Annotated in this window: 40 protein-coding genes and 1 pseudogene (2 of these 41 cut by a window edge); 26 read left to right on the top strand and 15 right to left on the bottom strand. The window is 40.3% G+C overall.

Annotation, left to right across the window (positions count from 1 at the left end):
- The 3 genes from Q1A86_RS07750 to Q1A86_RS07740 all read right to left on the bottom strand — a co-directional run.
- Positions 1-47, bottom strand: the beginning of a protein-coding gene (locus Q1A86_RS07750) for an HlyD family secretion protein (protein WP_299805027.1). The gene continues 1,009 nt to the left of window position 1, outside the view; only the first 47 of its 1,056 coding nucleotides appear in the window; it begins with the start codon at positions 45-47; its stop codon lies off the left edge, out of view.
- Between the two features lie 213 nt (positions 48-260).
- On the bottom strand, positions 261-1,514 hold the full coding sequence (locus tag Q1A86_RS07745) for a Y-family DNA polymerase (protein ID WP_299805024.1): 1,254 nt from the start codon (positions 1,512-1,514) through the stop codon (positions 261-263).
- A 2-nt stretch (positions 1,515-1,516) separates the two neighbouring features.
- Positions 1,517-1,924, bottom strand: coding sequence for a S24 family peptidase (locus Q1A86_RS07740; protein WP_299805022.1), 408 nt, complete (start codon positions 1,922-1,924; stop codon positions 1,517-1,519).
- A 295-nt stretch (positions 1,925-2,219) separates the two neighbouring features.
- Here Q1A86_RS07740 and Q1A86_RS07735 point away from each other — a divergent pair, with 295 nt between their 5' ends.
- Entirely contained in the window at positions 2,220-3,257 is a 1,038-nt protein-coding gene (locus Q1A86_RS07735) for an alpha/beta hydrolase (protein ID WP_299805021.1), read from the top strand.
- 279 nt (positions 3,258-3,536) lie between these two features.
- Positions 3,537-5,297 carry a mechanosensitive ion channel domain-containing protein gene (locus tag Q1A86_RS07730; RefSeq protein WP_299805019.1) on the top strand — a complete coding sequence of 587 codons (1,761 nt, stop codon included), beginning with the start codon at positions 3,537-3,539 and terminating at the stop codon, positions 5,295-5,297.
- Between the two features lie 17 nt (positions 5,298-5,314).
- On the opposite strand, the gene Q1A86_RS07725 is transcribed toward Q1A86_RS07730, so the two are convergent.
- Complete coding sequence (locus Q1A86_RS07725) at positions 5,315-6,247, bottom strand: LysR family transcriptional regulator (RefSeq protein WP_299805016.1); 933 nt, start codon at positions 6,245-6,247, stop codon at positions 5,315-5,317.
- A gap of 479 nt (positions 6,248-6,726) precedes the next feature.
- Positions 6,727-7,818 (bottom strand): calcium:proton antiporter, encoded by a 1,092-nt coding sequence (locus Q1A86_RS07720; protein WP_367277896.1) that lies wholly within the window; start codon positions 7,816-7,818, stop codon positions 6,727-6,729.
- A 349-nt stretch (positions 7,819-8,167) separates the two neighbouring features.
- On the opposite strand from Q1A86_RS07720, the gene Q1A86_RS07715 reads away from it, so the two are divergent.
- The 6 genes from Q1A86_RS07715 (at position 8,168) to Q1A86_RS07690 (ending at position 17,375) form a co-directional block, all read left to right on the top strand.
- On the top strand, positions 8,168-8,551 hold the full coding sequence (locus Q1A86_RS07715; protein WP_299805012.1) for a VOC family protein: 384 nt from the start codon (positions 8,168-8,170) through the stop codon (positions 8,549-8,551).
- A gap of 608 nt (positions 8,552-9,159) precedes the next feature.
- A complete protein-coding gene (locus tag Q1A86_RS07710) occupies positions 9,160-10,275 on the top strand; it encodes a trimethyllysine dioxygenase (protein ID WP_299805009.1) in 1,116 nt (371 codons plus the stop codon).
- Positions 10,263-11,276 carry a low-specificity L-threonine aldolase gene (ltaE, locus tag Q1A86_RS07705; RefSeq protein WP_299805007.1) on the top strand — a complete coding sequence of 338 codons (1,014 nt, stop codon included), beginning with the start codon at positions 10,263-10,265 and terminating at the stop codon, positions 11,274-11,276. The genes Q1A86_RS07710 and ltaE overlap by 13 nt, the downstream gene beginning before the upstream one ends.
- A 14-nt stretch (positions 11,277-11,290) precedes the next feature.
- Entirely contained in the window at positions 11,291-12,649 is a 1,359-nt protein-coding gene (locus tag Q1A86_RS07700) for an APC family permease (RefSeq protein WP_299805005.1), read from the top strand.
- A 1,245-nt stretch (positions 12,650-13,894) separates the two neighbouring features.
- Entirely contained in the window at positions 13,895-16,159 is a 2,265-nt protein-coding gene (locus tag Q1A86_RS07695) for a hypothetical protein (protein WP_299805003.1), read from the top strand.
- Positions 16,149-17,375 (top strand): PD-(D/E)XK nuclease family protein, encoded by a 1,227-nt coding sequence (locus Q1A86_RS07690; protein WP_299805000.1) that lies wholly within the window; start codon positions 16,149-16,151, stop codon positions 17,373-17,375. The genes Q1A86_RS07695 and Q1A86_RS07690 overlap by 11 nt, the downstream gene beginning before the upstream one ends.
- Positions 17,376-17,435: 60 nt before the next feature.
- On the opposite strand, the gene Q1A86_RS07685 is transcribed toward Q1A86_RS07690, so the two are convergent.
- The 4 genes from Q1A86_RS07685 to Q1A86_RS07670 all read right to left on the bottom strand — a co-directional run bounded on the left by Q1A86_RS07685 (position 17,436) and on the right by Q1A86_RS07670 (position 22,240).
- The gene (locus tag Q1A86_RS07685; protein WP_299804997.1) at positions 17,436-18,365 is read right to left on the bottom strand and encodes a hypothetical protein; all 930 of its coding nucleotides are present in this window, start codon (positions 18,363-18,365) and stop codon (positions 17,436-17,438) included.
- 415 nt (positions 18,366-18,780) lie between these two features.
- Positions 18,781-19,737, bottom strand: coding sequence for a TniB family NTP-binding protein (locus tag Q1A86_RS07680; RefSeq protein ID WP_299804995.1), 957 nt, complete (start codon positions 19,735-19,737; stop codon positions 18,781-18,783).
- Positions 19,734-21,629: a hypothetical protein gene (locus tag Q1A86_RS07675; protein ID WP_299804993.1), complete on the bottom strand. Its 1,896-nt coding sequence runs from the start codon at positions 21,627-21,629 to the stop codon at positions 19,734-19,736. The genes Q1A86_RS07680 and Q1A86_RS07675 overlap by 4 nt, the downstream gene beginning before the upstream one ends.
- Entirely contained in the window at positions 21,629-22,240 is a 612-nt protein-coding gene (locus Q1A86_RS07670) for a TnsA endonuclease N-terminal domain-containing protein (protein WP_299804991.1), read from the bottom strand. Before Q1A86_RS07670 ends, Q1A86_RS07675 begins: the two co-directional genes overlap by 1 nt.
- A gap of 735 nt (positions 22,241-22,975) precedes the next feature.
- Here Q1A86_RS07670 and Q1A86_RS07665 point away from each other — a divergent pair.
- The 5 genes from Q1A86_RS07665 (at position 22,976) to Q1A86_RS07645 (ending at position 25,511) form a co-directional block, all read left to right on the top strand.
- The gene (locus Q1A86_RS07665) at positions 22,976-23,284 is read left to right on the top strand and encodes a hypothetical protein (protein ID WP_299804989.1); all 309 of its coding nucleotides are present in this window, start codon (positions 22,976-22,978) and stop codon (positions 23,282-23,284) included.
- A gap of 140 nt (positions 23,285-23,424) precedes the next feature.
- Complete coding sequence (locus Q1A86_RS07660; RefSeq protein ID WP_299804987.1) at positions 23,425-23,730, top strand: hypothetical protein; 306 nt, start codon at positions 23,425-23,427, stop codon at positions 23,728-23,730.
- A 35-nt stretch (positions 23,731-23,765) separates the two neighbouring features.
- Entirely contained in the window at positions 23,766-24,272 is a 507-nt protein-coding gene (locus Q1A86_RS07655; RefSeq protein ID WP_299804986.1) for a hypothetical protein, read from the top strand.
- 106 nt (positions 24,273-24,378) lie between these two features.
- A complete protein-coding gene (locus Q1A86_RS07650) occupies positions 24,379-24,786 on the top strand; it encodes a hypothetical protein (RefSeq protein ID WP_299804984.1) in 408 nt (135 codons plus the stop codon).
- A gap of 53 nt (positions 24,787-24,839) precedes the next feature.
- Positions 24,840-25,511: a hypothetical protein gene (locus Q1A86_RS07645; RefSeq protein WP_299804981.1), complete on the top strand. Its 672-nt coding sequence runs from the start codon at positions 24,840-24,842 to the stop codon at positions 25,509-25,511.
- Positions 25,512-25,633: 122 nt separating this feature from the next.
- Here the strand turns inward: Q1A86_RS07645 and Q1A86_RS07640 are convergent, their stop codons facing one another.
- Positions 25,634-25,906, bottom strand: coding sequence for a hypothetical protein (locus Q1A86_RS07640; RefSeq protein WP_299804979.1), 273 nt, complete (start codon positions 25,904-25,906; stop codon positions 25,634-25,636).
- 43 nt (positions 25,907-25,949) lie between these two features.
- Positions 25,950-26,678 (bottom strand): hypothetical protein, encoded by a 729-nt coding sequence (locus Q1A86_RS07635; protein ID WP_299804977.1) that lies wholly within the window; start codon positions 26,676-26,678, stop codon positions 25,950-25,952.
- 170 nt (positions 26,679-26,848) lie between these two features.
- Here Q1A86_RS07635 and Q1A86_RS07630 point away from each other — a divergent pair, with 170 nt between their 5' ends.
- The 4 genes from Q1A86_RS07630 to Q1A86_RS07615 all read left to right on the top strand — a co-directional run bounded on the left by Q1A86_RS07630 (position 26,849) and on the right by Q1A86_RS07615 (position 33,376).
- Positions 26,849-29,194 carry a hypothetical protein gene (locus Q1A86_RS07630; protein ID WP_299804975.1) on the top strand — a complete coding sequence of 782 codons (2,346 nt, stop codon included), beginning with the start codon at positions 26,849-26,851 and terminating at the stop codon, positions 29,192-29,194.
- Between the two features lie 908 nt (positions 29,195-30,102).
- Entirely contained in the window at positions 30,103-31,113 is a 1,011-nt protein-coding gene (locus Q1A86_RS07625) for a radical SAM protein (protein WP_299804973.1), read from the top strand.
- Positions 31,106-32,074: a radical SAM protein gene (locus Q1A86_RS07620; protein ID WP_299804970.1), complete on the top strand. Its 969-nt coding sequence runs from the start codon at positions 31,106-31,108 to the stop codon at positions 32,072-32,074. Before Q1A86_RS07625 ends, Q1A86_RS07620 begins: the two co-directional genes overlap by 8 nt.
- Before the next feature lie 84 nt (positions 32,075-32,158).
- Entirely contained in the window at positions 32,159-33,376 is a 1,218-nt protein-coding gene (locus Q1A86_RS07615; RefSeq protein ID WP_299804968.1) for a hypothetical protein, read from the top strand.
- Positions 33,377-33,474: 98 nt separating this feature from the next.
- Here the strand turns inward: Q1A86_RS07615 and Q1A86_RS07610 are convergent.
- Positions 33,475-33,899 (bottom strand): annotated as a pseudogene (locus tag Q1A86_RS07610) (DDE-type integrase/transposase/recombinase); the annotation flags it as partial.
- Positions 33,900-34,348: 449 nt separating this feature from the next.
- Here Q1A86_RS07610 and Q1A86_RS07605 point away from each other — a divergent pair.
- Positions 34,349-35,920, top strand: a complete 1,572-nt coding sequence (locus tag Q1A86_RS07605; protein WP_299804964.1) for a hypothetical protein — start codon at positions 34,349-34,351, stop codon at positions 35,918-35,920.
- A gap of 94 nt (positions 35,921-36,014) precedes the next feature.
- Here Q1A86_RS07605 and Q1A86_RS07600 read toward each other — a convergent pair whose 3' ends face one another.
- Positions 36,015-36,608, bottom strand: coding sequence for a 3'-5' exonuclease (locus tag Q1A86_RS07600; protein ID WP_299804962.1), 594 nt, complete (start codon positions 36,606-36,608; stop codon positions 36,015-36,017).
- 1,361 nt (positions 36,609-37,969) lie between these two features.
- Here Q1A86_RS07600 and Q1A86_RS07595 point away from each other — a divergent pair.
- From Q1A86_RS07595 to Q1A86_RS07575, 5 genes are all read left to right on the top strand, one after another.
- Positions 37,970-42,733: an AAA family ATPase gene (locus Q1A86_RS07595; protein WP_299804959.1), complete on the top strand. Its 4,764-nt coding sequence runs from the start codon at positions 37,970-37,972 to the stop codon at positions 42,731-42,733.
- 196 nt (positions 42,734-42,929) lie between these two features.
- Complete coding sequence (locus tag Q1A86_RS07590; protein WP_299804956.1) at positions 42,930-43,325, top strand: hypothetical protein; 396 nt, start codon at positions 42,930-42,932, stop codon at positions 43,323-43,325.
- Between the two features lie 129 nt (positions 43,326-43,454).
- On the top strand, positions 43,455-44,090 hold the full coding sequence (locus Q1A86_RS07585) for a hypothetical protein (RefSeq protein WP_299804953.1): 636 nt from the start codon (positions 43,455-43,457) through the stop codon (positions 44,088-44,090).
- A gap of 290 nt (positions 44,091-44,380) precedes the next feature.
- Positions 44,381-45,433, top strand: a complete 1,053-nt coding sequence (locus Q1A86_RS07580; RefSeq protein WP_299804950.1) for a DNA/RNA non-specific endonuclease — start codon at positions 44,381-44,383, stop codon at positions 45,431-45,433.
- Between the two features lie 777 nt (positions 45,434-46,210).
- Positions 46,211-48,040 (top strand): AAA family ATPase, encoded by a 1,830-nt coding sequence (locus Q1A86_RS07575; RefSeq protein WP_299804948.1) that lies wholly within the window; start codon positions 46,211-46,213, stop codon positions 48,038-48,040.
- A gap of 247 nt (positions 48,041-48,287) precedes the next feature.
- On the opposite strand, the gene Q1A86_RS07570 is transcribed toward Q1A86_RS07575, so the two are convergent.
- Positions 48,288-49,040, bottom strand: a complete 753-nt coding sequence (locus Q1A86_RS07570; protein WP_299804945.1) for an endonuclease — start codon at positions 49,038-49,040, stop codon at positions 48,288-48,290.
- Between the two features lie 118 nt (positions 49,041-49,158).
- Positions 49,159-49,272 (bottom strand): DUF4113 domain-containing protein, encoded by a 114-nt coding sequence (locus Q1A86_RS07565; protein WP_299805324.1) that lies wholly within the window; start codon positions 49,270-49,272, stop codon positions 49,159-49,161.
- A gap of 223 nt (positions 49,273-49,495) precedes the next feature.
- Between Q1A86_RS07565 and Q1A86_RS07560 the strand changes: the two genes are divergently transcribed.
- The 3 genes from Q1A86_RS07560 to Q1A86_RS07550 form a co-directional block, all read left to right on the top strand.
- Positions 49,496-54,457 (top strand): AAA domain-containing protein, encoded by a 4,962-nt coding sequence (locus Q1A86_RS07560; RefSeq protein ID WP_299804942.1) that lies wholly within the window; start codon positions 49,496-49,498, stop codon positions 54,455-54,457.
- A complete protein-coding gene (locus tag Q1A86_RS07555) occupies positions 54,457-56,007 on the top strand; it encodes a hypothetical protein (RefSeq protein WP_299804939.1) in 1,551 nt (516 codons plus the stop codon). The genes Q1A86_RS07560 and Q1A86_RS07555 overlap by 1 nt, the downstream gene beginning before the upstream one ends.
- 1,179 nt (positions 56,008-57,186) lie before the next feature.
- Positions 57,187-57,671 carry the 5' portion of a hypothetical protein gene (locus Q1A86_RS07550; RefSeq protein ID WP_299804936.1) on the top strand. Its footprint extends 358 nt past the window's final position, so 485 of the gene's 843 nt are visible here — the first part of the coding sequence; it begins with the start codon at positions 57,187-57,189; the stop codon falls past the right edge of the window.

Below are 57,671 nucleotides of genomic sequence, written 5' to 3'. Positions count from 1 at the left end.
GATTGGGATTCAGGCTCTGTTGGTGCTGGTGTTGGATTTTCGCTCATTTTTTTAACCCAGTTAGGTTAGTGACATAAGCCGAGCGGGGAACTACTGCTAAATAACTGATTGCGCGGCTAGGTATTTATTGGTTTCAACAAATACTAGACCCTGTTTGTAGTAGTCACAATGTAAGTGACTAAATAAGCACAAAAGTGAAGCCGATTTAATGCTGTGAAGAGGGTACATTTAAGCATGTTATCTATGGTGTTAGCTGAGGGTTAACATTTTATTGAAGGGATGTCGCGCCAGCGAGTCGTATACTGGGGGGTCAGCATCTCTCTGCGCATGCCCCATTTCTGCGATATGCCTTGAGCGGCCAGAAATAAGGTGTCTGTGCCATATTTAGCATTAATGCTATCTAAAACATGCATTCTATTGGGGTTTCTGCAGCTTTCAAATAAGTCTTGCTGCAGGTTGGCCTCACTGCATAAATTAATCAACCCAACACCGATTTTGTAATAACGAATAGCCGGATTAAACCTAACGATAGCCGCCCGAGTTGCCGCCTCTATAAGTTCACAGGAGTCATTTGTTGGATATGAAAAATGGTGGACGTACTTAAATCCACTAGGGTGTTCATCAAACGGGGAGTTTGAGGCAAAAATCAGCATACTTTTGCATAGCGAACCTTGAGTTCTGGCTTTAGCTGCGGCGGTTGAAGCATGCTTGCTTAATGCCTGACACAAGGACGTTAAGTCGGTAATCCTGTTACCGACGCTGCGGGTAGAAAAGATCTGTTTCTTATCAGCACGCGCCTCATCCCAGGTCTTACACACTTCGCCGTTCAACTCGCGGACAGTACGTTCAAGTTCGATACTAAATTGCTTACGTGCGATACCAGCTCTCATCTGCGACAGAGCAAAAGCGCTGTGAATATTCATTACCGCGAGTCTTTTCGCTATACGCCTACCCACGCCCCATACATCCTCGGTTTTCATTGTCTTTAAAATAGCCAGGCGCTGTTCATCACAGGTGATGGCGCAGACACCGTTATAGCCGGGGAGTTTTTTGGCGGCGTGATTGGCAATCTTCGCCAGTGTTAGCGTCGTGCCAATCCCCACACAAACAGGAAGCCGCGTTTCTTTCCAAACCGCACGTCTTAACTTCATCGCATGCTCTGTCAGACACGGGATCGCAGGGTAACAGTGCTTAAACGAGAGGAACGACTCATCGATACTGTAGATATGCTGCTCCGGGGCAAAGCGGCCAATCACCTCCATCATGGCTGCAGATAACGAGCCATAAAGCTCATAGTTTGATGAAAGCGCGATAATGCCTTTTTGCTCACACAGTTTTTGAGCTTCGAAGTAAGGTCCAAATTTGTTAATTCCAGCCTCTTTGGCCAATCTGTTCGCCGCCACAATCATTCCGTCATTATTACTGAGCACGACGATAGGGCGGTTACGCCAATCAGGCCTGAACACCTGTTCGGCGCTGCAATAAAAGGAATTAGCATCCACAAGTGCATACATGATTAGTCGTTCTCAAGAATAGGGCTTTTACGGTGACAACGGATAGAGCGGATCACCACGCCTTCAACACTAAAAGTATCGTGTTCAAGAATAGGGGTACTCATATGGGATTCGTTAGCGGACAGAAGAAGTCGGTTGACCTTGTCGATGATCTTACAAACGAAAGAGCCATTGTAGTTGGCGACGATAACGTCTTGGTTACGCACTTCGACATGCCTATCGACGATTAAAATGTCGCCATCAAAAATGCCTACCCCTTGCATTGAGTCACCATTGGCCTGACCGATAAAGGTCGAGCTTGGGTGCTCAATCAGCAATTCATCAAGACTTAACGGCAGTTGCCTGTAATCTGTGGCTGGAGATTCAAAACCGGTAATGCCAGCACTGGCGGCAATTGGAATGATGTTCATCTAAAAAAACACGCTAACTGTATATTTATACAGTATAGTGGTTTTGTATCATTCTGCGCAATAAAGATAACGATTATCTGTGAGCAGTATGCTGCAGTAAGTTATCCACCGCATGATGCTGCGAATATACAGCAAGTGTGGGAAAGCCCTGTGAGCAGCTGAATACGACTTCAGAAATGCTTAAAAGTTAACGTCAATATTGAATTTCTCTAATTCATCGCTCAGAACACCGCCAAAGTGAATAATGGCTTCAGTTAATTCATTACCAAATAGTGAACCCCCAACTGGAGTTACCATGAAAACCAAATTACAAACGATTATCCCTGCATTATTTTTAGGCTTATCTGGCACTACAGCATACGCAAACATGGCTGTAAACGAACGTATTATTCCCACACCTACGGGGGTTTCTGCTGAGTTTGCAACCATTGTAGAGGGACGAAATACTCCGCCAGCATTAGCCGTCCCCGAGAGCACGAAAGAGTGGTTAACACTACAACAGCTGTTCGATGCCCCAGGCATTGAACTTTCAAAAGAAGCCGCGCTAAGACTCGAGGTAGAGTATGAATCTAAGCAAGTTGCTGGGGTCGATACCTTCATCGTGACGCCTAAGAACATCGCGCCAGAGTACGAGGGTAAAAAATTATTTCATATTCATGGCGGGGCATTCGTCTTCGGCGGCGGGAAGTCAGCATTACGCGAAGCAATATGGGTAGCCAATGGTCTCGGTGCCAAAGTGATCTCGGTGGATTATCGACAGCCACCGCTACATCCATTCCCAGCAGCCATTGATGACACTGTCGCAGTGTGGACTGAGCTCACTAAACACCAAGCACCTGAGTCAACGGCAATGTTCGGTACGTCGGCAGGGGGGAACTTAACGCTAGCGACTACCCTAAAGTTGCAGCAACTAAACCTTCCAGCTCCAGGAGCACTATTTATTGGCACACCTGCCGTGGATCTTAAAGAAACATCAGACTCTTGGCTTACGCTTAAAGGGTTAGATCCGCTGGGTCAGCGGGATGGACTCATTCAAGGTACGTTTGAGGTGTATGCGGCTGGAGAGGCTCTCGATAATCCACTGATATCTCCGATTTATGCAAAAATCGAAAGCTTTCCACCGACGATGTTTATATCAGGAACAAGAGATCTGCTATTAAGTGACACGGTGCGCATGCATCGTCTATTACGAAGTGCAAATGTTGAGGCCGAGCTTCACATCTATGACGGACAATCTCATGGCGATTATATCAATGGTATCGTGACCGAACTCCCTGAATCAGAAGATGCCTTAAGAGAAATAGGGCTGTTTTTTGATAAGCATATCAATTAATTTCTTATCCACAGGGATGTGATTTATTGCTTGAAAAATCTTAGATGAACATTCGACTTTCCAGAGTTCAGTCGCTTATCAAGGCTATTACGTAGCCTTTTTAGTGGCTCATCAACATATGGATGATCAACATACTTCTGTAAGACTGAGATGACATGTTGTTACTGTGAGCGCGTTAAAAACTGAGACCACAGAAACACAGCAGCAACGAATATAAACAATTCCAGCGAGGTGAATATTGTGCTTAACCGATTCCAAGCTTTAATGCTGGGGCTTTGCTTGAGTTTATTAAATGCTGCAGCGACTGCTGGTACGCCATTAACATTGGCTGACACGTCTAGCCCACAAAGCACTCTGGCCAGTTTCATGGCTGCTTCAGATGTGGTTATTGAGCATTGGCAGCAAGAGAAGCTGCACAGTCCTGAAGCAGCACATGCCTACTCACAGGCCATAAGAACCATGGATCTATCACTGGTACCCAATCGTAGTCGTAAAGTTGTAGTGATGGAAAGGATCATTTTACTAAGGGAGATCATCGATCGTTTAGACGTTGAAATACACTTAAATGCGCCTGATCTTGAGCAAGTCAGAAATCATTCGCTTGCCCATTGGCGACTTTCCAATACCGAGATAGTGTTGTCTAAGCAAACACTTGGAGACAACGCAGAACAGTTTCTGTTTAGCTCTCACACCATCCAAAGCTTACCGCGCTGGTACCGAACGATGTCTGCCGTAAATCATCAGGTTGAAGCTCGTAGCGATTATTACCAAGAGTTTTTAATTAGCCCCGGTCCATTATTTTCTAAAGCTTTGATTCAGTCCTTACCTCAGGCTCTGAAGCAGCTACATGGCTCTTTGCCATTGTGGCAATGGTTAGCACTGTTTAGCCTTGTATTATTGTGTACAACACTCATCAAATTGTGTTTTGTATTGGGCTCTCATTGGAATTGTTACTGGCAGCACCGTGGGGTTAAATTGCGCCTTGGTCAAGTTATTTCCTTGGTTGGCGCTGTAGTTGTATTGTTTATTGCTAGGGCGATAGTCGATGATGGTATTTGGATCACTGGTAGTGTTTACCAGTTTTTTTCAACATCATTTCTATTTGTGCAATTCTTTCTTGTATCTTGGCTCATCATGGCCATTTTTAATTATTTTGCCAACATCTATGTGTTCAAGAAGTATCAAGGTAAACATGTAGACTCCTCTTTAATCACGGTGCTTGCACGGATCTTTGCAGGCCTGATAATTATTGTTTTAGCTGTCTATGTTGTTGAGTTTATGGGGTTCTCTATCTCACCGATTTTGACAGGTTTAGGAGTTGGGGGCTTAGCCGTTGCTTTAGCCATTCGTCCCGTACTAGAGAACGTCATTAATGGATTAACACTCTATGCTGATGGCGGCGTGAAACTCGGAGAGTTTTGCCGCTACGGAGATAATTGGGGCACGATTGAGAGTATAGGACTTCGCTCTACACGTATTCGAACTTTAGAACGCTCTCTAATTACAATACCAAATTCAGAGTTTGCCAATATGGAGATCGATAACTTAGAGCGCAGGGATAAAAGAAGGTTGGATCATTTACTTAGATTACGCCCCGAAGCCACGCGAGAGCAACTGAGAGTGTTAATCGTGCATCTTCGCAGGTTGTTGCTACAGCACCCCATGGTTGAAGAGGAGCCCGTTCGAGTGAGGTTAACAGGGATCGGTGAATATGCAATAAACATCAATATGATGGCTTACATTCGTTGCCGTGATCATGAGGAGTTCCTTGCCGTACAAGAAGATATTATATTTTCAGCATTGCAACATGTTGAGCAAGTTGGCGTGAGCATCGCGCATTCCACCCAATATCAATTTGTAGATAAAGACAATAATGACAATATAGAGCAGAAAATTAAAGCCGCTCAAGTTGTTAAGAAATGGAATGACGATCAAGCATTTCCATTCCCCGACTTCAGTTATGAATATAAATACGAGATTAAAGATTCGGTAATGTACCCAGCTAAAACGGCTGCGGTACACCGAAATTCAACGAACTAGTGGATTAAGCTTGCTGCCTACATCTCTTTAGGCTGAATGACGCTATCAAAATAGTCTTGCATCGTTTGGTGTAATAACTGATACAGTGGGAAGCCACGTTTTGACTGTAAATAACCGCCATCAACTTGAATTTGGCGTAACTCTTTCGGTAAAAGTGGCAAAGGGTAGCAGCTTAACTCAGGTTCATTAGCCGTCATAAAGCTACTACCAAAAGAAATTGCATCGGAGTACTTTAGCTTACTCTGTAATACGGTAATGCTGTGAGTCGAGAGAACGATATTTGCCTGATACCCTTTTGCTTTGTATAACTCAGCAATTGGAGCACGTTTGCCATGGAGCCCATCGATGAGTATTCGGGTAATAGGTAGGTTATGAATATTTTCCCATTCACTGGTGTTACTCAAAACCGGATGCTCTTTACGTGCAATTAAGCACAATTTGACTTCAGTTAGTTTATGCTGATAAATATCTTGCGGAAGTGGAAAGCCAGTCAGCTGGAGCATGTAGTCTATCTGTCCATTTAGCATTTCGGTGAGACTCTTGTCTTGCCAGTAAACCATCTTAAAACTGGCATTGGGCAACACAGCTCTAAGCGCATGAAATATCCCATCACCATATAACTCGAGTAAGAAGATATTTAACGCGATAGAAATTTCCCCCTTAAAATCCTGAGGTGAAAAATCTTGGTATGACTGCATAACCTTAGCAATTGGGTTATACATTTCGTCAGCAGCCTCAGCCAATTTCTCTGCCAACTCCGAAGGTTCAACACCATGTGCTTTTCTAATAAAAAGCTGATCGCCAAAGGCTTCCTTTAATTTAGCCACACCTCGACTGACACTCGTTTGAGAGATCCCAAGTTTATCGGCCGCCGCATGAGTATTGCGTGTCTCGACGACAGCTTTTAATAATTTGAGCAGGTTTAGGTCTAGATCTTGAAGTTGTTTCATGTGTGACCTTGCATTGGTGGCGGGATAAAGAAAACAAGCAGCGAGTATTAAGCATAAGGGAAATAGCGATTTAATCAATCGTTTCATTACGATAGCTATCGTTAATGCGTAAAAAGCTTATAGGTCAGATGAATCAAAGCCGTTCTTAACAGACTGCTAATGGCGAGCCGTTAAAACAAGACGAGAATAAAACTGTGTTTGCTGTAGAAGTTACTCGCTTTGACATGAGTCGCTTGTTGGATGAATTTACGCAGATGTACAAAGACATAATCACAGATTAATCAGCAGAACTACCAAGCGAGTACGAATTGCTAGAGCAATATCAGCGTTAAACACAAGTCGTCAACAAGAAAAGCTGAGCTGTAAAACGGAGCTGTAAAACGGAGCTGTAAAATGGAGTTGTAACAAGTGTGTCGTAACAATAAAGGAGTATAAAAGAAAACGGCTCTGACTTAGCGAGTCAGAGCCAGTTGCAACCGTTAATCAAACATCAAGATGATGTAGGCGATGAACAAAATCAGGTGAGTGATACCATTGAGTGAATTCGTTTTGCCACTACTAAAGCTGACACTCGTCATCAACAGTGTGGCACCGAGCAACACCATTTCTGCAGGAGCAAGACCCAGTTGGATAGGCTCGTTCATCACGCCTGAAATGAGTAACACTGCAGGGACAGTTAGCGCTATGGTCGCAAGTACTGAGCCGAAGAAGAGGTTCATGGCCCGTTGCAACTGATTGGTAAACGCCGCTTTTACCGCACCTACAGCCTCAGGTGCAAGAATAATCAGCGCCACAACTAACCCGCCTAACGCAACAGGCGCTCCCATTTCGGTAATGCTATCGTTAATCGGTATCGCAAGGCTTTTGGCCAGCAAGATAACTACCACTAAATAACAGATCAACATAATCGTATGGAATGCATTACTGTTTAGTGGACCATGGTGTTCCTCATGATCTTCGTTATCAGCGTCAATAAAATAGTCGGTATGACTACGCGTTTGCACAAAAAGGAACACTGCATAAAGCGCCATCGACACGAGAATGAGTGTCCAAGTAAGGCTGGTAGACATGTTGCCTAACTCGTCTGAACGAGTAAAGTTTGGCAACACCAAGCAGAGCAGGGCTAGGGGAATAATAGCCACTAAGTAAGACTTTATGCCATCGAGGTTAAAGGTTTGCGTATGATGTTTCATCCCGCCAATCAGCAATGTAATACCGACAAAACCATTGAGTACTGCCATCACTACGGCAAACATCGTGTCCCTAGCTAAAAAGGGATTCGATTCACCGGTCAACATAACAGAAGACACCATGATGACTTCTAATATCACCACTGAAAGTGTCAAAATAAGCGTGCCGTATGGATCACCTAGCTTAATCGCTAACGCATCAGAATGACGGACAACTGAAAAAATGGCACTCATGACGACATAAAAAAGTACACCAGTGAGCATAATATAAGGAAACAGTGACAGCTCCCCATCGATCAAATTATCTCCTATCAGTTTGAAAAATAAAACGGAAATAACACCCAGAAGCAGTTTGTACTCCTGTTTTAGTAAGTTAAGCATCTTGACCTTATTAAGCTACCGAGGTTTCGTTATTATCCTTTAACGAAAAACAATCGGATTGATACTGCGATGTCCTAAGCAGTAAAACAATGCAGCTACAATAGGGCTAACTAATGATGTGAACCATGAATTAGAGAAATTCATCCTTGGTAATTGCAAGCTAATAGTAGAGCGATAAACAACAAATCAGCCCCTAGAGCAGTGCTTGATACTTGGATTATAGATTGTGTAAGTTAGTCGAAAATACACAAGTGCTATGTAGCGCCAGCCCTGTTAGTGTTAAAAAAGATAGAAGAGAGCAAAGGCTTAGATAGTCTCAATAGGTGATTTAACTGCAAAGGAAAGCATTATGCATAAGAGTAGATTGGCCGCATTGGTGATAGACAGCAAGGTAGATGATATTGAACAAGCAAACATATTTTGGGAGCAAGCTTTAGGCCTAGAATGCGTGCGTTCTAGTGAAGACTGGTCTTCAAGATATTCACACCTTAGCGTACCCGATGAGCAACCACATATATTGATTCAAAAAACGTCTCATGAAAGTCGAGTGCATCTTGATATTGAGACCGATGATATTGCAGCTGAAGTGGCGCGCTTAACAGCGATTGGTGCGAAAGTCGTCGAGCATTTTGAGCGCTGGGTTGTTATGCAAGCACCGACTGGTCATCGATTCTGCGTAGTGAATCCTCAAAGAAAAGACTTTAACGATTCAGACAATGTTAATGTTTGGTAACAATTTTACTCACAGCCTATAAAATGAAGCGAATAGTAATAAAAATGGCATCAGATGCTAAAGGCTAACTCATATAGGATTACTCATGAGGCTCATGAATTGAATAAATGGGTAAGGGCGATATAAGGGGACGTTTCGCCTTAATGCTAGCCAATCGATGGGGGGGAATTAGCTAAGCCATTAATAAAATGGAATTAATTTGTAAAATAGACAAGATTAACACTTTCATCAATAGCCATTAGTGCAGTTGATTTAATAGGTATGAGATTTAAAGACTGGATGAAATTAAGCCACTGTCAGATATTGGTTTATAAACGCTGTATGGCTAGTTAACCTTTGACTGAGTTTGCTCGAAAAAGTTTGGTCGAATAAATTCCATATGATGCCTCTAACGGCACAGTATGTTGAGGATAGCCCTTAGGACAAGATAACTGGTACCAATCTAACACAATGACAACATTATAAGAGTCGATTCGCATATAAACCTGCATGATAAGGCTCTCGAGCTCACCGCTTGATAATTGCAAATTGTTGATGCTATGGTGGTTAATTGTTGTTTCTTTGTTGTGTTAGCTGTCATTTGACAGGTTAACTTAGGGATCTATTTTATGTATATTCACAAATGTGAACGTGTAGATGAAAATCTTGCGATTCAATTTTCTAATAATAATGAAGCAAACTTCAGTTTATTTTGGTTAAGGGATCACAGTACCGATAAGTCCAGCCTTAACCCAGATACACTACAACGAGATGTTGAAACCTTTTCCTTACCCGCAGTGCCACAGATAGAACAGTTCCAAGTTATCAATAATGGCGCTCAATTACGCATTCAATGGCTAGATGCTGATCTTGTCAGCGAGTTTGATGCTGATTTTCTTTTTAATATGGCATGTTCCCCAGTCAAAGAACCGGCATACCAATTGTGGGCAAGCGAGCTACAAAACCAAGTCCCAGATTTTGATTTTGAACAGGTAACGGCAAACGATGCTGCTTTTTTACCTGTGTTAGAAAGCATGGAACAGTATGGTTTAGTGACCTTTTCTGGCATGCCGTCGAATATGCAAGCCACTAAAAAGTTGCTCAATCAAGTCGGGTATATTCGAGATACCGTATTTGGTAGTTTATGGGACTTTTCTAATAATGGCGCTCATAGCGACAGTGCCTATACCAGTGTTGGCATAGGCCTACACACCGACAGTACCTATACACTTGACCCACCAGGCTTGCAGTTATTGCATTGTTTAGCCTTTGACGGCGAAGGCGCCTTCAACCAATTTGCCGACGGCTTTAAGGTGGCTCAAACCATAAAAGATGAAGATCCTGCCGCTTATGAGACGCTAAAAAGAATTAAGGTACCTGCGCACTATATTGAGCCTGGCGTTCAATTGAGAGGCCAACATGAGGTCGTGCGAGAAGATATCAATGGCCAGTTTGAACAGATTTGTTTTAATAACTTTGATCGCAGTCCATTTATGTTAAGTGCCAGTGAACAAAAGGCTTTTTATCATGCTTACGGTCTGTTTCAGCGTTTAATTAATGATCCTAAATTTCAGGTGAGCTTTCAATTACAACCAGGCCGTGCGGTATGGTTTGATAATTGGCGTGTCCTACATGCGCGCAGCGCTTTTAGCGGTTTTCGTCATCTTGCTGGCGGCTACACTAATCGAGAAGATTACATCAGCAAAAAGCTAACCTTAAAAGGGAAAACACCATGGCAGGAGTAATCGATTTACGCAGTGATACGGTTACCCAGCCCTGTCAGAACATGCGCACCTTAATGGCTGAGGCCCAAACGGGTGATGATGTTTATGGTGAAGATCCTAGCGTTAAGCAACTTGAATCTTTTGCTGCTGAGTTACTCAATAAACAAGCTGCGGTATTTTGTCCCTCTGGCACACAAAGCAACTTGATGGGGTTGCTGTCTCATTGTGGGCGAGGCGATGAATACATTGTTGGCAGCGCCGCACACACCTATCTTTACGAAGGCGGTGGTGCAGCGGTATTAGGGAGTATTCAGCCACAGCCATTAACGCTACAAGCTGATGCAAGCATGGATCTTTGTGAGCTGGAAAAAGCCATTAAACCAAAAGATGTTCACTATGCCAGAACCAAGTTGATATGCCAGGAAAATACTCATGGTGGTGTCCCATTACCTGACGGTTACACTCAAGCCGTTAAAGCGATAGCACTGCGCCATGAGCTAGGGATGCATTTAGATGGCGCAAGATTATTTAATGCCGTCGTTGCCGGTAACACCAGCGCAGCGGCCTTAACCGCAGATTTTGACAGTGTTTCAATCTGTTTATCTAAGGGCTTAGGCGCGCCTGTTGGCTCGTTACTCGTGGGGTCAAATGAGTTCATCGATGAGGCGAGGCATTGGCGCAAAATGTTAGGTGGCGGTATGCGCCAAGCCGGCATTATTGCCGCTGCTGGCTTGTATGCGTTACAAAACAATATAAATCGCTTAAGCGATGATCACCGCCGAGCAAGTGAATTAGCAAGTGCGCTAGGGCAAATCGATGGTGTTAGTATCCCATTAGGTCAGGCAAACACCAACATGTTGTATGTGAGCGTTAGCCAAGCGATGAGAAAACGCCTTGCTGAGCATGCAGCCAATGACAATATATTGCTGCCTGCTGGTGAGCAGATGCGTTTGGTCACTCACTTAAATATTAATGATGATGACCTAAAAGCCATTATTGAGTTATTTCAACAAGCGGCTTAACGCTAGGGCACCAGATGACACAAAACATCTCTTCACATCCCCAAGACCATAGAGTCATGGGGTTTTGGCGCGTATGGGCGCTTGCTGTAGGATGCGCAATTGGGTCGGGGATCTTTATGATGCCGACATTATTAGCACCTTATGGCATGTTAGGTTTGGGTAGCTGGCTAGTTGCTGGCGCTGGTACGGTGCTGATTGCACTAACATTTGCAAGGTTAGCTACGAGAATACCTAAAACGGGTGGCTTGTATATTTATGCTGACTCAGGATTAGGTTCTATGGCCGGATTTATTGTCGGCTGGTGCTATTGGATCTCCTGTTTAACGGCCGTGGCGAGTGTCGCCATTGCATTTATCAGTTATCTCTCAGCTTATGTGCCGATACTGGCAGAACATCATCAAGCCAGCTTAGTTGCATGTTTAGGCTTAGTTTGGCTGATTATCGGCTTGAATATTCGTTCGATTAAGGGCAGTAGTATATTTCAAGTGATCACGACCATTTTAAAAATCGTGCCCTTGTTAATCCTCGCAGTATTGGGCTTAATCAATATGCAGCCGGAAATGCTACCCGCATACAATCCGACTGAGTTATCACCCATTACAGCAATATCTGCTGCCACTATGTTGGTTATGTGGTCATTTCTAGGAATCGAATCCGCAACCGTTCCAGCGGGTAACGTGATCAAACCAGGAAAAACCATACCCAGAGCAATTATTGCCTCAGTACTGACTATCTTGGTTTTGTATATATTGGTGAGTTTAGCGGTGAACCTAACTGTGCCTACGAGCGAACTGAAAGATTCTGCTGCGCCATTTAAACTAGCAGCAGAACGGCTAATGGGACCTGTTGGCGCGTTAGTCGTGACACTTGGCGCCTTATTGTCGACGTTAGGATCCTTAAATGCCAATACCTTAATGTGTGGGCAGATGCCGATGGCCATCGCAACAAATGGGCTGTTTCCCAAGCGATTTAAACGTTTATCTAAAAATGGTACGCCAGTATTTGGTTTGCTGGTATCGGGCGCAATTGTCTCTGTACTATTGATAATGAACTACACCAAAGGCTTGATCGGTGCGTTCACTTTTTTAGTGATGATGGCGACGTTAGCGACCTTAATGGCTTACACCTTATGTGCCATTGCAGAGTTCTATTTTCTAAAACAAGACAAACCATCGGCAGCACGAAACCGCGCCATCATTCTTGGCATTGGCACCTTTGTGTATAGTTTGTTTTGTATTTTGGGAGCAGGGCAGGAAATTGTCTTTTATTCTTTCTTCCTGATTTTATTAGGTTTGCCTGTATACGCCTTACAAAGAAAGCCAGAGAAAAGAGAACCAGAGACAGACATTAAACAAGAGTTACTCTCTGACTAATTAGGTTAGCCTAAACTGTACTGACATCAACATTTTTGTATTACTTGCCAATGCTATGTTCAGGCGCTACATCTATTTTGTAGCGCCGTTTGACGGATTTAAGCAATCTGGCTTCGGCATCAGCATCAGTGACATATCTCACTCCTTCCCCAAAGTTGGTTAGCTTCGAATGAACCCTGATTCATTTATGTTTATATTGTTGCTACAGGGCTGTCCACTCTAAACTGTCACTTTAGAATGATTAATCGTCTGCAGCGGGTGCTAGGCAGGATGTCCGAATGTCGTGATCACATGGGTGTGAATAAATGATCGCATGTGCAGACACTGCAGAAGCACGGCGCAAGTAAAACCCTAAAAATATTGAAAAGTATACCTCTTCTCAAAGCGTTAATCTCACCACGAAGCGCTTCGCTTTCACGGAGGTCACGGAGGTCACGGAGGTCACGGAGAAGATCGTAGAGCAAAAGATCAAAATGTTTGATGACGAGCCTTTTTCCGCTGCTTTTCTTCGTGTCGCGTAGCGTTCCGTGTCCCAATAACATCCGTGTTTAACGGCTAGTTTGTTATCCCTAGCTCTCGCTTCTTAGCACATGGCTTCGCCATATTCGCCGTGGTAAATAGATTTTGTCCAGAAATGGGTTAGGGTCAACAATTAGCGAGTAGAACTGATGAAGACTTGTAAATCAGCTGAAGACTCCATAAACCAACAGCTAACAGAATAAAATTATCATACGAGAAACCATAGGCAGCCAGTTACTTCGTGATTCCTATTGGTGTCGAATCCGATGTCGTGACTGAGATTCTCAAATTGGGTGACAATTCCTAATAATTGGGAATTGTCAGCCTAAATGAGAATCTCATTCATGTGGCGTATAAAGTAAACAACGACTTACTAACCCCTTGATCAGAAGGACGTCATCTAAAATGAGATTTCTTATGAATAATGTCATCGAAATTGAGATCCGTATATAAGGTCCGATTATAAGATACAGATAGATAGGATTGATGCAAGGGAAACAAACGGTAAACAGGGCAAGAATAAACGCGCATGCGATAACCTACGGTATGAACTACAAATATTCAACTCTGCAAGCGGACGAGCGATGTGACGAATTCGTCAAGAATGAAGCAAAGTTTAAACTAATCGCTTACGCCACTAATGAAATAAAAATATTATGGATTTTGTCTATTAAAAACATAGCGATAAGAGTATATTTTCATCACAAATAGAAAATGGACTTTTTAATGCTAGACTGCGACGTCAATTACTTCGAGAAGCTTTTGTTGTCTTTGAAGGGAAAAACTTTATCTGAATGCCCTTATCAACTTGTTATCGAAGCCTACCTTTATAGATCCCCTGGTAAAGGTAGTAAACACAAGGCCCACCCCAATCGAGATGAATCCTTTTGGCATTCAAATTTTGTGTTTGATATACCCACCTCCTTGTACAAAACTGATGATTTTATTTTAGCGTTAGCTCGCTACTTTTCGCAGGAAGTTGCATCTAACTTTTCATTTGTTACCCACGTTTTTAGTCAATCACCAGAAACCGTTCTAGTCGCAATACGCAGATCGCAAATAGTAACTAATGAAAGTCACCTAAAGTGGGACGAAATTAAAGCTTTATCCAGTAAAACCCCTGATAAACTAAATAGCCTCATAGCGACAAGTGAAGCTTTTCAAGCTGCCTATTCTGATAGGAAAAATCGAATTAATCACCTTAGAGAACCGTTCAAGAGCTTAACACTATTTGAGCTTATGTCTTTATCCGCTGTTTATTCTTTTAAGCACTTAGCTGAACCAGCAGTTTCATTCGATGGTGGTGAAATTAGGACAGACTCTCAATTAAGGGCACTGAAGAAGTTAACAGAATGGAAGCTTAGGCATAGTGCTACAGATGAATTCTCGTTAAGTGAAAGTAAGATTACAAAATCCTTAAAGAAATATCACATCCCTTTAGTTTTCCCATCTGATCAAGATAGCTCAATTGCTGAAGCACTTTTGCTTCTCTTTGAGGAACTCATACAAGCTCAAGTCGAATTTGATGAGTTTATATCTCAAAGTGTTCATCCATTCTGTTTTGATGACTCAATAGAATTCTCGGTTAAGAATGAAAGATTGATTCTAAAGACCACTGATAAGGCAAGTGAAATAGCAGACAATTGGGTTAGAAACGGGAATAGACAAAAAGCCCTAAGAGGGTATTGGTTTAACTTAGCAATGGATGAGTTCATTGCGTCAGGGATGGCGACTCAACAGATTGGAACGGCCGAAAACCATGACAGCAACCAAATTGCTTATATCAAGGCCATTGCAATCAAGCTTGAGCTACAGCGTATCTATGGTTTTACCAGTTATGTGACAACCAGTTCAGGGCTAAATGTAAACCTGTTCCAAGCCCTGTTATCATTAGAGCTAATGACAGCCTTTTATTTAAAGGATTATATTGCTGCATTCTATGAAGAACATGCTGGAGTAGGTGGTTGGCAAGGTGCTGTTGCCCTAGTTGCCTTGAAGGGAGCTGCTACGGGACAAAATCGATTCCCTATCACTTGGTCACGATGGAAAGAAAAGGCGCAGAATATTGTTGGTTGGACTGTGTCGAATGACTTCCCAACCGGCAATATCAAGTCAGCAGAAGCGATAATGGACTTTTGGTGTCTTGATTTACGCAAGTATAGTCAAGTGATTAAAAACTCTGCCTACCTAAACTTGCCACTACTTACTGAAAAACCCATATTTAAAATTGGACAATATTGCGTTGAACTTCCATGGCTAATGTCAAGCCAACTTGGATCCGTAAGTGCGGTTAATAATCTTCGCCGCTTTGCTAATCAAAGAAGTTCGCTAAAAGACGAAACAACGAGAATTGAAAATCAGCTTGGGGATGCGTTTGAGCGAAGAGGGTTCACTGTAGTAAGAAACTTTGAAGATACAAGCCCTCTCGGAAAAGAAGCTGGAGAAGTAGATTTGATTTGTGCGATTGATAACATAGTTATTGTTATCGAAGTCAAATCAACATTTAACCGTACAACGAAAGATGAGATTTACTACCATCGCGACAAAACGCTGAGAAAAGCTGGCATACAAGTAAGAAAAAAGACAAAGGCTGTACGAGCAAACTTACAAGAAGCAGATAGCCTTATTAGGCGTATAAATTTAACAACATCTCCACGTGTCATTGGCTTGATTGCTGATACCTCTATTGAGTTTGACCATGAATATTTCTCAGGCGCTATGAAGCTCTCCATTGAGGAACTTATTATTGCGCTAGCAGACAATGCACACTTATTGTGTGACCAAGAAAAAGAGATTTCCCGCTCATTAGAGTCCAATGAAGAGCTGTCATTGATCGCGGAAGAATTCACTTTATATCCAAATGGATTTAATGGTGGTGAATTCATTAAAGTTTTAGAGCAGTCACGAGTCTGGGAAAGGTACGAACAGCAATATAGACAGCAAAATACTGGACAGAATAAAAACAAGGATGCTTTATTTAATGTTAGATAAATTACTAGTTGAATTATCTTTGGTCGATCGTAAGTATGAGAAAACTAACAGAGTCGATGAATGTCACTTTAACATTTTTTCTCTCCTGCGCCGGGAATCTGATGAGGTTGCTTTGCATTCCCGCTTTATAGGTGAGCTACTAAACCCTAAAGGAACACATAATCAAGGGGGGATATTTCAACGTCTTCTTCTCCAGCAACTATCTGAAAGTAGCCAAAAGTTTAATGGTGAATTCACCTTAGAAGTTGAGCGTACGTTAGGAGAGCGTGGCAGAATAGATCTTCTGCTTATTGGTAAACATGACGTAATAGTGATAGAGAACAAAATTTATGCACAGGATCAAGATAAACAGTTAGAACGCTACAATCTTGCTATGAATGATTATTTTCACGATAAAAAAAAGCACCTTTATTACCTAACACTGTTTGGAGAAGAACCATCTATAACGAGTCTTGGTTCTCTTAATCCAGATGAAGTTCAGTGTATAAGCTACTTGACTGTAATTACCAAGTGGCTTGAGTCCTGTATCCGTGAAGTCTACGACTTACCGTCATTAAGAGAAACTATTATTCAATATAGAAAATTAGTCGAAAAACTAACAGGACAGACACTGAGTGAGATGCACAAAATGGAAATAAGAGACTTACTATTACAAGGTCATAATTTTAACTATGCTCTTCAAATTGAAGAGGTTTTAAGCGAGGTTAAAGCCGAGTTACAAAGAACAGTTTGGGTAGAGCTACAGGCATCTCTAAGCATGCACGACTACGACTTTACCTTTGTAAATTATAAGTTTGAAGAACGTGACATGAAAGTATGCAATAGCTTCTACCAGACTTATAACCGTAGCTTGTATTATGGATTACAGCATAAAATTCTAACTTTTGAAGATTATAGTGTTCATTTCTACCTAGAAGTAGACCACTGCTTTTACTACGGATTTACCGTTTGTAAAAATGGATCGCGAGGAGCATATAAAGACGAGTTCGCGAAAAAGCTTCCTAAACTTAATGAGCTGCTCAAAACACTCGTTCAAACTAGTTCTGAGGATGAGTTGTGGATAGCGTGGAAATATAGTGGCGATAAAATTAACTTCAAAAACTTTAATGAAGGGAACTCGGCAAAGCTCGCGGACTCAACATATAGGAAGGCTTGGGTAGAAAGCGTGACTAAAGATGTGGTTGAGTTATTGAAAAACGTGCCTGGTGACCTATAGGTTAATTAACTGCCTTTGAACTTGCTACTAACTAAGCCAAAGGCAGAAATATAACTTTATCTACTCTAGTACAAACTTTAAAGGCAGCTGCTTCGACTCATGCGCTTGTCTAAGCGCAATAACATCTTCAAAACAACAACGGTCGTGATTACCATGTGAGTTCACTCGAGGCCTTCGTAACTGTCCTGTTTTTCTCATTCGCCTTAGTGTTGATTCAGATAGCCCGGTTAGACGCTGAGCTTTCTTAATTGACACATCATGGGGCCTGTAATGCCTAAATTCTTCAACACCGAAACGAGTTAATTCAGTCTCCTCAACAAAAATTGAGCCTGCTAGATCTAAACCCGGCTGATAGATAATCGATAAGCGTTCATGCTTTATACCAATAAGAATGCTCTCCATATCAAGCGCGTAGTAATCTAAAACGTTTCTAAGCTCTGATAGTGGTAACTGGTTAGTTATTTGGCCTCTATAACTGTTCAGCATCCAAAGTAAGCCACTCAAGTTTACGTTAGAACGGCTACTGATTTTTGTGTGACTTCTCGGTATCACACCTTCGTGTTGCAATCGCTTTAAAGAGTTAGCTGAACCCGTAATGAGCGAACAAGCATCTGCTACGGGGACATTGCAGTCAGCTTTGGCTATTCCTTGTTCTAATAGGCTCTTGTAATTGCTAAATATGTTCTTATTTGGCCAATAGGTAATGTCTTCAATGAGTTTTTTGCATGGTAACAACCTGAAATTACTAGGCCACCAGCTCGGAGTAGTAAGCGCCAAGGTTGCTAGCCATTTCGCAGCGACATCAGGCTGAGTCATTAACCGATACCCTGATAACACCGTTGCCTCATAATCAGAAAACTTCGGCCACTTAGACACCTTGTGAGAACAAAGGTTAGGTGAATCCAGGTATCGACTTGCGACAATGCAATCTGAAACCTGTTGTTCGGTAAGTTCTGGGAGTGTTGCTTGCCCACTTAATTGGAGTGGCATGCCGCACGCTCTATTGGTGCATAATCCATTAAGTAAACCAACGTCCCAGGTTAGGGGAGTGCTGCAGCGATAACATTGGCTAATAAGTGGGGCCGAGTGCTCACTGCAACAGAATTTAAAAGGGTTTTGCACTTCTTCATGAACAAAGCCATTCTGTGTTACACACTCCAGACAAACCCTTGCCGTTAACAGCCTGTTCTCTTTAAATAAGGGGTTAAAAATGGGGCTTAATGAAGCGGTACCACTTACTTTAAACAGGCTACTTAGCTTCCCGATATGAGCTGGGTAGTGGCTACCTTTAACTATTCCTGCAATCGTCTTAACATCGAGAAGATAGTCTAGATAATGAAAGCCATTTCTAGCGGCAAACCTCAATGTATAGCCAATAGCGCTTTCGTTATGCATTGGTACAGGGCTAATTGGCATTGTTGGCCCTCATTTCTTTCAAGTCTTCCTTTCTCTTTTTGACAAACTGATAAACCCTTTCCAATGCCATCTTTTTGCTATCAAAAGGGTTGATACCATTAATGCAATTTAAATCAAAGCTCTGTTTAAATGCGTCTCTCAACTCTTCACGGCTCGTCACCCCAGAGTAATCAAATCCGGAAAAAAGCTTACCCAGTACGCCAAACGAACGCTCTGAATAGGCCATGCAGAGCCTGCTAATAAGCTCTTTATCTTCAGCAGGATTAAGTACGGGCTGATTAATTTTAGCCATGAAAAAATTTAACACATCAAGACCTTCTTTCGTCACTGGTAATGGTTCAGACAGCAAAACTCTAGACGTTAGCCTACGAGAAAGCTGCTCATCATCAGAATAATCACAGTTATCTTGACCGAAAGTAACAAGTCGTTGTGCGGCTTTAGTCCCCATAAATACGATAGGCACACCACATTTATCAAGCATGCTCGCAAAAAGCTTCAACATATTTTGCGCTTTGATGCCATCATTCTTAGGGAGGGTGTGTTGCACCTCATCTAAAATGATTAGTTCAACTTCATATGCTTTCAGCAGTGCTTTAAATTGCGCCATTAGCTCACTAAAGTCGATGGTTTTACGGGGCACCGGTGACCCCATTTCTACCATTAAACTACGCAGTAGGGTTGAAGGAGCGGTGGTGGCGATTTGAACCTCGTGGTGGAGGATAGGTATTGTCCTTTTTTCAGCAGTTTGCTTAACCATTCCTTGTTTAGCATAATTTTCTGCTAGAAAAGACTTTCCTGCACCGGACGGGCCAACAATCAAGACGCCATATTGCTTTTGATCCCCTCTAAAGTTCAAATGAATATGGTTAATCGCCTCCCACGCCTTCGTTAAAGAGTAGTGTAAAGCTAACGTCGAGGGGATTTCCCGGTAGTTATTGTAATTCAATCGTCCTCCCAAAGGTTTTCTGAATCCCATGTGTTGTTAGGGTCAAATGCAATGTCTTTTTTGTCCGGCTCGTTATCGACCCCAGCAATTCTTGCTGGATAAGTTTTGTTGTTTCTCTGATTTTCATGAGACTCTGCGATCCGTTCTGCAGTACTCAATTGCTTGTCATTATTGTCCTCATAAGTTCTAACTGGCTTACCTGAACGGTTTTTCCGTATTGTACGTTTAGCCAATACCGTGTCATCTGTCGTTAATTGTAAAGCAAACAAATCAACTGATTTAGGTTCGTGTCCCAAGAGCTCCTCGACAGAAATCGGGGATTTGAATTCATCACTGTATATTTCAGCAACTTCTTGAAGTGTGGCTCCAGTCTTAGGGTGGACGGCGACAACGGTTACCTTTCTTCCATCAAAAGGGTTATACATTACGGTAACGGAAGGCGTCGCATCTTTTAATCCATATGTGCCTAGCTCATTAGATAGCCACTTTAAACCGACATATTTGTGCTTAAAGATATTAATACTGCCGTCCGATTGCAGCTTATATTCCTTAGCACTAGTAAAAACATGAAATTGAGATTGCACCTTATCGAAATTAATTGCGGCACTAGGACTCATTATCATACTGTTTTGCAATCGTTCAATCGGCTTCTCACCGGTTTGACTGTGTACACTGTTATGATAATGAATAATGTAGTCGTTGAGGTGCTTATAAAAATCAGACTTCTTAACTCTTGCTACCTGCTTTAGGTTTTTAGAGCTATTTTCTGGCTGCTGGGTACGCTTAGGGAGGTAACCTGAGATCCCTACCACATAACTACCATCAGCAAGAGGGACTTTATATCCTTTTAGGAAACACATTTTGATTGTGTTGTTAATAGACTCTACGAACGGTTTACGCATTGGCATGTTGGAAGGATTGTATCTAAATCCCGTTTTCAAGTTTGTGCAAAGGCTATTCATGAGGCCGTTATTAAATCCAGGCCCATTATCCATTACTATTTCGTATGGTTTGCCACCGACACAACCATTTGAGTCAGACGTAAAAATACTCTGAATTAAGTTGACTACACTTTCTTTATTCTCGCCTTGCCCAATTTCAACAACGCAGCCAATAATGCATCTAGAGTAGCAATCAATAGCTAGATAAATTGAAACTCGTTCTGTGGGTTCACCTGTCTTGTCATCAATGAGGCAAAGGTTAAGCTCCAATCGATCGAGTTCAACTCGTTGAAAAGCATATTCAACTTTGATTGCGTGAGTAAGTTTATTCATTAACTGGTTTCTTTCTTTTTGAGAAAGGTTTGGATCAGCAAGTTTATCGTTAATCGCACTGAACTTTTTTAATCTTCTGCGGTAGGTGCTCTCACTGACCATCACGAGGTCCTTCTCGTGCTTGTTGATTTCGTCACAATAAGCTTTATAGCATGCTGCCACGTTATTATGTTCACCTAGACAGTAATCCTGAGTTTTATCATAACCATGATTTACCCACGCTTTCCAATGCCTGCAGATAGTTGATTTTCCAGGATGATTTGACCTAGTTAACTCAGGATGTTTGCGTTCAACCTCTTTGATTAATCGCTCGTATGATTCCCGTGTAGTAGGCTGGAGCCCATGTTTACTGACCAATTCACCCAAAACTTCCATGTATAACACTCGTTTATCCCTTACTGACTTTTGTTTATCAGTGAAGAGCCTTGGTGTTGGTTCACGAAGAATGGGCTCCATTCTTCCGTCAGCAATATGCTGGTTAAATTCATCCGCTGTTAAGGTTAGTGTTTTGGACTTATCGTCACATTCTTCAAAAATGGTTTTATAGTTGTCATGATGAAGAACAGAAAACGGGATGTTATTATCCAGCTGATACCGTTCTTGAGGCCTAACCAGCATTATGCACCAGCCTTCAGAAGTAATGCGTTAGGGTTAAGAACAACTAGCGGGTCATATTCATAGACTTTGCGTGCAATGAGTTCGTAAATTAGCCCCGCAGGGTTTTCTACAGAATCAGATAAGTATTGGTAAAGTTGAATGAAGGAACACTCCTCAGGCAATAGTCCGATGTTGATTTCGTCTAATTGCTTGTCACAACGATTCGATACTATAAGCATTAAACTCTTACCCAGTGTTATCGGGTAATTTTCTTCGGAGACTAGATGCAGTGGTGTGCTCGTAACTTTTGCGGAGTATGCTTGAAAACGTTCAAACTTTTCTTCATAAGCATCATCCGTGAAAGTGGAATGATGAATTTCGACGTAAGCATCTGTACCGTCGTGATACTGAATTAAAAGATCAGGTGTATAATGCACTTTGACACCATCTATCACCAGATTCATCGTCTCTGACTGTGTTGCATAAGACTTCACTGCAGGGTCAAGCTCTAACGTATAGGCAAACGTTTGCTCTAAAAACGAATCCACAAACAAAGATGCTCGATTCTTCAGGCTATACATTCTAATGGTGTCACGCTTTCTGCGCTTTCCAGGTATAAACTTCGCACCCATAAACCATACCTCCGACTCAGCTTAAATTTAATGATAGCCAATCTGTGGCGTCGTGTTACCCAAAGCAAAAGTCACCAAAACTTTTGCTTCGCTATTTTTTTCGAAAAAAGCACTCAAAAAAACAAGTTAGTTTTTGAGCGTTTCGGATTTTTTTAAATTTCGAAAATCTGTAAGTGACGTAATTAGCGCACATATTTTGCAGTTTGAAAAACTAGAATTTTCTAACTTCGTTTGGATTTAGGTCGATTTCAGAAATTTGTTGGTTTTTCGGAGAAATATTCCTAAAAACCAACAAGCCGTTGAATTACTTGGATTAACTAAAGCTGATTTCGAATAATATTTTGTTACACATTGAAAGGAAACTACTTATTTTCTAAAGCCACAATTAACTATTCGTTGTAGTAAAAGCACTGTTTTCTATAGGAACAACAAACCGCATTAAAAACACAGAGTGAAGAAACAAGCTTTTGGTAGCTATAAAATGATGAACCCACATGATTTAACAATTACCCAAATTGTTACACTTTGTAAAATACAAGGTGCAAGCCACTGAAAAATATATGTAATTATTATTATAAAAATTACATAAAGTTTGACTAAAAAACTTTTCCCAGTAAAAACCGCGCTTTACACCAAATGAGAGGTGATAAGGCTTAAAAGTACAGTTTTACGACTTCGCAAGCCCTCACTGTCTACTACCATTGAATAGAGCGTACTAAAGAAAGGATGGTTAAAATGGGAGTAAGAGCTGAAGGATGGGTGATTGTTCATATCACTCGAGCTGGAGAGAAGGACATATATAAGGTATTTGCATCTTGGATAGATGGAGATAGGTGGCGTGTTTCGTCAGGTACCTTTGATAAGTCTCAACTCAAAGACCAAGGAGATGAGTTTATCTGGCCACAAGCCTCAGGCAGTGTTTACATCCTTCCTAAGGAAGGAGAAGGTCTCTTAACTGCGTATACATGTACTGTATTAGACGATGCTATTAAGGGTGCAAGAGACCAAGGCACGACAATGAAAAGAATCAAACTCTGCGATTAATAGTAATTTAGTATTATTCATTTTCAATGAATTACATACATATCATAACTTAAATATTTTGCTTTGAAATCAAAGACAAATGTGAGATAAAACGTTTACTTACTTTAAAGCTGAACTCACAATTAGTAGAGATATCGCTAATGTACTTTCTCATCACAATGCACTCACCACCGCAATTCTACGATATTAATTGTCGGCAAGTCGTACCTGAGCTCGATTACATTGACAGCATAAGCAAGACGTACATTGTCGATGGTGAAGTGCGAAGGGTGGAAGTAGGTACGAATAGTCACAAAACTAGTGAAGGGGACTGGATGGTAGCCTGTCCTAGGCAGTCGGTAGAGCTATTACGTTCGCTCAATGTTCACCCCTTCAAGACCAAAGGCGAAGCAAAGCAGTTTGCAGTCAAAAACGAGCTAAAGTCGTTTCGCTATTTAAAGGTTTAATAAGACACACCAACAACACCCATTTAAAGGATTAGATGATGTTACATGATATTGAAAAATGGATTGATGAAGTAAATCGAGAGCACGAGTCACAGCGAACGTGCTGTGTTCATCTTTACGCCCACCTTCGTGGTTTCTATCCCAAAGCCTTTCTTGAGCAAGCCTTCTATGTTGTTGTCGAGGAGTTACCTAGGCCACAATTTCTAGCCGGCCAGTCAGCCGTCATAGATAACTTTCTTAGCCAACCGCTTGATGGCATCACTTACAAGAACACCTACTACCTATTGCCCGATATGGCCAAGAACCTAAATATTCACTTCCATGAATTGGTCCATGTTGCTCAATGGCGAACTCTCGGTGCTGCAGGGTTTATAACGCGATACATGGCAGAACTCGCACAACACGGTTATCGCAATGCCCCATTAGAGGTTATCGCATATGGCTTAGAAGATTACTTTATAAAGAATGGCACTCAACTTAATGTCTTGCAGCAAGTTGAATTCGATTTAAAGCGCCAACATAAAATAGAACAGCATCATTAAAGAAGTTTAGTTTGCCTACAGAGAGATGAAGTCGAACAACCTACATCACAACGTGGTAGCAAGGTAGCGCAAACTATGTACAAAGATTAAGGTAAAGGAAATTCATATGAAGTTTGTTATCTCGTCACCTGACTTTTGGTATCAAATCGATGCCTCCTTCGACAAGTCGGGGGGGATGTACATTTTATCCTGTTTGGGTGATGAGAGTATTCCGCGCCCTATTAGCCGATTACTTGGATTAGATAGCGAAGGAATTCTCTATCTCGGTATGGCTTCTTCATTTCTTGATCGCGTAATTGAACTTAAGAAGAGCCTGAGCCCTAGCCATTGCTCGCGTTCTCACGACTGTGGTGTTCGATATAAAAATCATCAGGAAATATCAACTATGTTTCCTTACGACAGGCTGCAAATTGAGCTAATACGTTCCGACGATCCAAAGGTTACTGAACAGGAAGCTTTACGGAAGTACCTTGAAGAGTTTGGTGAATTACCTCCGTTAAACAGAGTTAGCTAACTTTTGATAAACGTACCACAGAAAAAATTTGTATTTATGGTTAAAGGTTAAATATGTCTCTTAGTTCGCGTGAAGAATTACTCTTTGAAGAGTGGAAACGAAACAGAACAGGTTTTGTCGCTGATGGATTAGTCTCTGAGCTAGAATACTTAAGCTCCAAAATCAAAATATGCGTTGTATTAAAAGAGGTTAATGACCCAAAGGGAGGAGGGTGGGATTTAAGGAAGTTTCTTGCAGAAGGAGCCCGTCCACAAACTTGGGACAACATCGTACGTTGGGTCCTAGGTCTTAACAATGTAGATATTGCATGGAGTGATGTTGATAGCATTAGTAAGGAGATAAGGATTAACACTCTTAAATCCCTAAGCGTAATCAACCTAAAAAAGTCACCAGGAACACACACGACTAATAATGCCTCCCTTAAGTTAATTGCTAAAGAGGATAGCGAATATATAGCCAAGCAGTACTCTATATATGATCCAGACATAACTATCTGTGGTGGCACTGGCGATTTATTCAAAGCTGTTGCAGGGTTTGATGAATGTAGATGGAATAGAACAAGGCGTGGTGTTTGGTGGTATGAAAGAGCCCCAAGCAAGTATGTCATCGCATATTGCCACCCAGAGGCGAGAGTTGATAGCTCGCTGATCCTATATGGACTAATAGATGCTGTTAACGATATTTACTCCCAAGCCCTCTCGTCTACAACTATTCTTGAGCGATAGACGAAATCGGCATTAATCCAATTCTATTGAAGTCTAGTATCTAGGCTATTCCATTTAAATACGTGTCAGCAAACCTAGGCTGACACGTATTTATAAAGTAGATAGTTTCAAAGTTAAGGGGATTACTTGACTAATTTCCATTCCTTTCTGCCACAAGATGGACACTCATACCTTTCCGCTAACCACTTTGTTATTTCATCAGAAAAGGCTAGCAAGGCGACGCCTCCAGTTACAATAGCGACACAAATGGCAAAAGCAAATCCTGTTCCTGCAAAAAAGTATGTCACCCATGCCCAAAAGCCCCCACCAACAAAGCTTCCCCCTAACACTTTTAAGAAAAAGGCTTTATTTGCTTCTTCTGTATACCCACAGGATTTACATTCCACATTTGTCATATTACGGTCCTTTTAAGCTACTTATATTATAAAGATTTAATCATTACGCTAAATCGGTCTTAATTTTCATTAGGGCTGAGTCAATTGATGAATTATAATTATTGTCTGATTCCAACCCCTCTCTTTCGCCATAGAATGCGTTATATTTCGCTAGCAAAACATCAATGTTTTGATGGTAACTCTGAACTTTGTATAATTTAACCAGAGGATTGAGCAAGTTGAAAAGAATATTGTTTTCTACATCATTTGAATCAACAATCCCCAAGTGAAGTGCAACCATATTGAAATCTTTCTGTGTCAGGGGGCCTTCAGTGTATTTAACTAGCGTTTGGTCAATAACAAGATGAAAGTCATTATCTTGAACTTCTAAGTCTGCAGTATTACCATCAATTGAAATATAAGACCTAATTGTTTGCACCATTTCTTTAATTTTAGCTTCGTTAAGGATGAACACTGAGTAATTGTTAGCTAGAAGCTCTCGGCTAAACTCTGTAGTTATAAGGCCTGTATTATCTTTAGAGAACAAAATAGCGGTATTGTTTTCCTGTAATTCTCTAATTTTTTGTTTCCACAAATTCATCGTTGCTAAAGCTAAGCAATTTTTTATCGCCTCAGTTCTGGTTTTATCTCGCTTCTCTATTTCAAGCTTTATGCTTTTTTTATAGGTAGACTCACCTGATGACTGACTTGAGTCGTCATCACTACTCATCGCATAAGCAACTATAGCTCCCCCAACAGCTATAGCTGCCCAACCTATTAGTGGAAATGCCATTTGATATCCTTATTTAGCTTATATTTGTTTTAAGTTTAATCAATATATACCACACGACATACACAATCAAGAGGTTAGCAAGCGCATTAGACGTATGCGTCTAAGATGCGGTTGACTTAGCGTTTTCTTCAGAGTAAGGTTATTTTAAGTTAATGAATTGTGGAAGAAGCATGAACTATCTAGATAATTTGAACATTTTTCTAGCTCAAGAACTTACTCTCGCTCGTGAAAAAGCTGAACTGTCTCAGCAACAGGTAGCCGACATTTCATATATTGACGGCAGCAGTATAATTCTAAGTCAGCGAAAAGTTTCAAGGATAGAAAAGGAGCCTTTATCTTCTAATTCGATAGACATAGCAGCATATATGGTCGCAATCGGTAAGCGACCTCAAGATTTTTTTGATTTATTACATATGGGCATGGATAAGTTTAGACCTTCTATAAAAATGGATATTTTAGAGATGAAAACAATCACCAGTGAAAAGATAAAAATTGCGATAACTAATGCTTACAGAAAGTTAGATATTGGGCAGGGAATACTGGTTAATACAGAAAACCCCTCGCCGACTAATAATGCTCTTATAGAATCCTTCAATTTAGCTAAAAACAACTTGGAAAGCCTAAATAGGAAACCAACAATTGGAATGTTAGGTCATTATGATTCGGGCAAAACAAGCATGATTAACGTGATAGTGGGAACCGAAGGGGGGATTGTACTTCCGGAAGACTATCAGCCAACCACAAATATCCTAAATCTGCTGATGCATGAATCTGATCGACCTGAAACACTTACAAAAGAGCCTGTAGCCGTATTTAGAAAAGGCTTTAAACCGCACATGATTCATGACCAAAAGTTGGTTAATAATTACCTTATAGGCCAAGGGGGGCAAACTTTTTTAGCTGAGATAGGGCAACATTCATATGGCGAAGTTAACCCTGAATATAAGAACGCGTATATCGCAGTAATTTTTATGGACTCTCCAATATTAGAAAAGCTTTGGCTGCTTGATACTCCTGGTGACATGAATGGTGATGAATCAGAGGATAGTGAAATAGCTATCTCTGGTGTTGAGCTCGTTGATGGCTTGTTTTTCCTTGATGGTGCCTCAGGTTTTCTGGACAAAAACTCGTTTGGTTTTTTTAGCGAAATCCTAAGAGCAAACCCTCCAGTCGACCCATGCGAACCGATGGCTCACATTAGGCTATTTGCAACTAAAGCTCACACAGTATCTACTGAACAAATGAGCTCTTTAAGAAACAAATTAGCCAAGCGCTACAGTAATCAATTCAATGATCTTATCTTTAAATCATGGGTAGACGATCTCAATAGGGCTGGAAATAATATTACCCTCAATGCCTTTAATTCATATCAAATCAGCGATGTGATATTTCCATACGCAAGAGAAATACCAGAGCTTAAAGAGAATATGCTGCATCAGCTTGATGAAATGGCTGGGTATTTGTTGGCTCACCATTGTAAGTTCATTGAACAGTCAGCTGATAAGGTATTAGAGTCCCAGCGAATATTGTTACGTAACCAGATCAATCAAACAAAAAAGTTTAAAGACGATATCGGCACTCGTAAGAGTGAAGCAAGTGAACGAGCTATCCGATTTCGTCTGATTCATTCTAATGTTAAAACTGCATTAAATCGTATTTTAGAAGAGAGCGTGCCAGAGCTTCGTAGTAATTGTGAAAAGGATATGATGAATCTTGAGCAGAAGCTTTCTAATGAATCATTTGTCGAAGCTTTGATCCGTGATAACTACAGTGATAAGAAAGAGGCTGCGAACTCAATTGGAGACCATATAGGTCAGCTAATCTCTAGTGAGTTTGAAACCACAATTAAAAGAAATTCTTCAGCTTATAGTGATAAGGTCCAGCTAGCGATGAATCAATTTGAGTCAGAGCTAAGTCAATCCGTTGGAGATGCAGGTTACAAAATAGGTGACACCTCAATTGATTTCGACGCTAAAGCCGCTTTTATTGGGGGCTTAACAGGTTTAACGAGTTTTGGTGCCATGTCCATGTATGCAAGTGCAGTAGCTGCTGGTAGTAACCTAGGTGGTTATATTCTTTCAGCTAAGGTAGCTGGAATATTGGTTAATTTGGGAATCGCATCAAGCACTACAGCTGTAATTTCAACAATATCGACTTTAGGTGGTCCTGTAGGGATTGGTATTGCAATAGCAAGTTTAATTGGCTTGTTAGCATGGAAATTCTTTGGAGCATCATGGGAAGAGTCGCTTGCTAATAAAATAGTTAAAAGCATTAACAAAAAGCCATTCATGGATACAGTTCAACCAAAGATTGACAATTTCTGGAATGAGACCGCATCAGCACTAAAAGCGTGCATGGTTAATTTAGAAATTGAAATGGAAAAAGATATTTCCGCATCAAATGCTATGGCTGAAAGTGAGTTTGTAGAAAAAGACGTTGATATCTGGCTGTACGAGTTAACTAATGTCCTTTCAGCTCTTGATGGACATAAGGTAATAGATAGTCAGGCTTCCTAATTAAAAATATTTTCAAGTGTAAGAACATTATGCTTAAGGCATGATGTTCTTTGCTAATAACTAGGTGGCAGTCTAGAGAACGTTTCGTACTTATTAACAGGCAGGCACGTAAACTAAATACATCAGGTAGTTTTATATAGCTTGTGTTTTTAGATTAAAGATAACCCGTGTCTCAAAGGTTGGGATTTAATCATAAGTGTAATTTACCTAATCACAAATAGAGAGGTTGCTAATTTAGTCTTATCGATTAGTTCTTTTTTCAGTCCACTTAAACCATGAAGAAAAGATGACTAACTGTATTGTGTTAGTCATCGATAATAACGAAAGTATGAGGAGGGGTTTTTGCTACGGATTTGATTTACATCAAGTTATAACTGTTTTGTTATATGGTAATTTGTTTTGAAACGTACCAATGGAGCTAACATGAAAACAACGATAAAAAAAACGGAAAAACTGAAAGTTCAAATTGTACCCTTTCAGAAAAAGCCAAAAGATCCTGTATCTAAGGGGAAGACTCTTGGCTGTTGGGGTCCAAGTCCTGATGACAACATGAATCAGTGTTGATCTATTTAACCTTGTATTGCGGCCATTTCAAACTATCTTTTATGGCCGCCTTTAACTCCTTAACACACTCTCGCGTTATAACTTTTGGTATAGGTGCATTAATCGACCAAGATACCTGACTAGCTCCCATTAAAAAATGAAAAAAATTGTAGTAAGAAAGGTTAATGGAATAAACATTGCCATAAATACGTATGATAATGACTGTTTTGAAGTCAATGACATTGTGATGGAAATCCTAGAAAGTAAAGTTCTATATAAAAATTATCTTTCACGCATCGCCGCAAAGTACCAGGTAACCGAAACTGAAATTTTGAATCTGGAAAATGAAATATTGGAAGCTTTTTATGAATCATGAAAAGTTAAGGGCTGATGCCTTGGCTAGCAACACGCTAATAATGGCAAGCATTGAACTTACAGAAGTATGTAACTTAAGTTGTGCACATTGCTATATACCCAAAGAGAAGTCTGAGTTATCCCTTGAGAGCGCTAAGGCTGTAATCGATAAACTGTACCAGTTAGGGGTGCTTTATTTAACATTTACGGGCGGTGAGATTTTTTCTTACTCGCCTTTTCGGGAAGTTTATCTATATGCCAAATCTAAGGGGTTTATCATCAGTTTGATGACGAACGGCACACTAATTAATAATCGCATAAAAAAGCTACTCAAAGCATATAAACCTTACAATGTTAGTATTACAGTCTATGGATTAACACCTCAAGACTATATTCACTTCACAGGGAAAGATAGCTACAAAGAGTTGATTGACGGATTAGATTTCTTTGAATCATCAGATATCCCCTTCAGCTTAAAAACCGTTTTGGTTAAGGCAAATTATTCTAAAGCTCTCCGAGGCGATTATGAAGCACTTGCTCTTAGGTACAACACTTCCATGGTATACGATCCGATTATTTTTGGTAAAAAGGATGGCGACACTTCTAGCATAGAACAGCGCTTAACTGCTGATGAAATTATACAGTTTGAAAATTCCATGGACGAAACTATCGCGTTCTGGAAAAAAGCTGTCTTAGATAAAGCCACAGAGCCGTCTATCCGATGTGGTGGTGGTTTAAGCAGTTTATCAATTGACTCTAATGGTAACGTCGCTATTTGCTCACTTTTTGTCACTGAGAAATGTGAATTTTTGACAAGCTCCCCAGAAGAACTGAAGCAGTTTCTACTCAGTACTCATAGCCTGATGCAAAAGCGCTTTGAACAGAGTCCATGCTTTTCATGCGAAAAAAAATCACTTTGTCGGTGGTGCTCAGCTTATGCCAACCTAGAACACGGTTCTGGTAGTGAAGCAATTCACTTCTTTTGTGAACTTGCTGAAAGAAGAGTAGATTGCTTTGGATAATCTGACTCTGAATACCGCAACGATAGAGCTTCTTTCTAAATGTAACTTTCATTGTCGGCATTGTTATCTTGATAAGAAATCAGCCAAGAGCCTCTCAATAACAGATTGGTTCAAGGTTTTTGATACTCTATATAATGTTGGCGTGAAGAAAGTTGTTCTCACTGGCGGTGAACCGCTTATGCATCCACAGTTTAAGTCGATCTATAGTTATATTCATAATTTAGGGCTTGAATTACAGGTGTTTACCAACGGTTCTTTACTTGATAAAGCTTGGATTGATTTTTTTAAAACATCGCTTCCTAAATCAGTATCTGTTTCCGTTTACGGACAAAATCAGCAACAATATGAAAAATTTACAGGTTCAAGAGCTGGTGTCTTTGATAGTGTAATAAACAACATTGAGTCATTAAAGCGTGAAGGTATAAAGACCTATATTGGGATAACTCCTTACCAGTGTGAGATGAATGAGCAATGGTACGCATTCATTAGAGAGCACGACATTAATATCAATACATATATGATCCCAAGTCTCGACAGACAGAATAATCTTGGTTTCCGGTTAACGCCTGAGGCTATTGTTGAAATTGAAACAAGATTACATCAACAACGGGAAGTAACAAAAATCCCAATCACTCCTAATGACTCTGATTACTATAGAAAATGTAGTGGCGGTATGACGTCTTTGTTTATTGATCAACATGGTTATGTCTCTATGTGCGCCGTAAATAGAAAGCTTAAGTTTAATATACTTACTGTTTCATTTGAGACCATTCGTACAGAGTTAATAAATGAAAGTGAACGCATTAAACGCGCCTACTTTTCTAGCCAATGTGGATCGTGTAAGCATAATAAGGGGTGCCGTAATTGCCCTGTTTACAGTGAATTAGAAGGTAATAGTGGTGGAGAGAATCCATATTTGTGCGCATTAACATCTGAGCGAATCAAAGTCCGAACAACGTAAACATGCTTTTAAATGTCATGAAACCTGGAGATAAGCTTCGGGTTTATTCCGAATTTAATATCTAGGTATTGAAAGATTATCCATATGATACAAAACCCTTTTGACGAGCAATATGAGAGTGCTATTGCAGAGAAATCAAAGCTAACTACAAGTTATGACAAAAAAAGACACGAGATTAACTGGTATGAGAGCACAGTGCTAAAAGCTCTGCTCCATAATAGCGTTAAAATCCAAACTCAATTAGAGGGGTTCTCTCTAGCTAGCATTGAATTAAGCGATGAAATTCAAAGTATTGAACTCGCACTAAAAAAGACCACAGAATCCATCGGTAGCCGCTGGAATCCGACGAATTGGTTCGATTCGCATCAGCAGGAACTTCGTGAACTCGAAGGGACAATGAAGAGTTCTGAGCTTGAAAAGAAAAAGAGGCTCTCATCGGTAGACGATCAGATAATAGACCTTATACAACGTAAGAAAGCCACAATTGAAGAGATTGAGAGATATAGTAGTTTTGATCTAAATGCCAGCGTCAAAAGTAGCAGCATACTTGCGAGTCAACTATCTCAACAAAAAGAGAAAGTCAAAAGGATTGCAGAAAGAAAACAGAAGTTCGATGATGCACTAGCGCCGATCGTTAAACAAATTAGTGATGCGGCACAGAAAAAATCTGAGGCTTCCTCTGTAAAGCACCATGCTCAACTTTTAGATGATGAATTATCAAATGCGAACAATTCGTATGAGCGTGCCTCAGTGCATCAAATCTGCGAAGAAAAATTCGGGATAAGTTCTCCAAGAAAACTAATTTCCATAAAGAATTCCGAAATTAGAAAACTCGATAGAGATCTCGAAAAGCTATACAATCGTGCGAAAATTGTCACAGAAAAAGCAGCTTGGAATGTTGAAAAGCTTATACTCGATGGTAACAACTTATGTTACCAAGGAGACAAATTCATAGGGCTTTCTGCTTTAAAGGTTTTGGTTCCTTATCTCGCCAATGACTATGAAGTAGTATTGGTCTTTGATGGTTCGATTCGGCGAGCTCTTGGGAGTAGTGATTCTGATATTCGTGTGACTTTTCATAGCGATATCGAGGTGCACGTTGTTGCAACTAGCGTTAAGGCCGATGAAACAGTTCTAGATCTTGCTGGAACTGCCAAGACTACTTTTATAGTTAGTAATGATAGGTTTGCGGAGTTTGGTGATAAGTCAGCCGTTCAGGAGCAGCGAATCATTCGTCATGAGATTGTTTCAGGCCAGGTTTTAATCCACGACCTTGGTATTAGAGCGGAGTTCAATCAATAGGGGGTAAAAAGAGCAGCACTTGAATAACGTTTTCAATATTGCACAGGCACCAGAATCCTAAGCATTTATCTGCTTCATTTTGAGACTGCTTCAAATGTCTATGGACTCACTCCACCTAGGTGCGTCTGGCATCGGTGGCGATTATAAAATACTTCGATGCACGCCAGTTCACGAGATTTATAGATCCACTTTTTAATTCTTTCTTTTTTAAACTGCTAAAAACCGATTCTTCCAAGGCGCTATCCTAGCAGTTACCGCGACGACTCATGCTTGGTTTAACGTTATGCCATTGGTAAAACTTTTGACAGTCACCACTGGCGTATTGGGAGTCTTGGTCTGAGTGTATTATTACACTCTCAGTCTGTCTACGACGCCATATCGCCATCAATAATGTATCCAGCACGGTCCCTTTGGCCAAAGTTGGTTTCATTTGCCAGCCGTTTACTTTACGAGAAAACAAATCAATCACCACTGCTAGATAAAGCCACTCCTACAGAGTCCTGATGTAGGTAATATCAGTCACCCGAGCTTAATCTGGAGTTTCAAAGAAGAACTCTCTGTTGAGTCGATTTGAGAAGGACGGCCATAGGTGCCTTTATGACACTTTGGTAAGCCTGTTAAGCCCACAGTTTTATAGACACTTTATCTAAAAATTTTTGGTAATAATTTAACGGTGTTTCTATCGTCATATATAGCCCTGTGCTGAGTTCCTTCTATATTGCCCTCGTATACTTCCAATGCTCATCTCAACCCCACTTACATCTTAAGTCGTTGGGTTTAGCAAATGCCTTCTTAAGGTTGATTACTGTTGTGGGGTTAAATCCTTCTAGGGCCTTAACAGGCTACTCAATAAGCGCTTAACGCTTGCAGTCATACTTAATAACTTGATGATATATAGCAATAAATGTTTTAACACCTAGTATGGGTTTGTTAATCTGTTACTGTTTGGCTTGTCATTATAAGGAAGCAAATATGTCAGGCATTAAACAAGTACCAACTCTTGGCGAGTTTCATAAAATAGTTTGTGATTCATTGGCCTTATGGAGTGATGAAAAGAAAGAAACTACATTCTTTGTACCTGCAACCGAAAAAGAACGTAGACAAGCGTTGGAGGAAGCTTTCTTGTTGGTAGAAAGCAATATGAAAGGTAAGGCTACTATAAAAGATCTACTTAACGAAACTCTCCAACTTGCGCCTGGTGATAAGCGTATAGATTTATTATTTAAAACTGTCAGAGCATACGTCATTCAATACGCAAAAAATGATTTCAGTACTGTTCGTGAGTTTACAGAATTTCAGGAATACATGTTACAAGTTATAGAACAGCGGTATCATCAACCTGAAACAGCTAATTTAGCGAAAAGCTATTATCTATATGCACTAGAATACTACCGAGAGTGGGTTCGGGAGTTTGTTATTGAACAAGGGGCTACGCCAGAGGCTTATCAGTATTTTGTTAATAATGTCCTAAAATCTATCGTCATTAACCTCGTTTCTCAGCATCCTTTTGGTGATACAGGCATGTTGCAGCAGACCCTGCATGATGACTGGCCACTACGCCGTTTAATCGACGAACTATTGGCTAACGCAGGAAGTTCTGTCTATAAGCTTTGTCAGTATCATGCAGAGGAAAAAAGCTCAAAAGGTGCTGAGTTTACTGACTTACAGGGAGGGAGTGTAGATAATGCCACTAAACAGGTAATCCAGCGACTTTCTCGTTTTACTAGAGTTAAGTGGCGTATCTACCTGCAAACAATTTTACCTTTGCAGAAATTGAACCCTGTTGAGGGCGACCATTCTGGCTTTACAGCTACTGCGCTAGGTGCTTTCATCGTACATAACCTTAACATTCATTTAAATGACAACCAATGTGAGTCATTATGGGACCAGCAGTTTAGTTATCCAACTATTGGTTCAACTCAAATACAGTCAGCCAGCGTAGTTATTGACGACATTGTGGAGCAGGGACAGCCTAACGTTGAACAGTTAAAGGTGTTCGATAGAGCGGAAGCTAACCTTAATGAATATCAAGACACACTGGATGGTTATGCCTTAATCATAAACAAGGTAGATAGGATTCCTAGAACCATGCACTTCGTTTATGGCAATGGAGAGCTGTTTTCAATTAAAGAATGGAGTAGAAGCCTAACAGCCAAACCTGATTGGCTTGATAGTTGGGATAAGGCCCAGAACGCAGTAGCCGTTGGCGAATTTATTATTGCAACACAGCATTACGGGGAAGTATTAAGGGAGGCAAAATACAACTCTGGCCCGCTATGGATGTTACTATTCTTTGAGGTTTGCTGTTTATGTCAAAAAGCTAGGAAGGAATCAACTGAAGAGGAATTTAATATGTATTATGACTCTTTGGGCTCACAAGTTACTTCCTATGCAAAACTATTAGGTTACCTACCAGATAGCGGAAGAAATGCAGAAACGCTTCTACCAAACCCATTAACGATTAAAGAACTGGTAATAATAGATAAGGTACAAAAATTATTGAAAAGTGGCTTTTTGCCTGAACCGAAAGTAAATAGCATATAACCAACAGACATTATTTCAGTGCTAGTTCTATTTCTCCGAACTGAATGATTTTAAGTGAGACACCGCTATAGTTAAGCCACGGTTTTTAGGCTCTTTATCTAAAAATTTGTGGTAATAATTTAACGGTGTTTCTAGCGTCATATATAGCCCTGTGCTGAGTTCCTTCCAGATTGACCCCGGATAATTCCAATGCTCGCCTTAATCCCACTTGTGTCTTAAGTTGTTGAGTTTTAGCAAATGCCTTCTTAAGGTTAATCACTGTAGCCGGGTTAAACTCTTCTAAATTATGTTTAGTACAATCAATATTTATCTGTATTAGGTCATACCCACCCCAACAAGAAAAAATGTAGCTATTTTCTTCTGGTAACCATATCTTAAAATCGTTAAAAACTTGACTGAAATTCTCTGCTTTCATGACCTGAGATTGCGATATACCTGTTAATTCAGAGCAAAATTGACTCAAAGTAGGATGCTTTTCTGGGCTAACAAAAGCGTTAAATTCTGTAACACCGCTGACAATCGTAAGATTCTTAGTTGAAACTAGAATAGCTCCGATTTCGATAATCTCTCGTTCATGCGGAGGAATTGAGCCATCTGCTGTGCAGGTATGCTCAATGTCTATTACCACTAGGTAGTCATGGTTAAGTAGTAATTGATTTAGTGCATCTTTTGTATAAGTAATCTGCATATTTGACACCGCCAACATTAAGTATTCGATTCTAAATGCATTGGTTAAGTAGGGCTATAGTAAGCCTCTATTTTCTAATGGCTCAGGAACAATTGTTGGCCCTAAGTATTTTTCATGCAATTTTAGACATAAATTTATCTGTTTGGAGTGCTACTGAAACCACTTAGCATCATTCAAAAGGCACAATTATACAGTTACTTAAAGTCATCCTAACTCATTTTGCTTGACCTAATCTTGCTACTTGAACTTTAATATCAACTCGAGACTATTCTGGACCAAAGCAAATGCGTGACGTTGTATCTAAAGAGCTCCTGTGGGAGCTAAAAAAGGCAAAGCGAGTAAAGGGAGAAGGATACATAATAATGTTTCTCAGTGCGTTAACTTTTACTCTGTGTTACTCAACACTCCCTTTGTTGTACGGACTATGGTTAGCAGTCATCATAGGATTATTAGTTGCAGTGGCAACTTTTTGTATTACTGCATTATTTTTTCACGTTTGGCTTGTAAAGCAACGAACATACAGGGCTTTGCTTAGATTGCAGCCTACAACAAAAGATATAGAAAAACTTCTCAGCACTGGCCCGCTGTTTTCCGTAGAGCAACGCTTTGCATTTGATAGATACTTGAATACGCTATATTGCTAAACATAAGCGTTGAATCAATTGTATTGGAAGAAGCCCTTGCCAGCATAATTATGTCTTCTTAGCCCTATCACATTAAAACGTACCTACTTACTAGTTTGTGACAAGTTTACAAGCTGTTAGCCGCAAAACTTATAAAGAAAAAGCGTTCAAGAGTCATAAGCTAACCTGAAGAGATTTTCAATTGGAAGAGCTCGAAGATGGCTATACATTAGTTAGTCTCTGCTATCTCTCCGTCAAATTTTCTCCTTAAGGCGTGAACTTAAGCTTTAAATTTATCGATTCAATTGTAACGGTAAAATCTGCGACTCCGACGAGGAAAACAAAAAGCCAATATATCTACATAGGACGCTAGAGGACCCCCTTTAGAGCTATGGACCTAACTCTCTTTGATTGAGTTTTGTTGCACTTCCCATAAAACCCGGGCTTACCGCTCTCAACACTCAAGTAGCTCTTTATATTCAATGAGGTACTACTTGCGATCATTAAATTGAATAAGTTTGCGAATAAGCGGTGAAATAACATTCAGCGTTATCCAAGTAGATGAAATTTAATGAGATATGGCTCTGATTTCAATTTTTTATCAAGTGATGCTTTGACAAAAAAAGGATATAAACCGAGTCATAAATAATCGCTCATTATCAACTAATTGTCTGATATTAAGCGTAATAAATTGAACTTACCTCTAAGAAAGTAAGCGCCCCAAAAGCAAGGACGTATATGAGCACGCTACATGATGACTACATCAGTGATTTGCAAGATTCACTGACTTCTCCTCTACTACTAGAAATTCAAAAGAAACACATCCTCCAGCTAAAACAAGATGTGCCTGAGTTCTCGGAGGTTGTTACTTACCATAGTATCTATAATGCAGAATTGCCTCACAACAACAAAACGAACATCATTACCATTAATGCTGAAGCAGGTAAAAACACACAGATTTTCAGTACGATTTATCATTTAATCGGTGACGAGTTAAGAAATAAGTTGCTTATTGATAGCGCATTAAAGTTTTCAATATTTTTTGCGGCACAAGGAGTAGGAGATTTCCTTGGTGACGTCATGAATAGCAAGGTATCTGATACTTTTAAAAAGACATTTTCTTGGTTAAACGAAAGCTTAAGTGACAATCCCCTCGCTGATACAGCCATTAACAGTGTCGTCGATAAACCAGTGGACATAGTTAGCGGCCAAATTGAGGACTTAGCAGTTAAAGGGGCTGATAAAGCAAATGATAAACATACGCTTGGGCGCAAACTCTACCTTAGTGACACTGCACAAGCAGAAATGAGGGCGCTGGCAACACAAATGAGTGAGGAGCAAACACCTCACCAGGTAATGCAATTTCTACTCAAGTTATTAATAGCGTTAGGTGCTGGTGCTCCTAAGTTAATTGTTATCAATAATCCATTCAATTTAGATGCCGCTTCTATTGCTTTGCTGTCGTTATATTTCTCTCATGCCAAAGATGCAAAACAAAGCGTGACTAAAACTGAAGGTGATAAGGCAGCGGCTACGCATCCCGGGGTGTCCGTACTATTTAACTATACTGAACAACAACCGTTTGATGCGCTACCAGAGAACGATACCAAACAAAAATTAACACGTTTACGTCATATGGTGCAGCGATATGGCATGTTAGAGAAACCAGGGGCTAGCATTCCTGTTCCAGCGATTCGAGCGACTACATTCGTCGGCCGAACCGCAGAGTTGCGTCAATTAATAACAGAACATGAAAAGTTTATTAAGGATTGCCATGCCAACGAATCACCGCAAGTCACAAGCCAATGGACGTTAGTGAAAGGCGAACCAGGAACAGGCAAAACAGCGCTAGTTAAAAAACACCTAGACACTCTTTTTGCTCAATCAGATGCATTAGCGAGCAGTCAGGTGCGATTAACACTGTTAAATCAGACCGGTCACTCGTCAGAAATTACAGGGCTAGCTTCATTGCAACATGCAATTCAATTAGAGTTAGTTAGGCTTACAGAGGAATATAAAAAGCAACTGGGTTATTTTGAGCGCAAGATAAAAGATAAATGCATTGAATGGGAAAATGCTAAAGCGCAGTTTGGCCAAATTAATGACGCTACAAGCTCTTACAAAACGCAATATGAGGCGTTAAAAAATAATCGTGTAGCTGCGCTAAAAGGCATTAAGAAAGCAGTTAAATTCATCTCTGATTTGTCAGGTTTTGGTTCGATGCATGACGGTGCAACATCAGCTTGGAATGCTTCTGCAATCAATCAGCACCAAAGTCAAAGTGTTGATGCGCTGACAAATGAGAGCAATAAAAATGCAAAGCAAGAGCAGTTTGATTCTCTTTTTATAGCGATAAAAGAGCTCAAAAACGTATCGAAATTTATAGACGCTAAAGCTGGAAAAAGCCCAATACTACTATTTGTTGATGATTTACAATGGATTGACGAGTTATCTTCAGAGTTTATACTTACACAGCTCGCGACACGCTTTTCGACAGAAATTATCTTTACTGCCCGGTACTCAGACAGCAATACTAGCTATAAATTAGCATTAAAAAATCAACAACATTCACCTTATAAACTGGCGTTATTTGATGCTATTAAATTGAATAAAACGATATCAGAAGCGAATACTACTGATTGCCTGGCTCTCATTCCTGACAGTATCAAAATAAATGCGCAAATCCTCATAGAGGGAATGAACAAAAGGACGCTGCAAGCGTTAATTGAACAAGCCTACGCTATAAACGATGATAACACGTCCTCTTTAATCGCTGAAAAACTCATTTCAGTGTTAACAGAGCAAGAGATTACGGCTGATACACAAGTAGTCACATTATTCGCCGTCGAAGCCTTAAATTTGATTTCAGATGCTCGTTTTTATCAGCGTAAGGTAAAAGACAATGTCGCAATCACCCCGCTATTTACTCAACTTAAAAAAGGGGCCTTCCGGTTAAACGTGTTATCGACAGCGCAGATTAGTGCAACCATTGAAAACGTATTTACGCGACTACATGACACCCACCAGCACGCCTTTACTCACTCAAACGCGCAAGATAATGACCAAACCTATTTCACGTTATCATCTTATGCAGTAATGGAAGAGCGCCTCCTTATTATTCACGATTACTTTAGTGAGGGCGACATTCAATACGGGGATGCGGCCGTATTCAGTTTGCAGTTATCTGCATTAATTGGTGCACCGTTTGACAGCTCCCTTGTTGCTCACCTGATTGAAAAGCTTACCGCAGTAGATATTAGCGAGTACCCAGCACTCATACCTTTAAAAGTCTTTTTGCAACAAGAAAAAGGCTCCTCACTTAAAGAAGAGCACGTTGAAATATTGGAAGAGGGGTTTGAAATATTAAGGCGCCTACAACCTAATCGGCATCACTACCGTCATAGCTTATTTAATGTGTTTTTAACTCAACAAATTAAAAGTAATTTGCATACTATATTTAAATCAAACATTGAATCCATTAACCTTTTTTTACGTTATTGTGTCCAGTTACTCGACAAAAAGCATGGTTCTAATATTGATTCATATGAAAATACTCCTATTGATGATCCTCAGTTGAACATCAGTATTTTCGGCTTTGACTTACATCCTGAATCTTGGAGTTCAGAAGTTAGTAATAGATTAGATTCATATGGAAAATATGCTACGGGCAATTATCTAGCTAGTACCACATCTTACATAAAGATGATTAAAATTATACCGGCACAGGAAAAGTTAATTGAATATTATGAAGCTATAGAATTAGATTTTGAAGACGAAACACAGTATGTGTCTAATTTGTTAGATATTTCTGTCCGTTATTTCGCGATGAATGGTGATGACAACGTTTTACAAAGCAGCAATACCTATAAAAGTGTAGAGCCTCACAACAGATATTCTAGCACGCTTGGTATAGAAACCCTTAAGAAGGTTGTTACATTTATTGATAATGACTTCTTTTTAGATTGCCACTTTGAATCATTTGTTGAAGCCTTGATTATATTAATCGGGTACTACCGCAAGCATCAAGAATATGAAAAAGCATTACCTCTCCAGTACAAATTAGTGAGCCTGAACGAAGTTTTTAGCCATAATGAGGATTTTGCATATATATACATATCTAATACTCTTGAACTTTATGACACTCATATTAAGTTAGGGAGTACGGAAAACGTATCCTACATAGAAGATCGTTTACTAAGTATATTTAGATATTTAAAAGAAAAGTGTAACCACGATGGGGTTATTTCTAAATTATGCATTAGTGTTGATTGTAGTCGAGAAGATATATTACAAGTGTTACCTATCAATAATATCAACAGTTTTAAAAACACCTTATCTGAAGTTTCATTATTTTTTATTGAAACCTATAAAGACGAACAAAAAGAAAGGGTGCTAAGAAAAATATTAGATTTCTATGATGAAGTTTGCTTTGAAGAAGCAGATTTTTTCATCGAAAATTATATTCAAGTTGTAAAACTTGTCAACACAACTGTAAGTATAAGTAACGATGTCAGAATATCAATCAATGAGAAAGCAATTGATTGGTGCAAACAGGCGCGGGAATATGTAGGCGAACAATGGTACGAATTAGAGCAAGAACATGAAGGTTTTATAGATTTAACCAGCAAGTGTTTTCACTATGTAGCAACTGTCTTGCTTGAACAATATAAACATCTTGAACCACATAAGACATATCAGCTAAGCTTAACGCTTATTAGTATAACTTCTAACTTCGACCTTTTTTATGATGCTAAAGGAGTGGCTTTATACCAAGAATTACTCAAGCTAATTGTTGAATCCGAAAATATGAACGATACATCCGCATGTATAACCTTAAGTGATTTTATGGATAGTTATTTAATTCGCCTCGTCCAATCTATAAAGTTAAAATCATCTATTAATGAAGACGACTTTATAGAAATCATCAAGGTTTTATACTTAAATTATATTCTGCCTTACAGCACAGTAGAGTTCACATCTCAAGACCGTAGATATATCGGAAAATGTGACTCAGTAGGATTTTATATCGGTGGTGATTACAGCAATCACTCACCTTACAGTAGAGCATTAACACAGTTATCCCTCGTTTTTGTACTAACACAGGAATACACTTACGCATCCCAAGCACTATACCTTTCCTTAACGGTAGATGCCTATCACCCTTATAACACAGATTGGCTTATACAAAATGCAATGTCATTTTTCAGTTCATTAAACGACATGCCTTTGGTTGACTCATACCAAAAAATGGATATTTTGATTAAAGATTCCTATCTAGAGGGAAATGCCAACTCTGAGCTATTTAAACAAATTTACCGGTCAATACTTGAACAAGAACTTACTGTCGATGAGTTGAGCAGATTCTTAGAATGCAAAGACATATTTATCCATTTAGAATCGATTACTACGGAGTTCGATGAAGAGTTACAGCTTTTGTTAGCTAGATTTGATGACCTATGTTACCGAAGAGGCGCTTTTGAACAAATGACTTTATTTAATTAATTTCAACAGAGTGGTAAGCACCTAGAACAGTAGACACTCCATTAATTTATTTGGCATTAACTTGGTCTGAAGTTCAGTGGCATGGAGTAGTAGAAAAATTGACCCAAAACAATCATGTGAGTAGTGAATCTTGGTATCTTGAATGAATCACATTTGTTCATCCTAACCAAGAACGCGACCTCCCTAAGGTGCTATCATGCTCAAAGTACTAGTTTTTCTTGTTTTAACAATAACAGCTGCTCCAGTAATTGCTTTTGATGATGAATATACTCCATACAGCCAGGAGTACGATACTGCTGAATATGAACCTTCAGAGCTCCTCGTAAAAGAGGCGGCCATTAAGGCGCTTCTAAACTACAAATGGAAGATAGTTACCCATACTCGTTTTAAAATCGAAGCTACTTATGCCGATAGCTGTCAGGTGCAAGTTTTATTCACAGCTAGTCGAATAAAAGTAACTGAGGTGGAAAACTTTAGATGTTCAACTTTCAAAAATAGCTGGATTCATTCTCTTGGTGCCACCTATTTAAGTAACTTGGAGGCTGGCTACCATATACAAAATGCCGCCCTAATGATTACAAATGTAAGGTGAAATTTGCCTATCAGAGGCGGAGCTGTCCTCTTTCTTATTCTAGAATACTTATGATGAGGAAAGGAGGTTTACTTTCTCTTGTAAACTAGGAAATCTATAAATACATGGCTTAATTAAAGGAGTGCAGTGTTGGCATTAACTCAGATACAGGTAATTCAATCCTTAGGCGAAGCAATGTCATGGCTTGAAAGAGAGTTAAATTGGGGAGTACCTCCTACAGAATTACGCCATTTGATTGGGCGAATTGGAGAGCTTTACGCTGCCTTGATAACAGGGGGGCAGATGGCTACTGAGGTCAATCAAGCTGGGTATGATGTAGTAGGGGAAAATGGCGAAAGGATTTCAGTTAAGACAACCGCACGAATGGCTGGGAACGGTCATATCCTATTTAATGCCAATACAATAAATCTTGTAGATAGAGTCATTATACTGCGCGTCAATACCGAAGAAATGCAGGTTGAAACGCTATTTGATGGTTCGGTCGGTGAGGCAAACCACCTTATGTGTCCACCTGTTGCCAACGGTAAACTTGCGATATCTATGAGTAAGCTATTATCTCCTAAGCCAATAAAAAGGGAGTTGTCGAAAGTCACTGAAGTTACTTGGAAAGATTATCAACTCATCGAGCTAGAAAATGGAACCATTGAAGTTTGGCACTCTGGCTCTTTAGTATCCCCATCAAAACCTCACCTTAGATCAATAGCTAAGGTGAGGTTTTGTCTATTCTTAATAGCAACGGTAACGCATACAACACAAGGCAGTTAGGAAGTCTATTAATCAAAGAGATTGCATCTTAAAATCCCCAAGCAGTCTTTGTGTCCATGATTTTTCGGTTTTAAAAAGAACTTTCGGGACATTGCTTGATGTATCCAATTTTACCTAAAGTCCTATTTGTAGTACTGAAATAATTCTCCTTGGCCTTAAGATGCCTAGTAAATCATAGACAATAGTGCGTTACAAAATACGCGAAAATGAAATCAATTTGCTATTGTTTATTCTTACTATGAAAACATATTAATTCACCTACTTTGTCCTTAGTGTTCAAGGAGGAGCGCATGCATTACTTGTGCAGAAGTCTATTTATTTTTGTTCTACTATATGCATCAGGATGCAGTGATAATGGCGAGCAAAGTCAATGTGTTACTAAATACCGTTCAGAAACTTCGTTCATCTCTACACTTATAGAACAGGAAATTCAGTATACACAGGAGCTCGTTTCAGATAAGAGTTTGTTGTGTCATCCGAACCTATTTTTGGGGACTCCGTATGATAGCGATCAACTGCTTTGTAGAGAAGGATTTGCACTTGGTTACAACTATACCGATAAAATTGCTGATTGGACGGCTTACAAATTAACACCTGAGTCGGTTACGGCTTCTTTCCCAAGAACAGATGTTTTTACAATAGATTCTGAAGTGCCTACCTACGCACAAAGTGCTCCTAATGATTATCAAAATACAGATTTAGACAGAGGACACTTGGCTCCAGCAGCTACAATTGATTTTTCAGAGCTATCTGTTACTGAGTCTTTTTATATGTCGAATATTGTCCCACAGCATCTAAGTTTAAACAGGGGACTTTGGGCTAATTTGGAGCAGTGGGTTAGAGATTGCACCGTTGAAGTAGAAGAGTTGTTTGTCTATACAGGAGTCATCAACTCTTCCAAAGATGAGGTCATTGGGGATGGGGTTCATGTGCCAGAGTCAATGTATAAGGTAATTATTAAGCCTAGATCGCCAGCTCAATCAATTGCATTCTTGATCCCCAACATTGACCCTGGTGAAGCACAGTTAAGCGAATACATAACCGATTTAAACTCAATTGAAAAACTAACTGGTGCCAACTTCCTTCAAAATGTAAGAGATGACATTGCTTCTCAGCTAAGGTTCATGACGTCAGAAATTTGCGAAATAGATAGTTATGATGGTCGCATAGAAAACTTTGAAACGGTGACAGTTGAAACTCCTTATGAAGATTGCTCTGGCACAAATAGCAGTCAATCAAGTCAATGCTGTAAGGTTTGTAGTGTAGGTAAGGCATGCGGAGATACATGCATTAACAGTTCTTATTCATGTTCAGTACCTAGTGGGTGTGCGTGTAACCAATAAAACCTAAGGACACCTATTATGAATAAATTGTGCATCCTCATGCTTTTCTGCCTCTTAGCGCCACAATATTCGTGTGCTACTGAAAGCGTTTCAAGGGAAATAATGGAGGTAAGGTGTGGAATATTTGCCAGTTACGCTGAGCTAGATAAAAAGATTATCAAAAGTCATTATGGTCTTGCAGTCGCGTTACTTAGTCCTGAAGAGATACTTTACCATGGAGGATGGGCGGAAGGCTTCCTGTATGCAAAGGCAAACTCAATGAATAGTGGAATGTTAAAGATTCACGCAAAGTCTATTTATACAGGGGGTTGCCTAAACTTAGAGAACTTGGAAAGCCGCTAGTATTGCTAAATATTATGGCTCCTCACTGCAGATACGTTCATAACGTAGGAACACCTAAGTTAATCTATCATCAATTACGTTAGCACAAACACAGTCGCGTTAATTTCCAAAGCTGAGTTTATGGCGTAGGTTGTTTTTGCCCCATTACGAGTTATTGGCGATAAACAGCACAGAACAGTGACAAGCCAGTTGACCTACTTTTGATAATCGATAAGTGACAATTATGACTGTGTTCTAGGCTTTAGGTAAGACATCAATATCCATCCTCACTTTTCAATTTTTAGAGCTCGTTTATTCAAAACCACTATGGTAGATTTGCTTATAAATCAATAGCTTTAATTTAGCAAAGAGTAAATAATAATATTTATTATGTACGCACTATACAAATGTGATGAGACTTCAACTCTATACAACGAAAATAAATTAGGTGATTAGATGAGATTACATGAAATAACGATAGACAACTTTCGCAAACTTAAAGGTTGTACTATTGGCTTTAGGGATTCTACGTTTCTTATTGGTGCAAATAATGCCGGAAAATCCAGCGTATTTTCTGCGATTGAACTTTTGCACAGTGCAAAAAATGCGAATAGGGAAGATTACTCAAAGACATATAATGAGGTAGATGATCTTTATGAATATTCTAATGAAATAGAAATTGTTGCCAAGTATCACAATTTACCCGATGAAGCTAAAGAATGGCTAGGTTTTAAAGGACGTATAATCAAGGTTGATGAACCATTACCTGGAGAAACTGAAAATAGTATTATTTATAAAAAAGTTTGGTCTATAAAACTGTCGAAGCCTAAAGTTTATATGCTAGAGCACCCCAAAGTCCCTAAAGAACAGTTTGTCGGGGCAACTCAAGTTTCAGAATTGGTTGGTGACATTTACACGGAAGAAGTTCTTAGAAAGTTTTTTGGCGATGATAACTTTACAAAAAAATTAACTATAAAAGGAATAAAAGATAAACTTGAGGAGCTAACTGGATATTGGGAAGTACAAGAAGATCAAGAACCGCAATGGGTTGAAAATCCTGGCGGAATTCCTGGAAATGTTTTGTCTAAATTACCTCGTATTGTCATAATCCCTGCGGAATCATGCGTATCTGAACTTACTTCAAGCAATGGTGCGTTACATTTACTTTTAGGTGATTTATTTGAACAAGTTCGTTCTGGTTCAGATAATTATCAGCAAGCGCAGCGCTTTCTTAATGAATTAGCGGCAGAGTTAAATCCAAATGATACGGAAACTGACTTTGGTAAACTAATACAAGAATTAAACGGAATGGTACATAACTTGTTTCCAGACTCCTCTGTCCATGTATCTGCGGCATTAGATAAACCTGAGAAAACGATTAAACCTCAATTTACTGTTGAACTAGAAAGTAATGTTAAAACTGAAGTGTCATATCAAGGACATGGTATGATTCGCGCTACGGCCTTTCAGTTGTTGCGGTTTGTGCAGGAATTCGTTAACAAAAATGCAGAGAACCCAAGAAGTACAATTTTTTGTTTTGAAGAGCCTGAAATATATTTACATCCCGCGGCTGCAAATCAACTACGAGATTCCTTATATGAATTAGCAGGACCAAACTGTCAAATTGTAGCTACTACACATTCACCTTATATGGTTAACCTTGGTACAGATAAAAGTATTAGCTTAACTAAATTCTCTTATAGTGACGGCGGCTTTACTGGAACGACTTCCTTTAATCTTGAAAGTGCATTTTCAGATCTTCAACAGAACGAAAAACAAAATCTTAAAATGCTTCTCAAGGTAGATGACTATATTTCTAGAATGTTCTTTACCAATAAGTGTGTTTTTGTCGAAGGGGATACTGAAGAGGTTGTTGTACGAGAAACGATTAAGCGTTTAAGCGCTGATGATAAGGCTCGTATAATTGGTAACTGTGAGTTTCTTAGGGCTCGTGGAAAAGCTGTATTGATCTCAATTGCAAAGTACTTAAATACACTAGATGTAAACTATATTTTTATGCATGACCGCGATGCAGGTACACCTAAGGCCGCCGCAATGAATGATCCTATACTTGCACAAACCGGTGCCGGGCGCAGAATCATGATTGAGGAGTGTATTGAAGATCTTTTAGGCTACCAAGCGCCCTCAAGTGAAAAGCCATATAAAGCATATAAGCATATTGCTGAAAATTGGGGAGAGGAGTTTAATGAGTTGCCAGAACGTTGGAAATCAATATTTTTAGAACTTTGTTCTCCATATTTAGATCATTTGAAACCAGCCGTATAATAAATTCATCCACACGATTTATTACACTCGGCACAGTAGGCTTGTCGAGTGTTTATTATTTTAAAGCGTCAATTTAAAGTATGATTCAAAAGTGGTAAACGTGTGTGAGCAATCGTTTGAAGTAGTATGGGCGAATACCATACATTTACTAATTCCACTATCTACCTTTAGAAGCTTTGCACTAAATGGTCTCTGTCCAAAAGCAATTTAAGGCATGCCCATTTCGTATAAGGAAACGCCTTATAAACTAGTTGTAACCTTGTGCTTCACATCGAGTGAACACGACATTGTTTCTGTTCTTTTGAATGTTCTCAATGCGCTTAGCTCGTTTGCACTCCCATTTGCTTACTGGGAATTGTTTGTCCCAGGCAGTCATTAGCTGCTTTTGCTGTTTACTCATTTTGTATCGTGGATATGCTTGTTCCATATACAAATAGGTTCGCGCAATTCTGCCTCTTGAGCCACTAGTCGGTTCTACTTTCCTATCATGAACCTTAACTTCGCAACTACCAAAGCTCGAGCGTGAAGAGGGCAGCATAGCAAAGTTATAATTAGACCTCGTTGCGTTCACAGCGCCTACTGCAGGATATAAGTTATACAAATCGGACTGCATCAATCGGTAATCATGATTTACTTTCTCGGCGCACTTACGACCTTTGAAATTCTTACCCTTGTTATTTACGCAGCTAGGGTGACCATCACGCCATTCTGAAAAAGTTCGGCCGAAGTTCTCAGCAGGAACAACATGCTCCCATTCGACTCTTTTAGCACGTTTAATATGCTTTTCAGTTGTAAACCCGTTAGGAAGTTTAATATTTTTTTTGCTATCAAACTCTGCATTACAATAAAGCGTTACTCGATGGTCGCGATAAACCTTTCGTTCGAGAGTTTTTTTCGCCTTATTAAACGACTTTATGGTTGTATTACCTTCACCTGATTGGGCAAATGTAGATAAGGGCAGCGTTGCTGCAATGACTAAAGAAAGTACGCGGATATTCATAAGGTTCTGACTAAAATAGTTTGGTTGATTTTGCCTTAACTACCAGAAGCTTTATAGTAGGAATAAGCATGATTTAATTAAACTTGCTTAATATGCCTGTACCTTGATTAGCATTTAATCAAAGGGATGTCTTTCCAGTGTATTGTGGTGTAAGCATTTCTCTGCGCATTCCCCATTCAAGAAACAACGTGTCAGTACCGTACTTGGCGTTGATTTTATCCAAGACCAGCATCATGCTTGGATTCCTGCCGCCTTCAAATAAATCACCTTGCAGATTCGCTTCATTGCACAAGTTAATAAGTCCAACTCCGATTTATAACCTTGAATTTTGAGCTTGTTTTTATTATTGATCTATTAACGAAACTTATGCTTGACTGGTACGCCTATCCAATTGAATATGTGCAATATTTTGTGTCATTTTAATGTTAGTGTCTGTTGACACTGCAGGAGCTAAATTGAAGTATCAGATAGTTGGTGGTGCAGGTCTGCATCGCAGTGAACTCAAAACGGTTGATATGATGGTCAAACAGCTTCCAGATAGCTGGTTCTGCTATGCTGGTTTGGTGGTTACTGACAGCCAAGGTTCTATGGAAATAGATACACTGATTATTACTGCTGATCGGCTTTTATTGGTGGAGTTGAAAGAATGGAATGGTAGCATAACCTATGAAGGTGGAAAGTGGTTCCAAAATGGTAAACCTCGCGGTAAAAGTCCCTATCAGATCAAACGTGATCATGCACTGAGACTTATTAAACTACTGCAAGTAGAACTATCTCGTAAACTAGGTTATTTCCTTCATGTTGAGGCACATGTAGTACTTTGTGGCAGCGCAGGTCCAGAAAATTTGCCATCGAATGAGCGTCGCTATGTTCATACCCGCGAAGAGTTTCTCACTATCGGTAAACCGAAGCATTACGATCAATTGGTACAGGCTACCAACTTTGCCCATTTGTTTGAAGGAAGTAACCCGCGACCTAACTCGACTAAGATATTACCTATCATCCAGTCCTTTTTCGAGGGGCCAAAGGTTAAGGCGCTGCAGCTGAAAGAAAATGGCTATATCGCCAATAATAAGCCTTTTTTTAGCCATCCGAATAATATCTACAACGAATTTAGTGCTGTTCATAAAGATAACAACCAGCACAAATGTTTACTTCGTCAATGGAACTTTGACGCACTAGGCGTCGCAAATGCCGATCAATCGCTATGGGCAGAGGTCGCTTTACGTGAGACCCGAGTCGGACGCCAGGTGCGTAATGGCAGCGCTACGATGCAAGATTATATGTTACGGGCTGTCAATGAGCTTTCAGAGGAAGATATAACTGATGATGCCCGGGAGCTATACGAACTGCGTCGAAGCTTTAAACGTTTAGATGAGGTCCTTGATAGTGAATCAGAAGGTTGGAGTAGCCCTCAGCGTATTGATCGTGTACGAGCATTATTAGCCCCATTTTCGGAATTACACAGCTTAGGGGTCGGCCATCGTGATATTGACCCACATAACCTATGGTATGCCGAAGAACAGAGCAGTATTGTTGTTACTGGTTTTGGTGCGGCTTCTCTCGAGGAGCGAGATAATCTTGAAGCACTACGTTCAACGCTACAAAGCGCTCCCTATACAATTCCTGAGGATGCCTTCGAAGAGGCCGCTGAACCCTATCGTCAGGATGTCTTTATGCTTGCGGTCGTGGCTTATCGTATCTGTTTTAATGGTGAATCATTACTAACTGATGAGTCTGTGCCTGAATGGCGAGAGCCACAACAAGATATATTTGGTGGAGCACTTAACAGTTGGTTTGAACAAGCACTAAATCTCGATCCCAGTAAGCGTTTTCCACGTGCTGATATAATGCTAAATGAGTTTAATGCTGTTACTAAAGAACAGATCCAAGGCCACGATGAAGCTAATCAAATTTATCAAGACCTACAACAATCTGAATTCTTTCGTGAGGGAATGAACAGCGTTGGTGTAGTTATGGAGTTCCAGCCTCTTCCCGAACTGCTGGCAGAAGTCTATCCGGCATTGGCAGCTATTGCCTCTACGGGGAGTATAAGTTATTGCAGTAGGCAAGGTGAGCAGTCATTACAGGTTAAGCTTTGGGATGGAGTAATACTCAACCCTCTTCAACCGGGAGTGAACCGACGTATCTACGCTTTTAAGCAACGTATCGATAAACTCAAGAATATGACACTTCCTACCCCGAGGGTGCACGCGAGTGGACTGCTAGGCCAAGGGGGATTATACGTGGTAAGTGAGCATATTAACGGAAAGCTCTGGCCGCAGTTTATTGCAGAGGCAGAACTTGACCAACAACAGCGTTTAGCTATTGCCGAGCAACTTATCAATACAGTGCAACGTTTCCATGAGAAGCAGCTGCCGCATGGCGATTTGTGTCCGCATAACCTATTAGTGCAACCCACAGAGAAGCCGACACTTATTCTGATGGGCTTATTAGAGTATAGTGATAAACTAACCGCTGGTTCTAGTTACCAGCCCTCTAACCCAGATGCGACCGACGCCTTTGGACGAGATTGCTATGCCATATATCGTATGGTGGAAGAGCTATTTGGTGATCAGATGCCTGCATTATTGGAAGCTGAACTCGAACGAGCTAGGCAATCCGTTGATGGGGTACCAATAGCACTTGACCCATTGCTGCAATCGCTTAAGGCACCAATGCTTCAAGGCGCAGAAGAAATTATTGAGCCACAACAAAAATTGGAACTGGCCATTCCTGTATGTTGGAAATCTGAAACTTGGCCACAAGAACTTAGATTACTAGAGCAGAATGACGGTGGATATCACTTTAATTGTAACTGGTCGATTAATCCACGTTTTCCTAATGAGTTACGTTGTTACATAACAGGTCTTGGTGAACAATTATTGATTGATCTCGATCCAGAAAGTAGAACTATATCGAGGATTAATTACCACACAGATTTGTCGATTGAACAAACTATTAAGGCAGGAAAACATTCTCAAGCCAAGATTAACACCCCATTATCCGTTCAACGCGGCTCACTAGCTGAACGTAACGGGTTTATTGAATTGCTTATGAACCTAGAGCCTGTAATCGACGCTATCATCGAACGCACTAGCGCAAACCAAGAGATGGATGAGGACGACTTTGATAGTAGTGAGTCAAGCCCTATAGAATTATGGCAAGCCTTAGCTGATACAGAGGGTGAATTGCGTGATCAGGTAACCATAGATTCCGCCAATTATCAGGAGTCACCAACAGGTTGCTTGTTGTATCTCTATACAACGGAGTCAGGCGCAGACCTAAACTTTGAACTTGATGATAAGATTATCGTCTACCTCAAAGAAAAGCGCGAATCAACTCAATTAGGAGAGCTACGTCTTGCAGAAACTACACCAAACTTGCTTGCTATTCGTTTTGATTTTGACGCTGCTCGAAAACGCATCAGTAACGGTAGTCAGTTACAACTAGAATCTATTCGTAATAGATCATCCCGTGAATTACGCCAACGTGCGCTACAACGGGTAATTGAAGATAAAGCGGAGATTCCACAATTAACACAATACTTTGATTATCATCAAAAGCCTAATTTGAAGCTGATGCAACCCAAGCCTTCTGTCGAGACATTACGTAAACTTTATGACTTGCCAGCACAAGGCTTTAACGAACAGCAGTTAATGGCATTCCAGCAACTAGTCGTTCAGGGGCCTGTAGGAGTATTGCAGGGACCTCCGGGAACTGGCAAGACAACCTTCGTATCAAAGTTTATTCATTATCTGTACCAGTATTGCGGTGTTAATAACGTCCTGCTGGTAGGGCAGTCGCATACTGCAGTCGATAATGTTGCAATCAAGGCTAAACAACTCAGCCGTCAGCAAGGTTTGGAGTTAGATACAGTACGTATTGGCCATGAACAGATGATTGACGAGGGTATGCTTTGTTTCGAAACTAAAGCGTTACAGCGACAGATCCAACATAAGTTCCACCGTGAATATGATCTACGTGTCGGCACCCTTGGTAAGAGACTAGGAATGGCACCATCACTAACCGCTCAATTGTGTCAATTGCACCGCACCCTTAACCCACTGATGGTATCATTTGCTCAATGTAAACGTGAATTGACCAAGCTGGAACAAACAAAGAGCAGCGGGTTCTCTTACCAAGATCAAATGGATCAACTGAGCAAACATCTTGCTCAGCTTCAACAGCGCACACTAGCAGTGATCCATTCTATGTTTGCTAGTGAGTTGTCAGAGCAATTGGTGTATGACGAGTCCCTTATGACTCAGTTAGCCGAATTGATCGCAGCACAGCATTGCTACAATAACCCAGAAAACCTAGAACGCTTCCTACAGTTACTAGAGATGAGTCAAGAGTGGATGGATGTACTGCGAGGGGGAGAGTCAGGTTTTGATCGCTTTATGCTGAAGAGTAAGCAGCTGGTTTGTGGCACTCTTGTTGGCGTTGGTCGTCGTAACTTAGAGTTAAATGATACGAGCTTCGATTGGGTCATTGTTGATGAGGCCGGACGTGCTCAGGCTGCAGAATTAATGGTTGCATTGCAATCAGGTAAGAGAGTCTTGCTAGTAGGTGATCATAAGCAGCTACCGCCGTTCTATCACCAACAACACCTCAAATTAGCTGCGAAGAAGCTAGAGCTTGGTCGTGGGATCTTCTACGAGTCTGATTTCGAACGTGCCTTTAAAACTACAGAAGGTGTGACACTCGATACCCAATACCGGATGGTTGAACCGATTGGGGATCTTGTATCAGAGTGTTTCTATGCGAAGGATATAGGCAAGTTACATACAGGCCGCGGTTACTCGCCTGACTGGTATGCACGGTTACCAAGTCCTTGGAATAAAACTGTGAGCTGGATTGATAGCTCAAGCCCAGATCCTCAAGGTGGTGAAGAAGTTAGGGGAAGTGGTCGTTACTACAATCCGCGTGAGGTACGTTTACTATTGGATGCGCTACAAGTGCTATCTAGCGATGATTGTATTTCTCACTTAGAAGGGACTATTACCACAGAGCAGCCATACCCAATTGGTATCATCACAATGTATCGCCAGCAGAAAGAAGAGATCGAAAATGCTATCAGTCGAGCTGAATGGGCAGGGGCACTGCGTAGCTTAATTAAAATCGACACTGTGGACTCTTACCAAGGCCAAGAGAACAAAATCATCATCCTCAGTTTAGTACGGGATAACTCGAAAAAATTACAAGGCTTTTTAAGAGATGCACCGCGGATCAACGTAGCTATCTCACGTGCACAGGAGCGCCTTTTAGTTCTAGGTGCAGGTAGAATGTGGTCGAAAGACAATAATGATTCGGCACTGGGAAGCGTACATGAATTTATCTACAAACAGGTGGATGCTGATGAGCCAAATTATCAAGTACTGTGTGGCCAAAATTTATTAGGAGATAACGACTAATGTCAGAACCACGCTTAGGTAATCTAATTACCTTGCTACTACCTGCGCGTAGCTACAAGATCAACTGTGCATGGACAACTGAAAAACTGATGCCCGGAATCGAACAGTTTGCTTGTCGTCTTCTACTGATTTTTGATCAACTTTACCCGAGTGAATTACAGAATTATTTCGGACTAAATGATCGTGAGCGCGAGGTACTTCTTGATAGCTTACTAGCAAACCGCCTAATAACCATTAATCCAGACGGACATATAGAAACAAGTTCTTTTCTCCGTAAACATGCAGCTAGTAACGATGGGAAACCGAGCTTAGTGAAGTACGAAGAACGTACAGAAGATGTTGCGTTTGATTTACTTACTTTGTCGGTTTGTAAGCCCCAGTCACATCGTCGCGTTACTTCTGGTTTACCTGAGTTGTTACCTAGAGATAAAATTGGTACTGACAACGCATCGGTTATAGAGGCATTTAGTACACAATTTCGCCACCATCTGCTACTGAGTCGTAATAATGAATATGAACGTCAACGGACACAGCTATATAAAGTGATGGGCTGCAACTCCCAAGAGATGTTACAAATTCCTGTCGAAGTAGAGGTTAGCTATAATGCTGTTGCAAATAGTGAGTTGCAGAAGTTTACCCGCTCTTTCGAGCAAACAGGAAATAACCGATTACCACTGGCTAATGAGCTAGAGGCCCATATTGCGGACTTTCTTGGTGAGCTGCAATTAGAAGAGTCGGGCCTTGATTGTGTTGAATATTGTGAAGCTGTTCGAGATCCAGTGTTAAAACAATTTTCCAATGGCTATCAGTTTGATTATTCTAGCTGGATCGATGCCCGAGATAAGCGTCAAACTGGCTATGGCAATCAACAAACCTTTGGCATTTTGGGGCCTGTATATCTGCCGGATAATGCCAAACGTTTCATTAGTGAACTCCGTGATGCTCTTCGCAATATTGAAGGTCCAATGATGCTGAAAGCAATGTGGTACAGTAGTAAAGTACCACTGTGGGGAGCCAATAGTAGTCAACTGGCACGGTTTAATCGAGATTTAGGTAGCATTTTAGATAATCAGGCAGATGAGCAAACAGCTCGTGTCACACTGTTACACTCAAGCAATAACAACGGCGAAAGTCGTCTACAGCGTAAGCACCATCTAGGTCGTTTTGCAAATGGAGTAGGCCTATCATCGAACGCTGAGTTTGACCGTTTAGAATTGCTGTTGATCCCTGGAGTGATTGGTTTAGTTCAGTACCACGGCCAACCTAATGCCGATAGTGCGTTAACCCTTCCGGTGGGTTATATAACCACGGATCCCGAGCGCTTAAAATCGCTTGAAATCTTGTTAGCAAACCGAATAAAGGGCGCAACTGCGACTATCACCTGGAGTGAGTCAAAGTCTGAAACTCTTGCCTCTCTGCTATCTGATGACTTGCTAGCTATACTGGACAAGAAGAGTGGTGTTGACGTAGATCTCGCTATACGTCGCCAACAAAAATCCGCGTGTAGTAACGCAGCTAGAGCCATTCTATCGCTTCGTAATAAATCGTAATTTCACGAATCAGCAAAGGCCTCATCTTATCTAGAGGCTTTTCTATTTTAGGTTCACGCTTAGTTAATTTCCCTTATCGTTATGTGGATAAAGAAATGTTGAGTGTTACCTTTAACTTTTGTTGTCCATCTACGAGTCAGCTGATAATTTCATGAACTCAGGGGGAATACCGACGATTCGGGATGATATACAACTATTCACGAGGCTCTAGAGTGGTAGTGTGAACGAGATCGCACAGTGTAAGCAGTGCGTAAAAAAATCGACCTCAATACAAAACCAGGGCGGGATCATATGTTAATAGTAGCAGGGGACTCAAAACCCTTAATACCAGCACTGGCGGAAATTGGGATGGTATTCATGCAAAAATACTACCAACTGTACATCCATACAGCATAGTGATTTTAGTTAATATTCACAATATAATTGTTCGTTATCAGGCTTAACATAACAAAATAGGAGTTACAGCACGATTTTCCACAAAATCATTCAGCATAAATTTTCGTCCAAGTCTTGTTAATTTGAGCTTCTGTCATGAAAAGTTATTGATGTTGACATCTAGAATTTAAACATTAAATTTCTTAGCTAAGTTATTGTGAGTTGAAAGCTTAAAACTGCCTATGTCAGGTTATGCTTCCAGCTAAAGTCATTGAAAAATAAAGCTTAAACGAAAATACATAAAACATGTATCATAAAATATGTATCTGGAATTATCGAAATATTTAATTTTAAGCCCTCTATATGTATTACATAAACCCACCCTTTTAAATACCCGATTAAGATTATTATAAATCAATGGCTTGGCAGCATAGCCTGACAAATTCATAGAAATTAGAAGCGGTAATGTGACTAATGCTATTCAGCCTTTCATTTCCAAAGTCTCTAACAAAGAAATGCCCCTTTATTAGTTACAGCCCATAAGCAGGAAAGAACTGTGAGGAGCCTGTTGACCTACTTTTACTAATCAATAAATAGCAGCGATTGTTCGCTTTAGATTCAACCCCAATATCAATGCTCACTTTGCAAATTTTTACGAACGTTTATCTAACGCTCTGGTAGAGTGCTTATAAATCAATAGCTTTTCTTCAGTAAAAATTAAATGATAGGTTTATTAAATGTGCATGCGCGTTTTGCCAAATACGTGCATGCGAACTATACAAGTGTTAGCTTAAAAGAGGATATATGGAACTTCGGAATGAGATATTAGATGACTATACTCGTTACTGTGAGCGAAAAATTCTTGAAGAGTTTCGGGCGAAAATTCCAAATAAATATGATCCTATTTATTCATATCAAAGATATAAATGCCGAATTATTGAAAGTATGCCAAGGGAAGTAAAAGAAGTTAAATACTTTTCTGTCCCAAATGAGTTTTGCTCTGCGTACGCACAAATTAAGAAAGATATTGAGTCTGGTGAACCCTTAAGGAAGTATCAAAGTCGAAAATTGAAGCAGCTGGACTATGACGATGACATGCTATCCCACTGGGGAATTCAGCATTTACACTTAAGCGACGAGCTTCAGGGTGATGGTTTTGTACGAAGAACGGGAGATTTGTTGTTTGTACACTTTGACAATTGTTCTGCCCACATAATTGGTATATTCAATCATAGTTCTTGGTGTGATTTAGACTTAATTGAAATCATGCATAGAAATTGGCCAGATCG

Source organism: uncultured Shewanella sp. (genome assembly GCF_947497935.1).
Classification (GTDB): Bacteria; Pseudomonadota; Gammaproteobacteria; order Enterobacterales; family Shewanellaceae; genus Shewanella.
This window is presented reverse-complemented; position numbering and strand designations above follow the sequence as displayed.

Excerpts from the sequence above, each read along its gene's own strand:
- Q1A86_RS07745 (WP_299805024.1), bottom strand. The coding sequence starts at position 1,514 with ATGTATGCACTTGTGGATGCTAATTCCTTTTATTGCAGCGCCGAACAG.
- Q1A86_RS07740 (WP_299805022.1), bottom strand. The coding sequence starts at position 1,924 with ATGAACATCATTCCAATTGCCGCCAGTGCTGGCATTACCGGTTTTGAA.
- Q1A86_RS07735 (WP_299805021.1), top strand. The coding sequence starts at position 2,220 with ATGAAAACCAAATTACAAACGATTATCCCTGCATTATTTTTAGGCTTA.
- Q1A86_RS07725 (WP_299805016.1), bottom strand. The coding sequence starts at position 6,247 with ATGAAACAACTTCAAGATCTAGACCTAAACCTGCTCAAATTATTAAAA.
- Q1A86_RS07720 (WP_367277896.1), bottom strand. The coding sequence starts at position 7,818 with ATGCTTAACTTACTAAAACAGGAGTACAAACTGCTTCTGGGTGTTATT.
- Q1A86_RS07715 (WP_299805012.1), top strand. The coding sequence starts at position 8,168 with ATGCATAAGAGTAGATTGGCCGCATTGGTGATAGACAGCAAGGTAGAT.
- Q1A86_RS07710 (WP_299805009.1), top strand. The coding sequence starts at position 9,160 with ATGTATATTCACAAATGTGAACGTGTAGATGAAAATCTTGCGATTCAA.
- ltaE (WP_299805007.1), top strand. The coding sequence starts at position 10,263 with ATGGCAGGAGTAATCGATTTACGCAGTGATACGGTTACCCAGCCCTGT.
- Q1A86_RS07700 (WP_299805005.1), top strand. The coding sequence starts at position 11,291 with ATGACACAAAACATCTCTTCACATCCCCAAGACCATAGAGTCATGGGG.
- Q1A86_RS07695 (WP_299805003.1), top strand. The coding sequence starts at position 13,895 with ATGCTAGACTGCGACGTCAATTACTTCGAGAAGCTTTTGTTGTCTTTG.
- Q1A86_RS07690 (WP_299805000.1), top strand. The coding sequence starts at position 16,149 with ATGTTAGATAAATTACTAGTTGAATTATCTTTGGTCGATCGTAAGTAT.
- Q1A86_RS07685 (WP_299804997.1), bottom strand. The coding sequence starts at position 18,365 with ATGCCACTCCAATTAAGTGGGCAAGCAACACTCCCAGAACTTACCGAA.
- Q1A86_RS07675 (WP_299804993.1), bottom strand. The coding sequence starts at position 21,629 with ATGCTGGTTAGGCCTCAAGAACGGTATCAGCTGGATAATAACATCCCG.
- Q1A86_RS07670 (WP_299804991.1), bottom strand. The coding sequence starts at position 22,240 with ATGGGTGCGAAGTTTATACCTGGAAAGCGCAGAAAGCGTGACACCATT.
- Q1A86_RS07665 (WP_299804989.1), top strand. The coding sequence starts at position 22,976 with ATGGGAGTAAGAGCTGAAGGATGGGTGATTGTTCATATCACTCGAGCT.
- Q1A86_RS07660 (WP_299804987.1), top strand. The coding sequence starts at position 23,425 with ATGTACTTTCTCATCACAATGCACTCACCACCGCAATTCTACGATATT.
- Q1A86_RS07655 (WP_299804986.1), top strand. The coding sequence starts at position 23,766 with ATGATGTTACATGATATTGAAAAATGGATTGATGAAGTAAATCGAGAG.
- Q1A86_RS07650 (WP_299804984.1), top strand. The coding sequence starts at position 24,379 with ATGAAGTTTGTTATCTCGTCACCTGACTTTTGGTATCAAATCGATGCC.
- Q1A86_RS07645 (WP_299804981.1), top strand. The coding sequence starts at position 24,840 with ATGTCTCTTAGTTCGCGTGAAGAATTACTCTTTGAAGAGTGGAAACGA.
- Q1A86_RS07640 (WP_299804979.1), bottom strand. The coding sequence starts at position 25,906 with ATGACAAATGTGGAATGTAAATCCTGTGGGTATACAGAAGAAGCAAAT.
- Q1A86_RS07635 (WP_299804977.1), bottom strand. The coding sequence starts at position 26,678 with ATGGCATTTCCACTAATAGGTTGGGCAGCTATAGCTGTTGGGGGAGCT.
- Q1A86_RS07630 (WP_299804975.1), top strand. The coding sequence starts at position 26,849 with ATGAACTATCTAGATAATTTGAACATTTTTCTAGCTCAAGAACTTACT.
- Q1A86_RS07625 (WP_299804973.1), top strand. The coding sequence starts at position 30,103 with ATGAATCATGAAAAGTTAAGGGCTGATGCCTTGGCTAGCAACACGCTA.
- Q1A86_RS07615 (WP_299804968.1), top strand. The coding sequence starts at position 32,159 with ATGATACAAAACCCTTTTGACGAGCAATATGAGAGTGCTATTGCAGAG.
- Q1A86_RS07605 (WP_299804964.1), top strand. The coding sequence starts at position 34,349 with ATGTCAGGCATTAAACAAGTACCAACTCTTGGCGAGTTTCATAAAATA.
- Q1A86_RS07600 (WP_299804962.1), bottom strand. The coding sequence starts at position 36,608 with ATGCAGATTACTTATACAAAAGATGCACTAAATCAATTACTACTTAAC.
- Q1A86_RS07595 (WP_299804959.1), top strand. The coding sequence starts at position 37,970 with ATGAGCACGCTACATGATGACTACATCAGTGATTTGCAAGATTCACTG.
- Q1A86_RS07590 (WP_299804956.1), top strand. The coding sequence starts at position 42,930 with ATGCTCAAAGTACTAGTTTTTCTTGTTTTAACAATAACAGCTGCTCCA.
- Q1A86_RS07580 (WP_299804950.1), top strand. The coding sequence starts at position 44,381 with ATGCATTACTTGTGCAGAAGTCTATTTATTTTTGTTCTACTATATGCA.
- Q1A86_RS07575 (WP_299804948.1), top strand. The coding sequence starts at position 46,211 with ATGAGATTACATGAAATAACGATAGACAACTTTCGCAAACTTAAAGGT.
- Q1A86_RS07570 (WP_299804945.1), bottom strand. The coding sequence starts at position 49,040 with ATGAATATCCGCGTACTTTCTTTAGTCATTGCAGCAACGCTGCCCTTA.
- Q1A86_RS07565 (WP_299805324.1), bottom strand. The coding sequence starts at position 49,272 with ATGCTGGTCTTGGATAAAATCAACGCCAAGTACGGTACTGACACGTTG.
- Q1A86_RS07555 (WP_299804939.1), top strand. The coding sequence starts at position 54,457 with ATGTCAGAACCACGCTTAGGTAATCTAATTACCTTGCTACTACCTGCG.